At 36.8% G+C, this 55,314-nt stretch carries 52 protein-coding genes, 1 tRNA gene, 3 pseudogenes and 1 other annotated feature; of the genes and pseudogenes, 5 read left to right on the forward strand and 51 right to left on the reverse strand.

Going from position 1 to position 55,314, the window contains the following annotated elements; all coding sequences use genetic code 11:
* Positions 1-16 precede the first annotated feature (16 nt).
* The 14 genes from ftsY to HMPREF0518_RS07575 all read right to left on the reverse strand — a co-directional run bounded on the left by ftsY (position 17) and on the right by HMPREF0518_RS07575 (position 19,045).
* A complete protein-coding gene (gene ftsY / locus HMPREF0518_RS07510) occupies positions 17-1,309 on the reverse strand; it encodes a signal recognition particle-docking protein FtsY (protein ID WP_003627559.1) in 1,293 nt (430 codons plus the stop codon).
* Positions 1,310-4,879 (reverse strand): chromosome segregation protein SMC, encoded by a 3,570-nt coding sequence (smc, locus tag HMPREF0518_RS07515; protein WP_003627560.1) that lies wholly within the window; start codon positions 4,877-4,879, stop codon positions 1,310-1,312.
* A gap of 15 nt (positions 4,880-4,894) precedes the next feature.
* Positions 4,895-5,581: a ribonuclease III gene (rnc, locus tag HMPREF0518_RS07520; RefSeq protein WP_003627561.1), complete on the reverse strand. Its 687-nt coding sequence runs from the start codon at positions 5,579-5,581 to the stop codon at positions 4,895-4,897.
* Positions 5,582-5,690: 109 nt separating this feature from the next.
* A complete protein-coding gene (locus tag HMPREF0518_RS07525; protein ID WP_003627562.1) occupies positions 5,691-7,211 on the reverse strand; it encodes an oligopeptide ABC transporter substrate-binding protein in 1,521 nt (506 codons plus the stop codon).
* Between the two features lie 454 nt (positions 7,212-7,665).
* Positions 7,666-9,417, reverse strand: coding sequence for an oligopeptide ABC transporter substrate-binding protein (locus HMPREF0518_RS07530; protein WP_003627563.1), 1,752 nt, complete (start codon positions 9,415-9,417; stop codon positions 7,666-7,668).
* A gap of 204 nt (positions 9,418-9,621) precedes the next feature.
* Positions 9,622-10,551: an ABC transporter permease gene (locus tag HMPREF0518_RS07535; protein WP_003627565.1), complete on the reverse strand. Its 930-nt coding sequence runs from the start codon at positions 10,549-10,551 to the stop codon at positions 9,622-9,624.
* A gap of 14 nt (positions 10,552-10,565) precedes the next feature.
* On the reverse strand, positions 10,566-11,525 hold the full coding sequence (gene opp4B, locus HMPREF0518_RS07540) for an oligopeptide ABC transporter permease (RefSeq protein ID WP_012212411.1): 960 nt from the start codon (positions 11,523-11,525) through the stop codon (positions 10,566-10,568).
* 11 nt (positions 11,526-11,536) lie between these two features.
* The gene (locus HMPREF0518_RS07545) at positions 11,537-12,514 is read right to left on the reverse strand and encodes an ATP-binding cassette domain-containing protein (protein WP_003627569.1); all 978 of its coding nucleotides are present in this window, start codon (positions 12,512-12,514) and stop codon (positions 11,537-11,539) included.
* A 3-nt stretch (positions 12,515-12,517) separates the two neighbouring features.
* Complete coding sequence (locus tag HMPREF0518_RS07550; protein WP_003627570.1) at positions 12,518-13,552, reverse strand: ABC transporter ATP-binding protein; 1,035 nt, start codon at positions 13,550-13,552, stop codon at positions 12,518-12,520.
* A gap of 120 nt (positions 13,553-13,672) precedes the next feature.
* On the reverse strand, positions 13,673-13,915 hold the full coding sequence (gene acpP, locus HMPREF0518_RS07555) for an acyl carrier protein (protein ID WP_003627571.1): 243 nt from the start codon (positions 13,913-13,915) through the stop codon (positions 13,673-13,675).
* A gap of 30 nt (positions 13,916-13,945) precedes the next feature.
* Positions 13,946-14,947, reverse strand: coding sequence for a phosphate acyltransferase PlsX (gene plsX / locus HMPREF0518_RS07560; protein WP_003629098.1), 1,002 nt, complete (start codon positions 14,945-14,947; stop codon positions 13,946-13,948).
* Between the two features lie 20 nt (positions 14,948-14,967).
* The gene (gene recG, locus HMPREF0518_RS07565) at positions 14,968-16,998 is read right to left on the reverse strand and encodes an ATP-dependent DNA helicase RecG (RefSeq protein WP_012212019.1); all 2,031 of its coding nucleotides are present in this window, start codon (positions 16,996-16,998) and stop codon (positions 14,968-14,970) included.
* Position 16,999: 1 nt separating this feature from the next.
* A complete protein-coding gene (locus HMPREF0518_RS07570; protein WP_003627574.1) occupies positions 17,000-18,661 on the reverse strand; it encodes a DAK2 domain-containing protein in 1,662 nt (553 codons plus the stop codon).
* Positions 18,662-18,682: 21 nt separating this feature from the next.
* Entirely contained in the window at positions 18,683-19,045 is a 363-nt protein-coding gene (locus tag HMPREF0518_RS07575; RefSeq protein WP_003547910.1) for an Asp23/Gls24 family envelope stress response protein, read from the reverse strand.
* A 155-nt stretch (positions 19,046-19,200) separates the two neighbouring features.
* On the opposite strand from HMPREF0518_RS07575, the gene rpmB reads away from it, so the two are divergent.
* The gene (gene rpmB, locus HMPREF0518_RS07580) at positions 19,201-19,386 is read left to right on the forward strand and encodes a 50S ribosomal protein L28 (protein WP_003627575.1); all 186 of its coding nucleotides are present in this window, start codon (positions 19,201-19,203) and stop codon (positions 19,384-19,386) included.
* A gap of 106 nt (positions 19,387-19,492) precedes the next feature.
* On the opposite strand, the gene HMPREF0518_RS07585 is transcribed toward rpmB, so the two are convergent.
* The 25 genes and pseudogenes from HMPREF0518_RS07585 to HMPREF0518_RS07705 form a co-directional block, all read right to left on the reverse strand.
* On the reverse strand, positions 19,493-19,798 hold the full coding sequence (locus HMPREF0518_RS07585) for a hypothetical protein (protein WP_003627577.1): 306 nt from the start codon (positions 19,796-19,798) through the stop codon (positions 19,493-19,495).
* A gap of 41 nt (positions 19,799-19,839) precedes the next feature.
* Positions 19,840-20,526 (reverse strand): thiamine diphosphokinase, encoded by a 687-nt coding sequence (locus HMPREF0518_RS07590; RefSeq protein ID WP_003627578.1) that lies wholly within the window; start codon positions 20,524-20,526, stop codon positions 19,840-19,842.
* A complete protein-coding gene (gene rpe, locus HMPREF0518_RS07595) occupies positions 20,526-21,176 on the reverse strand; it encodes a ribulose-phosphate 3-epimerase (protein ID WP_003627579.1) in 651 nt (216 codons plus the stop codon). The genes HMPREF0518_RS07590 and rpe overlap by 1 nt, the downstream gene beginning before the upstream one ends.
* 12 nt (positions 21,177-21,188) lie before the next feature.
* On the reverse strand, positions 21,189-22,079 hold the full coding sequence (rsgA, locus tag HMPREF0518_RS07600; protein ID WP_003627580.1) for a ribosome small subunit-dependent GTPase A: 891 nt from the start codon (positions 22,077-22,079) through the stop codon (positions 21,189-21,191).
* Complete coding sequence (pknB, locus tag HMPREF0518_RS07605) at positions 22,080-24,095, reverse strand: Stk1 family PASTA domain-containing Ser/Thr kinase (RefSeq protein ID WP_003627581.1); 2,016 nt, start codon at positions 24,093-24,095, stop codon at positions 22,080-22,082.
* Positions 24,085-24,840, reverse strand: a complete 756-nt coding sequence (locus tag HMPREF0518_RS07610; RefSeq protein WP_003629102.1) for a Stp1/IreP family PP2C-type Ser/Thr phosphatase — start codon at positions 24,838-24,840, stop codon at positions 24,085-24,087. Before HMPREF0518_RS07610 ends, pknB begins: the two co-directional genes overlap by 11 nt.
* A gap of 4 nt (positions 24,841-24,844) precedes the next feature.
* Positions 24,845-26,209, reverse strand: a complete 1,365-nt coding sequence (rsmB, locus tag HMPREF0518_RS07615) for a 16S rRNA (cytosine(967)-C(5))-methyltransferase RsmB (protein ID WP_003627583.1) — start codon at positions 26,207-26,209, stop codon at positions 24,845-24,847.
* Complete coding sequence (fmt, locus tag HMPREF0518_RS07620) at positions 26,160-27,104, reverse strand: methionyl-tRNA formyltransferase (RefSeq protein ID WP_080543084.1); 945 nt, start codon at positions 27,102-27,104, stop codon at positions 26,160-26,162. The genes rsmB and fmt overlap by 50 nt, the downstream gene beginning before the upstream one ends.
* 13 nt (positions 27,105-27,117) lie before the next feature.
* Positions 27,118-29,517, reverse strand: coding sequence for a primosomal protein N' (gene priA, locus HMPREF0518_RS07625; protein WP_003627586.1), 2,400 nt, complete (start codon positions 29,515-29,517; stop codon positions 27,118-27,120).
* A gap of 50 nt (positions 29,518-29,567) precedes the next feature.
* A complete protein-coding gene (gene rpoZ / locus HMPREF0518_RS07630; RefSeq protein WP_003627587.1) occupies positions 29,568-29,792 on the reverse strand; it encodes a DNA-directed RNA polymerase subunit omega in 225 nt (74 codons plus the stop codon).
* A gap of 2 nt (positions 29,793-29,794) precedes the next feature.
* A complete protein-coding gene (gene gmk, locus HMPREF0518_RS07635; protein WP_003627588.1) occupies positions 29,795-30,409 on the reverse strand; it encodes a guanylate kinase in 615 nt (204 codons plus the stop codon).
* 137 nt (positions 30,410-30,546) lie between these two features.
* Positions 30,547-30,988 (reverse strand): annotated as a pseudogene (locus HMPREF0518_RS07640) (ASCH domain-containing protein).
* Positions 30,981-32,663 carry a DNA repair protein RecN gene (recN, locus tag HMPREF0518_RS07645; protein WP_003627591.1) on the reverse strand — a complete coding sequence of 561 codons (1,683 nt, stop codon included), beginning with the start codon at positions 32,661-32,663 and terminating at the stop codon, positions 30,981-30,983. The pseudogene HMPREF0518_RS07640 and the gene recN overlap by 8 nt, the downstream one beginning before the upstream one ends.
* A 10-nt stretch (positions 32,664-32,673) precedes the next feature.
* Positions 32,674-33,486, reverse strand: coding sequence for a TlyA family RNA methyltransferase (locus tag HMPREF0518_RS07650; protein WP_003627593.1), 813 nt, complete (start codon positions 33,484-33,486; stop codon positions 32,674-32,676).
* Entirely contained in the window at positions 33,487-34,356 is an 870-nt protein-coding gene (locus tag HMPREF0518_RS07655) for a polyprenyl synthetase family protein (RefSeq protein ID WP_003627594.1), read from the reverse strand.
* 2 nt (positions 34,357-34,358) lie between these two features.
* Positions 34,359-34,601, reverse strand: a complete 243-nt coding sequence (locus HMPREF0518_RS07660; protein ID WP_003627595.1) for an exodeoxyribonuclease VII small subunit — start codon at positions 34,599-34,601, stop codon at positions 34,359-34,361.
* A gap of 2 nt (positions 34,602-34,603) precedes the next feature.
* Positions 34,604-35,947, reverse strand: a complete 1,344-nt coding sequence (gene xseA / locus HMPREF0518_RS07665; RefSeq protein ID WP_003627596.1) for an exodeoxyribonuclease VII large subunit — start codon at positions 35,945-35,947, stop codon at positions 34,604-34,606.
* On the reverse strand, positions 35,937-36,785 hold the full coding sequence (locus HMPREF0518_RS07670; protein ID WP_003627597.1) for a bifunctional methylenetetrahydrofolate dehydrogenase/methenyltetrahydrofolate cyclohydrolase: 849 nt from the start codon (positions 36,783-36,785) through the stop codon (positions 35,937-35,939). The genes xseA and HMPREF0518_RS07670 overlap by 11 nt, the downstream gene beginning before the upstream one ends.
* 58 nt (positions 36,786-36,843) lie before the next feature.
* Positions 36,844-37,236 carry a transcription antitermination factor NusB gene (nusB, locus tag HMPREF0518_RS07675; protein ID WP_035504779.1) on the reverse strand — a complete coding sequence of 131 codons (393 nt, stop codon included), beginning with the start codon at positions 37,234-37,236 and terminating at the stop codon, positions 36,844-36,846.
* A gap of 7 nt (positions 37,237-37,243) precedes the next feature.
* A complete protein-coding gene (locus HMPREF0518_RS07680) occupies positions 37,244-37,669 on the reverse strand; it encodes an Asp23/Gls24 family envelope stress response protein (protein ID WP_003627600.1) in 426 nt (141 codons plus the stop codon).
* A gap of 17 nt (positions 37,670-37,686) precedes the next feature.
* Complete coding sequence (gene efp, locus HMPREF0518_RS07685; RefSeq protein WP_003627601.1) at positions 37,687-38,256, reverse strand: elongation factor P; 570 nt, start codon at positions 38,254-38,256, stop codon at positions 37,687-37,689.
* A gap of 83 nt (positions 38,257-38,339) precedes the next feature.
* Positions 38,340-39,449: a M24 family metallopeptidase gene (locus tag HMPREF0518_RS07690; RefSeq protein ID WP_003627602.1), complete on the reverse strand. Its 1,110-nt coding sequence runs from the start codon at positions 39,447-39,449 to the stop codon at positions 38,340-38,342.
* Between the two features lie 109 nt (positions 39,450-39,558).
* A complete protein-coding gene (gene rpmA / locus HMPREF0518_RS07695) occupies positions 39,559-39,849 on the reverse strand; it encodes a 50S ribosomal protein L27 (protein WP_003629151.1) in 291 nt (96 codons plus the stop codon).
* A gap of 18 nt (positions 39,850-39,867) precedes the next feature.
* A complete protein-coding gene (gene rplU, locus HMPREF0518_RS07700) occupies positions 39,868-40,179 on the reverse strand; it encodes a 50S ribosomal protein L21 (RefSeq protein ID WP_003627604.1) in 312 nt (103 codons plus the stop codon).
* A gap of 14 nt (positions 40,180-40,193) precedes the next feature.
* Positions 40,194-40,274: a sequence feature (ribosomal protein L21 leader region), on the reverse strand.
* A 137-nt stretch (positions 40,275-40,411) separates the two neighbouring features.
* Positions 40,412-41,713 (reverse strand): annotated as a pseudogene (locus tag HMPREF0518_RS07705) (DUF2325 domain-containing protein); the annotation flags it as partial.
* A gap of 138 nt (positions 41,714-41,851) precedes the next feature.
* Here HMPREF0518_RS07705 and HMPREF0518_RS07710 point away from each other — a divergent pair.
* Positions 41,852-42,877, forward strand: coding sequence for a branched-chain amino acid aminotransferase (locus HMPREF0518_RS07710; RefSeq protein ID WP_003629154.1), 1,026 nt, complete (start codon positions 41,852-41,854; stop codon positions 42,875-42,877).
* Positions 42,878-42,920: 43 nt separating this feature from the next.
* Here HMPREF0518_RS07710 and HMPREF0518_RS07715 read toward each other — a convergent pair whose 3' ends face one another.
* The 5 genes from HMPREF0518_RS07715 to HMPREF0518_RS07735 all read right to left on the reverse strand — a co-directional run bounded on the left by HMPREF0518_RS07715 (position 42,921) and on the right by HMPREF0518_RS07735 (position 47,373).
* Positions 42,921-43,598, reverse strand: coding sequence for an HI_0552 family protein (locus HMPREF0518_RS07715; RefSeq protein ID WP_003627607.1), 678 nt, complete (start codon positions 43,596-43,598; stop codon positions 42,921-42,923).
* Positions 43,599-43,663: 65 nt separating this feature from the next.
* Positions 43,664-43,843: a 2-hydroxymuconate tautomerase gene (locus tag HMPREF0518_RS07720; protein WP_003547962.1), complete on the reverse strand. Its 180-nt coding sequence runs from the start codon at positions 43,841-43,843 to the stop codon at positions 43,664-43,666.
* Positions 43,844-43,913: 70 nt separating this feature from the next.
* Entirely contained in the window at positions 43,914-45,710 is a 1,797-nt protein-coding gene (locus HMPREF0518_RS07725) for a DUF2207 domain-containing protein (RefSeq protein ID WP_003627610.1), read from the reverse strand.
* A gap of 122 nt (positions 45,711-45,832) precedes the next feature.
* Positions 45,833-47,068: a GH25 family lysozyme gene (locus HMPREF0518_RS07730; protein ID WP_023192928.1), complete on the reverse strand. Its 1,236-nt coding sequence runs from the start codon at positions 47,066-47,068 to the stop codon at positions 45,833-45,835.
* 231 nt (positions 47,069-47,299) lie between these two features.
* Positions 47,300-47,373: transfer RNA gene (locus HMPREF0518_RS07735), tRNA-Arg, on the reverse strand.
* A 153-nt stretch (positions 47,374-47,526) separates the two neighbouring features.
* Here HMPREF0518_RS07735 and HMPREF0518_RS07740 point away from each other — a divergent pair.
* On the forward strand, positions 47,527-48,423 hold the full coding sequence (locus HMPREF0518_RS07740; RefSeq protein ID WP_003627612.1) for an alpha/beta hydrolase: 897 nt from the start codon (positions 47,527-47,529) through the stop codon (positions 48,421-48,423).
* 8 nt (positions 48,424-48,431) lie between these two features.
* Positions 48,432-48,788 carry an arsenate reductase family protein gene (locus HMPREF0518_RS07745; RefSeq protein WP_003627613.1) on the forward strand — a complete coding sequence of 119 codons (357 nt, stop codon included), beginning with the start codon at positions 48,432-48,434 and terminating at the stop codon, positions 48,786-48,788.
* An 86-nt stretch (positions 48,789-48,874) separates the two neighbouring features.
* Here HMPREF0518_RS07745 and HMPREF0518_RS07750 read toward each other — a convergent pair whose 3' ends face one another.
* Positions 48,875-49,099 carry a hypothetical protein gene (locus HMPREF0518_RS07750; RefSeq protein WP_003629192.1) on the reverse strand — a complete coding sequence of 75 codons (225 nt, stop codon included), beginning with the start codon at positions 49,097-49,099 and terminating at the stop codon, positions 48,875-48,877.
* A gap of 99 nt (positions 49,100-49,198) precedes the next feature.
* Positions 49,199-49,279, reverse strand: a pseudogene (locus tag HMPREF0518_RS11065) (SHOCT domain-containing protein); the annotation flags it as partial.
* 223 nt (positions 49,280-49,502) lie between these two features.
* Here HMPREF0518_RS11065 and HMPREF0518_RS07755 point away from each other — a divergent pair.
* Positions 49,503-51,884, forward strand: coding sequence for a Xaa-Pro dipeptidyl-peptidase (locus HMPREF0518_RS07755; RefSeq protein WP_003627615.1), 2,382 nt, complete (start codon positions 49,503-49,505; stop codon positions 51,882-51,884).
* 51 nt (positions 51,885-51,935) lie between these two features.
* Here HMPREF0518_RS07755 and msrB read toward each other — a convergent pair whose 3' ends face one another.
* The 5 genes from msrB to HMPREF0518_RS07775 form a co-directional block, all read right to left on the reverse strand.
* Positions 51,936-52,361 (reverse strand): peptide-methionine (R)-S-oxide reductase MsrB, encoded by a 426-nt coding sequence (gene msrB, locus HMPREF0518_RS07760; RefSeq protein WP_003627616.1) that lies wholly within the window; start codon positions 52,359-52,361, stop codon positions 51,936-51,938.
* Entirely contained in the window at positions 52,354-52,635 is a 282-nt protein-coding gene (locus HMPREF0518_RS07765) for a hypothetical protein (RefSeq protein WP_003627617.1), read from the reverse strand. The genes msrB and HMPREF0518_RS07765 overlap by 8 nt, the downstream gene beginning before the upstream one ends.
* Positions 52,636-52,750: 115 nt before the next feature.
* Positions 52,751-53,614, reverse strand: coding sequence for a GRP family sugar transporter (locus HMPREF0518_RS07770; RefSeq protein ID WP_003629199.1), 864 nt, complete (start codon positions 53,612-53,614; stop codon positions 52,751-52,753).
* A gap of 173 nt (positions 53,615-53,787) precedes the next feature.
* Positions 53,788-53,958, reverse strand: a complete 171-nt coding sequence (locus HMPREF0518_RS09855; RefSeq protein ID WP_003627621.1) for an LPXTG cell wall anchor domain-containing protein — start codon at positions 53,956-53,958, stop codon at positions 53,788-53,790.
* Positions 53,937-54,899 (reverse strand): mucin-binding protein, encoded by a 963-nt coding sequence (locus HMPREF0518_RS07775; RefSeq protein WP_003627622.1) that lies wholly within the window; start codon positions 54,897-54,899, stop codon positions 53,937-53,939. Before HMPREF0518_RS07775 ends, HMPREF0518_RS09855 begins: the two co-directional genes overlap by 22 nt.
* Positions 54,900-55,314 lie beyond the last annotated feature (415 nt).

Here is a 55,314-nt window from a genome sequence, read left to right on the forward strand (position 1 = left end):
TAATTTTACTTTATCACTAGACTAAGCCATGGAAAAGACCAATTGCATAATTTGCGGCATCAAAGTCTGCTAAATCTTCTGCTTTTTCGCCTAATCCTACTAGCTTAACTGGTAAGTTCATTTCATTACGGATAGCCAAAACTACCCCACCTTTAGATGAACCATCTAATTTAGTTAAAACAAGACCTGTCAATTTAGTTGTCTTATCAAAATCTTTAGCTTGAAGCAAAGCATTTTGCCCAGTTGAACCATCAAGAACCAATAATGTTTCAGTTGGTTGATCCGGCAAAAGTTTCTTAATTATTCTTTGAATCTTTTCCAGCTCAGCCATCAGGTTCTTCTTGTTTTGCAAACGACCAGCAGTATCAACTAACAGATAATCAGCATTTTCCTTAATCGCACGTTCAGTTGCATCATACACAACAGAAGCAGGATCAGCTTTTTCTTTACCAGTTACTACAGGAACGTCAACACGTTTGCCCCATTCAACTAGTTGTTCAACGGCACCGGCTCTAAAGGTATCGGCTGCAGCCATAATAACTGACTTACCCTCATCCTTGAAGCGCTTAGCAAGTTTACCAATGGTAGTTGTTTTACCAGCGCCATTAACGCCAACAAACAGATAAACATTTGGTTTATCTTCGGGATGATAAATCAGCTTTTCATCTTCGCTGTTGCCATCCTTGTCATATAGGTCCACCAGTTTTTCAACGATAACCTTTTTCAGATCATCACGAGATTTAGCATTTTGCAATTTTGCCTCTTCACGTAATTCATCGGTTAGTTGCTCTGCGGTTTCATAACCTACATCAGATTCAATTAATAAATCTTCCAAGTCATCGAAGAAATCTTCATCAACAGTTCTAAATTTAGCAAAGAAAGCATTGAGGCGGGCACCAAAACCTTTATTGGTTTTTTCTAGTCCCTTTTCATAAAGTTCTTCTTGCGAAAAATCCTCATCTTCTTCTACTTCTTCATTTTCTTCCTCTTCAGTAGTTTCAGATTCTTGAGGTTCTGTTTCTGCATCCTGTTTTTCTTCAATTTCAGTAGTTTCTTCAGATTCTGGCTCTTCCTCATCCTCTGCTACTTCTTCTGAAGCTTCAGACTCGTCATCCTCTTTAATAGGTTCTGTTTCTTCCTCTTGCTCAGCAAATTCAGCATTTTCTTCAGGTTGTTCTTCCTGATTAGTTGCCTCACTATCTTCTTGTTCTTGCTCTACTTTATCTTGCTTTTCTTGTTCTTCTTTTTTCTCTTCTTCGTCATCTTTTTTACCAAAAAGCGACTTCTTAATTCGATCAAATAATCCCAATTATTTCACCCCATTTTTATTTTTCATTTCTTTTAATGATACTGATAATACTTGAGATACACCAGATTCTTGCATTACTACACCGTATAATTGATCTGCTTGTTTCATTGTCCCTCGTCTGTGAGTAATTACAATAAACTGCGTCTTCAAATCATACTTAAGTAAAAATTGAGCAAATCGAGTTACGTTTGCATCATCAAGTGCGGCTTCAACCTCATCAAGCAAACAGAATGGTACTGGATTTACCTGCAACATTGCAAATAATAAGGTTATCGCGGTTAATGCACGCTCACCACCGGAAAGTAAACTTAAGCGTTGCAATTTCTTACCAGGTGGTTGGGCAATAATTTCAATTCCTGTTTCTAACAAATTATTTGGTTCGGTTAATTCTAATTTGGCTTTTCCTCCACCAAAAACAAGTGGAAAAATCTTTTTGAAGCTTTCAGCTACAGCTTCAAAGGTTGCCTTAAAGCGACTATTAACTTCTTCATCTAATTCATTCATAGATTTTTCGAGATCATCGCGAGCTTTAAGCAAGTCATTTTGTTGACCATTCAAGAAATCATATCGCTTTTTAACGTCTTCATATTCTTGAATAGAATCCAAATTAACTGGACCAATATCTTCAATTGACATCCGATGCAACTTAACACTTTTGGCCAATTTATCTCGAGTTTCTTGATCATTTTTACCTTCAGCTTGAGCAATAGCTGCCTCAAAGGTCAAAGCATAATCATCTCGAAGAGTTTCTAAACGTTGGTCAATTAAACTATTAAACTTTGCAATTTTAACAGAATAATCTTCCTGTTCAATGGCCGCATCTTTACGCAAATCATAATTTCTACTAGCTACCTGGTCCAATTGATTAATTTGTGCATCAAGTTGTCCTAATTGTGAACTAAGTTCATTCAATCTGTTTTGCAATTCTTCATGCTTTTGCTTAATTTCGGTCTTTTGATTCTTTAAATCGGCATTCTTTTTAGCAGAAAGCTCTCCGTTTTGATTAAGACTGGCCAACTTTTCCTTTAAATCAGCAGCTTGTTTTTGATTATTATCAATTTGATTTCGCATATCTTTTTCTTGAACGGCCAAGTTTTCTAACTTATTAGCAAAAACTGCAATTTGTGGATCTAACTTAGATAATTCACTTTGTACACGTTGACTTAAATTATTAAAGTTCTTAATCCGGGACTGCAATTCATTCATCCGACTCTTCTTCTCTTTGCCCTGCTTAGATAAAAGAGTCTGTTTATCATTTGCATCTGCAATCTGTTTTTGCAATTCAACTATATGATCATTACGCTCCTTTACACGTGATTCGTATAAAGTATTGGCATCTTGTAGCCGCTTAACTTCTTTTTCCTGATTTTGGAAAGAAATAGCTGTTTCATTAATCGTTTGATTAATTTCTTGCAAAGAATCATGCAATTCTTGCAATTTTTTGTCTACTTCAACGCTTTGATCGACTAAAGCTTTTAATTGTGCCTGGTCCTCCTTAAAGGAGCTGGTCAAACTTTTAATTTGTTGTTCTAGTTGATTGATTTCGGTTGCCGTTTGCAAAGGAGAGTTATTACGCAGGTTCTTTTGTCCACCAGTCATAGAACCACCCGGTGAGACTACATCCCCGTCTAAAGTAACTATTCGATAACGGCCGATCCGTTGAGAAATTGCCATCGCATTTTCGATCGAATCTACAATCACAACGCTGCCTAACAAATAATTAATTGCTGCAGTAATATTATGATCTGTCTTGCTTTCTACCAAATCACTGGCAATTCCCTTAAATCCATTGAAGGACTTCAAGATCGTTACTGTCGATTGGGGAATTGTATATTGACGTAAGCCGTCTAATGGCAAAAAAGTAGCACGACCAGCTCTGCTGCGCTTCAATTGATTAATTGCATTCTTAGCACTGTTGCGGCTATCTGTAATCAAATCTTGAACGCCACCACCAAGTGCTGTAGTCATCGCTGCTTCCAGTTCAGCTGGGAAAGTAAGCAATTCCCCTACAACACCAATTACGCCAGGAAAATCACTTAAGTGATTTAAGACATTACGAACACCGTAGTAATAACCCTCGTGACGTTTTTGAATGTTAATTAAAGCTTCATGACGTGCTTCAATTTTTTCCAATTTATTACGTTCATCATTAACTGTTTCTTGCAGACGTCTGATTTGTTCATTCAATTCCTTGCTTTGATCATTAATCTCAGCAAAAGCAGTATTTTTATCCTTACGCTTAGCAGTTAAATTCTTGCCTTCAGTTCGCAGCTTTTCCAATTCTGCTTTGGCTTCAGTCAACTGCTTAGCCACATCATTGCTTTGATAAGTGGTGTCAGCCTTGCTACGTTTTAATTCAGTATTTAAATTAATAACTTGATTATTAACTGCAGCTTGGTCTTGCAATAATTGAATATAGTCGTTACGACAATCTTCTAGTTTTTTATTTAATTCTTCTGGATTTTCGCTTAATTCTCCGGTCAGCTTATCTCGCTTTTTTTGTAAGACTGCTTGTTGTTTTTTTAGACTAGCTTGATCTTTTTGCAAATTATCTAATTGAGCATTTAGTTCAACTAAACTCTTCTTCAAGGTTTCAACTTGATTTTGATATTCAATCTTAGTAGCATCATCAAACTGACGTGATTGTTCTGCCATTTGCAAATTGGCATTCAGATCAGACAATTGCTGCCCTAGCTTCAACAATTCATTTTGAACTTTTTCTCGTTCATCACGAATTTCTTGATATTCTGCACGCTTCTTAGAAACGGCATCTTGAGATTCCTTTACTTCAGCGTCTAATTTTGATAATAAGATTTTATTTTTATCAGCTGATTTTTGTACATCCTCTTTTTGCTTATTGATATCTTCAATTTCAAATGCTAATAAGCTTTTTAATTCTTTATCCAAACCAGCCTTTTGAAACTTGTATTCTTTAGCTAATGAACTTTGTTCATGAAGTGGCTCTAACCGGCCCTCAAGTTCCTTTACTAAGTCATTGATTCGAATCAAGTTATCCTGCGTCTTTTTAAGCTGGCCCTGTGCAGCTTCTTTTTGTTGTTTAAAGTGAAGTACGCCTGCAGCTTCTTCAAAGATCACACGGCGTTGTTCTGGACGAGAATTTAGAATTTGATCAACTCGTCCCTGTGAGATAATCGCCAAACTATTTTGTGATATACCCGAATCAAGAAAAAGAGTTCGTACATCCCGCATTCGCACTTGCTGTCCATTAATCAAAAACTCACTATCACCAGAACGCAAAATCTTTCTAGTAATTGAAACTTCATCCGCATCAAATGCTAATTCACGTTTTTGATTGTCAAAAATTAAGGTAACTTCAGCTTTATTTAGTGGTTTACGATACTGACTTCCAGCAAAAATGACGTCCTTCATGTTCATTCCACGAAGAGACTTAGCACTGGCTTCACCCATTACCCAACGAATAGCTTCAGTAATATTACTCTTACCACTACCATTAGGACCAACAATACCAGTTATTCCATCATTAAAATGAATGGTTGTTCTGTCAGCAAATGATTTAAAACCATCGAGCACTAATTCTGTTAATGGCACCTTTTAAAAATCCCCTTACTCTAATTTTTGTAAAGCTGCTTTAGCGGCTTGTTGTTCTGCAGCTTTCTTATTATGACCTTCACCTTGTGTTTGAACTTGATCATTGATCTTTAGCTCAACCACAAAGTGTGGTGGCAATTGTGATTCGCTAATGACTGAATATTCAATATTGACAGGTCCGTTTTGTTGCAACAATTCCTGCAAATCAGTCTTATAATCACGTGAGTCATCAAATTCACCCTTATCAATTAATGGATAAACGGTTAAATGTAAGAAATGTTGGACCGCTGGCATCCCTTGATCTAGGAATAATGCACCATTAAATGCTTCAAAAACATCTTCCAATAAAGTTTTACGCTTACGTGCACCAGCTTTTTCTTCACCATTTCCTAAGTGAATTTCATTTTGAAAACCACATTCAATCGCAAATTCAGAGAACCCTTCAGTTCTAACAATGTTAGATCTTAATCGGGTTAATTCGCCTTCATTCAATTTAGGATAATGACGGTACAAATAATCAGAAACAGCTAATTCAAGAACAGCATCACCTAAGAATTCCAATTTTTCATAATCACGAATCCCATCATTAGGATGTTCATTCGAATATGAAGAATGTGTAAATGCTTCTTCTAATAGTTTTTCATTATTAAATTCAATACTATATTCGTCTTTTAATTTTTTTAAAAATTTTGTACTTACCATAAAATTACCCCTTTTATACCTTTAAATTATACCAGTTTTAGTACTATATTTTGAATGCAAAAAAGCCGCTTCTAAAATTAGAAGTGACTTTTCATCTTTAAGCCTACTTTTACTTAGTGTAAGCAACGTTGTACCAGTTAGGGAAGCCATTACCCATAGAAGCTGATGGCTTAAGTGAGTAACCTGAAAGCTTCTTGTTAACTACAGTAATTTCATAATTATTAGATACTGGAAGTACGTATGCTTCATCGTCCATGTACTTTTGCCATTCATGGAAATTGTCAATACGGTACTTGTGATTGAAGGCTTTTTGCGAATCCATTTCATCAAGAAGCTGTGTATTCTTCTTAGTTACGAAACGTGAATAGTTCATTGGTGACTTTTCACCGTAAAGGTCGTTTGGTGAAGGTTCACTTGAAAGTGACCATGCACCGATAAACATATCTACTGATGGATCATCATTTTTGATCTTATCGTAGAATGAATTAAATTCGATTAACCGACCACCAGTCAACTTAACGTTCAAGCCCATCTTCTTCCATTGTTGAATGTAGTTTTGAATGATTGGTTCTTGATTTGAACTACCAGTCATAGCTGCAAGACGGATAGTTAAAGGCTTGCCGTTAGGTTGTACGCGGTACTTGCCCTTCTTCTTAAATCCTGCCTTATCCAAAATTTCGTTACCCTTCTTAAGATTGTAAGTGTAACCCTTAACATTCTTATCGAAGTAATCACCAAATTGCTTAGGAATTAAAGTAGGAACTCTAAAGCTTAAGCCGTATGAGTAACGCTTGGCAACTTGGTTGACATTCATACCATAACCAATTGCTTGACGAAGAGCTTTGTGGTTCATCTTGGCATGTGGATTCATGACGTTTCTGCCATTTTCCCACTTACCAACCTTAAAGCCAAGGTAACTGTATGAAAGTGGAACTTGGGCAATAAAGTTTACGCCTTTAGTATTCTTAATGTTTGTCCATTGTGAGTTGATAACCTTGATAACATCAAACTTGTTTGACTTAATACTTTGGGCAACTGAGTTAGGATTAATTACACTAGCAACAATCTTGTTAAGCTTTGGTTTACCCTTGTAATAGTATTCGTTTGGAACCCAAGTAGTTAATTGACCACGAACAAGTTTTTGCAACTTGTATGGGCCATAGAACATAGGTCTCTTACGGATCTTATCACTGGACATTAAATATTTGAATTTAACATCTTTTAAGTAATGGTATGGAGCAGCTGCTTCCCAAATATAACCGTTATTACTGGTATTCATACCTGGTCTCATAGTCTTGAAGTGAAGAACAGCCTTACGACCATTTTCACCATCTGGCATTTCAAAACCTGAAATAGTATCTGCCTTACCCTCGTGGTATTCTTCCAAGCCTTCAAGATCAGCTAAACTTGAAGTATAACGTTGTGATTTAGATTCTTTATTAGCAATAATTTCATAGGCATATTCATAATCTTTGGCAGTTACTTGCTTACCATCAGACCACTTAACGCCCCTCTTGATTTCAACAGTGCCAGTCTTAGCCCTTTGATCAACCTTGATGGTAGCTGCACCCTTGTTGTTGAATACATAGTGATCATCAGTACCAAAAAGACTTTCTGCACCATATTGCATTACTTCAGTATCAGTTGCTGAAGTTGAAAGTTCATCATTAAAAATACTAGTAAATGGTGTATCAGTTTCAATCGCAACCTTTACTGTACCACCATTTTTAGTAGCTTTGGTTGAAACAGCTTGACTAAATTTAGCAGCGCTAGAAGCTTCATTGGCATTAGAACCTAATTTACCACAGGCTGCTAATGTAAGTGCTGCACCTGAAAGCAGCGTAATCCCAGCAAAAAGTTTTGCCTTTTTTATTAGTAAAAATCCTCCATAACTTGAGGCAAGTTGACCTCCTCATATTAGCACTATTACAAAAAAGTTACAATGGAATTAAAAAACAGGTATCCCATTTTGAGATACCTGTTTCCTTGTGTTAGTTATTAGATTTTAATATGAAAGTCTAGATAAAGAATTATTTATGTTTAGAGTTTGGAGAATAGTTTTACTAATGATTAAAATAATGGTCTTACTTAGCGTAACCAACCTTGTACCATAATGAGTTACCATCTGAAGGTTTAAGTGAGTAACCTGTGATCTTGCTGTTAACTGCCGTAATTGCGTAACTGTTAGTAGTAGGAACAACGTAAGCTTCGTCATTCATGTACTTTTGCCATTCATGGAACTTGTCAACACGGTACTTGTGATTGAAGGCTTTTTGTGAGTCCATTTCAGCAAGAAGCTGTGTATTCTTCTTGGTTACGAAACGAGTAAAGTTGAATGGTGCCTTTTCGTTGTAAAGGTCGTTTGGTGAAGGTTCACTTGAAAGTGACCATGCAGCCATGAAGACATCAACATCCTTAGCATCGTTTTGAATCTTGTCATAGAATGAGTTGAATTCGATTAAACGACCAGTAGTTAACTTAACGTTCAAACCAATCTTCTTCCATTGTTGGATGTAGTTTCTGGTGATTGGTTCTAGGGTTGAGTTACCAGCCATAGCTGCAAGATTGATAGTTAATGGTTTGCCGTTAGGTTGTACACGGTAAGTACCCTTCTTCTTGTAACCAGCCTTGTCAAGCAATTGGTTAGCCTTCTTAAGGTTGTAGCTATAGCCCTTAACATTCTTGTTAAAGTAGTCACCAAATTGTTCAGGAATTAAAGTTGGTACTCTGAAGGATAAGCCATGAGTATAACGCTTAGTAACAGCATCAATATTCATTGCATAAGCCATAGCTTGACGTAATGACTTGTTGTTCATCTTGGCCTTAGGATCCATGACATTTCTGCCATCCTTCCACTTACCAACCTTAAAGCCCATGTAACTGTATGCTAGAGGAACTTTAGCAACGAAGTTTACACCTTTAGTATTCTTAACTTGGTCCCATTGTGAGTTAACTACGTCAGCAATGTCAAACTTGTGACTCTTAATAGCTTGTGAAGCTGAGTTAGGGTTAACAACACTAATTGTAATCTTATCAAGCTTTGGAGTACCTCTCCAGTAGTACTTGTTAGGAACCCAAGTTACTGATTGACCACGAACAATCTTACTAATCTTGTATGGACCAAAGAAGATAGGATTCTTACGTACAGCATCTGAAGATTGCAACTTATCAAATGGGATGTTCTTCAATTGGTGATATGGACTAGCTGATTCAAGGAAGTAACCGTTACCTGATTGAAGCATACCAGGTTTCATTTCCTTAAAATGAATTACAACTTTACGACCATTTTCACCGTCTGGCATTTCAATACCGGAAATAGTCTTAGACTTACCATCATGGTAATCAGTTAAACCAACAATGTCTTGAAGTGAAGCAGTATAACGTTGTGACTTACTGCCTTTGTTAGCCATGATTTCGTATTCGTATTCAACGTCTTTAGCAGTTACTTGCTTACCGTCTGACCACTTAACGCCCTTCTTAACTTCAATAGTGACAGTCTTAGCTTTACGGTCAAGCTTAAAAGTTGCAGGACCCTTGTTATTAATCTTATAGCTATCATCAGTATCAAATAATGATTCGTTACCGAATTGAGCTACAGTACTATCAATTGCACTATTGGCTAATTCGTTGTTAAAGATACCAGTAAATGGGGTATCAGTTTCAAGTGCGTAAGATAAAGTACCACCCTTTTTAACAGCCTTCTTTGGTGTTTGTTGTGGGAACTTCTTAGCGTCGTTAGCGCCCGCATTATCATTACTCTTTTGACCACAGGCTGCTAAAGTTAAAACAGCACCTGTAACCAATCCGATTGATCCTAAAAGTTGTGTTTTCTTCATACTTATATGCCTCCATATTCAGCTTATTATTTCTGTTTTGGGAATCAAGTTGCTAATTAAATAATACCATGTTTTATTAATTTTTCAATATTTTTATGAAAATAATTTTAATTTTGAGTTAATCGCATAACTTTATTATTATGGAATTAAAACAAAACAGCTCTATCAAGCGACAGAGCTGTTTTTAATGATTTTATTAATTTATTAATTTTCACGTTGTCTTGCGTCACCTGCACGTTGTAAGGCACGACCAACATAGTTAATACTTAAGGAAATAACCAAAAGCAAGATAGTAGCTGGAAGCCACAACCATGGACGGCTAATAACGTTAACTGGGTCATCCGCAAATCCAATCAAAGTACCAAGTGATGGAGTTGTAGTAGGCAAACCATAGCCCAAGAAGGACAAACTAGTTTCGATACCAATGTTACCAGCAATAGTTAAAACAACGTCAATGATAATCATTGAAGTAATGTTAGGCAAAACTTCACGGAACATAATTTGTAGATTAGATGAACCTGAAGTCTTAGAAGCCAAAACATAATCACGGTCACGCTGTGACAGGATGAAGGAACGGTAATAACGCGCCGTCGTTGTCCATCCAAACATCGCAATCAAGAATACTAAAGTTACGGCATTGTAGTTACGAATAACAGTAGTCAAAACAATGATAATTGGCAATTGTGGCAAAATTTGAACAAAGTCAACTATTCTCATGATAACTGAGTCAATTGCACCACCGTAGTAACCTGAAACCAAACCGACAATCAAACCGACAATTTCAGTGATTAAGGTAACTGAGATACCAATCATGATTGAGTTACGTCCACCCATCATAAGGAGCTTCATGATATCACGACCACCATCGTCAGTACCGAGTAAGTGACCAGCTTCACCCCAACCATAGTAGGCATCAGCAATGTTCATTTCGGTAACTTGTGCTCTGTTTAAGAACAATGATCCACCAAAAGTGAACAATAAAATTAAAATAATGATGATTAAAGCTGTACAAGCAGACTTAGAACGTAAGATTTCACGTACCGCCACCTTGAATCCAGAAGGTGGAAGAGTAGCCTTTTGCTTAGCGTCTTTCTTATTTGCTTTCTTTGTAGCAGTTTCTTTCTTTTCAGCCATTTCTTCTCTCCCTCCTATTGAATTCTAATACGTGGGTCAATAATACTCATGATAATATCTGAAAGCAAGTTACCAATTAAGGTCAAAATACCAAAGATAAGAATCAAGGCAGTTAAAGTAGTGTAGTCACGTTGACTAATTGAATCAAGGAACAACTTACCCATACCAGGGTAACTAAATACACTTTCAATGATCATTGAACCACTAAGAAGACCGGTAATCGTGTTACCTAAGAAGGCAGCGATTGGCAATAATGAGTTTCTTAAAATATGCTTATGGAAAACAACATTTTCAGGAACACCCTTACTACGTGCAGTTCTTACGTAATCTTCAACCTTGTTATCAACGATACCAGTTCTTAAGTACTGAACTGTTCCAGTAGTCGCAATTAAGGCATACAGAATAGCAGGGAAGATCATGTGATCTAATCGACTAAGAAGAACTCCCCAGAATCCGGATGCACTGGCTGATACGGAACCTGAGATTGGGAACCAACCTAAGGTAAATCCGAATAACCACAAACCTAAGATATAGAATACGAAACCTGGTGTAGCTAAAGTAATGTAGTTAAAGATTTGTACACCATTATCTTGCCATTGGTCTTGGTGACGACCAGCGGTAATACCAAGAGGAATCGCAATACTATAACTTAAAATAGTTGTCAAAAGTGATAACCAGAAAGTATTACTTGCACGATCAGCAATTAATGATGTTACAGGTACGTGCTGGATATAACTTGTACCAAGATCGCCATGGAACAAGTTTCCTACCCATCTAAAGTATTGAACGTACCATGGATCATAAAGTCCAGCAGCTCTTCTTAAAGCTTCGATTTGTTTAGGGTCGGTGTTAGGGTTAATTGATCCACTAAATGGGTCACCTGGCATCATCTTAGCAAGCAAGAAGACCAACAGACTCAAGATAATCAATTGTGGGATCATGATTAACAAACGCCGTAAGATTGTTTTCCACATGCTTAATCACTCTACTTTTCTTCTCGTTCTTCGAGTTTAGCTTTTTGAGCCATGTCTTCAGACAATGCTACCCAGTGCTTAGGTGCTACCTGTTGCAATGGATATACACGGCCATTCTTGTCATACCATTTGCTTTGGTTTTCCTCGAATTCTCTTTCTACTTGTTCACGACGCTTCTTGTGTTCTTCACGATGTTCAACATCAACTTGAGGAATAGCAGAAAGAAGTCGCTTAGTATAAATGTGAATTGGGTGCTTGTAAATTTCTTCACGACTACCTAATTCAACCAAACGACCACGGTGCATAATAGCCAAGTTTTCTGACATGTGCTTAATAACACCTAAGTCGTGAGAAATGAAGAGATATGCAATGTTGTATTGTTGTTGAATATGCTTCATGAAGTTCAAAACCTGAGCTTGAACTGATAAGTCCAAAGCTGAAGTAGGTTCGTCAGCAACAATTAATTTAGGATTAGTAGCAACGGCACGAGCAACACCAATTCTTTGACGCTGACCACCAGAGAATTCATGTGGGTACTTGTAAATTGCATCACTAGGCATCCCTACGATGTCAAGCAAGTCTTGTACACGATCACGTTCTTGATCGGTAGTCAAATTTTCAAAGTTTCTAATTGGTTCAGCAATGATGTCTTCAATTCTCTTACGTGGATTCAAGCTTGACATTGAATCCTGGAAAATCATTTGAACATCTTTGTTATAATCAAGCTTCTTACGATTGCTTGCCTTAGTGACGTCCAAACCTTTATACATAATTTGGCCGCCAGTAACTTTTTCAACCCCAACAATTGCTTTACCGGTAGTTGACTTACCAGAACCAGATTCACCAATCAAACCGTAGGTTTCACCTTCGTTAATTGAGAAGTTTACACCATCAACGGCACGAACATAATCTGTAATTCTGTTCCAAAAGCCGGAGCGAATTGGGTAATAGACTTTTAAATCTTTTATTTGGATAATTTCTTTTGTCATAAATTACTCCCCGCTTGCTGCTGTTGCTTTTTGCGTACTATCTTCATTCTCAAAGTGGAATGTCTTCCAGCAGGTACATCTTACCCAGTGGCCAGGTGCTACTTCATGAACACGTGGTTCTTCTTCATGGGCACTTGCAGGAATCCAAGGAATTCTTGCAGCAAATCGATCACCAGTACGTGGCATATTCTTAAGTGATGGTACAGTACCCTTAATAACATGAAGGTCTTCATCAGTATCATCAGATTGAGGCATGGAATTAAGAAGTGATCTTGTGTATGGATGAAGTGGATTTTCAAAAATTGTCTTTACATCTGATTTTTCAACAATTTGTCCAGCATACATAACTGCAACTTCATCAGCAGTTTCTGCCACAACGCCCAAGTCGTGGGTAATTAAAATAATACCGGAATGTGACTGTCTTTGAATATCTTCAAGCAAATCCAAAATTTGAGCCTGAATAGTTACATCCAAAGCAGTAGTTGGTTCATCAGCAATAATTACTTCTGGCTTACATGCAATAGCCATCGCAATAACTACACGCTGACGCAAACCACCTGATAATTCGTGTGGGTACATTTCGTACATTTCTTCAGGTCTAGGCATTCCTACTTGATTAAACAACTCAATAACGCGTGCATGACGTGCCTTTTCATCCATATCAGTATGGTAATAAAGAGTTTCGGCAACTTGGTCACCTACACGCATTAATGGGTTCAAACTAGCAAGTGGATCCTGGAAGATCATCCCGATCTTATCTCCACGAATCTTGTTGAACAATGATTCATTCAAACCAACAAGGTTCAATTCATTATAAAGAATGTCCCCTGTAACTTTAGTATTCTTATGGTCGTACAATCCAATAATACTTGAGGCGATAGTACTTTTACCACAACCAGATTCACCAACAATGGCTAAAATCTCGTCGCGTTTTAAAGTTAAATTAATATCGTCCGCAGCATCATAGAACTTCCCTTGCAAACGGTACGCCGTATGCAGGTGCTGTATATCTAGTAATAGATCACTCTGCTTTTCCAAAGGTCATTCCTCCATTTATAGCTTTTTTATTAAAAGCTGTTTAATCTTTTTTATTTATTTTCTAATTATAAACACAAAGCTGGTCGTATGCAAATAACTACACGAATTTTTTTCAGAAAATTAACCTTGATGTGACTTAATATATGATACAGCGTCACCAACAGTCTTAATTTTCTCAGCTTCGTCATCAGGAATTTCTGAGCCAAATTCATCTTCAAGTTGCAAGATAAACTCAACTAAGTCGATAGAATCAGCATCTAGGTCATTTGTAAAATTAGTATTTTCAGTAATTTTATCTTGATCCACATTAAAGTTATCGGCAATTAGGGTTTTGATTTTATTGAAAATTTCTTCTTCTGTCATACAAATTCTCCTTTTTAATAAACTATTGTACTATTTTGTAGCGAATTCGTCTTTAAAATCTTGCACCAAATTTTCTTTAATCATTTTATCAACTTGTTTTAAAGTGAAATAAATTGGACTTTCATTTGAACGACCATGAGTTTTAACAACCGGTGCATTAACGCCAAGCAAAATTGCGCCGCCATATTTAGCCGTATCAAACTTGGATTTGAGACTTGATAAAGAGCCATTTACCATTAAAGCACCTAATTTAGTCATAACTCCGCCATTTAACAGGCTATCCTTTAAAAGATGCAAAATAAAGCTAGAAGTTCCCTCAATATTTTTAAGAACGGCATTGCCAGTAAAGCCATCAGTTACTACCACATCTGCTTTGCCTAATAATAATTCATTGCCTTCGATATTGCCTTGGAAGTTAAGATCGCTGTCTTTTAATAGTTCATAAGCAGCTTGGTGAACATCATCACCCTTGTCGCTTTCAGAACCGTTATTTAACAGCATGATGCGTGGATTTTGAATACCACGAATCTTTTCAGCATAATAAGATGCCATTTCTGCCCATTGAAGCAAAAATTCGGGCTTGCTTTTAGCATTGGCACCTACATCAACCATGTTAAAGCCATCATCACTATTTTGAACTGGCAAAGTTGGCATTAAACCTGGACGAGCAATTCCTTTAATACGGCCAATGATAAAAATACCACAAGCAAGAAGTGCCCCAGTATTTCCTAAAGAAAGAAGGGCATCTGCTTTTCCTTCTTTAACAAAATTGGCCGCTACAACCATTGAAGAATCTTTTTTTCTTCTAATTGCCTTAACTGGTTCATCTTCATCTGCAATGATTTCGGTAGTTGCAACTACGCCCAATTGATCATTAATTTGATCCGAAGGAATTAACTTTCGCAGTTGTTCCTTATCACCGAATAGCAAAAACTTAGTGTCAGGCATTTCAGCTTTTGCTTTTAAAACAGCTTCAACGATTGCTTCAGGCGCATTATCTCCGCCCATAGCATCAATAGCAATTGTTCTCAATATAAATCACCACAATCTTTTTAAATTCTATTTTGTTCTAATTGTTTATATTCTAGCACTTGTTTAAGCGTTGGATAATCAGCTAATTTAGGATCTTGTTGAACTAGATCTCGGGCTACTTTTTGTGCAACCACCAAGGTATTGTAGTTATTAACTACATCCCCCACGCGAAATTCCGGCAATCCGGATTGAGCTTTACCAAAAAGATCACCCTCACCACGCATTTTAAGATCTTCTTCTGCTAATTTAAAGCCATCATTAGTGGCGGCAATTATTTTCATTCTTGCCTTACCAGAATCAGTTTTAGGGTCGGCTACAAATACGCAGTAACTTTGCGTCTTGCCACGACCAATTCTACCGCGAAGCTGGTGCAGCTGGCTTAATCCAAAACGATCTGCATTATAAATGACCATCATATTGGCATTAGCTACATCGACTCCAACTTCAATTACACTGGTTGTCACTAAGATATTGATCTCTCCACTTGCAAAAGCAATCATAATCTCATCTTTTTTAGGCCCTGGCATTTGCCCATGAAGCAAAACCACCTTTTGATCTGGAAAATCATGACTTAATTTAGCATGCAATTCTTCAGCATTCTTTAAATCTAATGTTTCAGATTCAGTAATCAGCGGCGTAACAGCATAAATTTGAAAGCCTTGATCAAGTTGATCCTGCATTTTTTGATAAACATCTTTCATCTGAGTGCTAGTTTTCCAAGATGAAATAATAGGTTTTCTACCAGCGGGCATGTGATGAATTTCAGAAACAGTCATGTCCCCATATACTGTTAAAGCAAGCGTACGTGGAATTGGCGTAGCTGTCATTGCTAAAATATCAGGTTGATCGCCTTTATTGATTAAAGCTTGTCTTTGTCCAACGCCAAAACGGTGCTGCTCATCAATAATTACCAAACCCAGCTTCTTAAAAATGACATTTTCTTGAATTAAAGCATGTGTACCAATCATCACATTAATCGTACCATCCATCAATTCGCGATAAATTTCTCTGCGCTCTAATGTTTTGGTATTACCTGTTAACAAAGCCACTCTTACACCCAATGGGCGAAGCAATTCATCAATTTTTTTAAAATGCTGCGTAGCCAAAATTTCGGTTGGCACCATCAAGGCAACTTGATAGCCTGCAGTAATTGCTGCAAAGATAGCATAAACAGCTACAACCGTTTTACCTGATCCTACATCCCCCTGCAACAAGCGACGCATCTGACCAGATGAGTGCATATCCGCAAATATTTCATTAACAACTTCTTTTTGATCATCTGATAATTCAAATGGCAAAGAAGACGTCAATTGAGCTATTTCCTTTAAATCATAATTCTTAGGATAGCCTGCTTGTTTGCCATCATGATTAGCCAAAAGTGCCAGCTGTAATTCAAAAATGAAAAATTCTCGAAAAATAGCACTTCTTTTAGCTAAATTTGCTTCAGTACTATTTTTAGGATGATGCATTTTTTGAATAATCTCTTGATCAGTTAATAAGCGATATTTTTCTCTGATATTTTCAGGAACAATATCACGAACTTGATCTAAAAAAACATCTATTGCTAAGTTAATTAAACTAACTAGCTTTTTTTGTTTAACATGCCGATTAACCGGATAAATTGGCGCCATGCCACTGTCATTTTCTTTGGCTGCAATAAACTTAAAAGCCGAAAGACTTTGCCGAGCAACATTATATTTGCCATAAATGGCTACTTCTTCGCCAATTTCAATCTTGCTCTTAAGCCATGGCTGATTAAAGAAATTGACCATGATTACATCATGGTCAATTCTCATCTTGAAACTTAGGCGGCTCTTTTTATAGCCAAAACGACTAACAAATGGTTCAGTTGCTACAAATCCCTTTAGCACTACCTTTTGACCATCCATGATTTGATCTAAAGGCAACGTCTGCAATTCGTCATAGCGAAAAGGAAAATAAAAGAGCAAATCATAAATACTATAAATGCCTAAGCTACCTAAATCAGCCGCAGTTTTTGTCCCTACACCTTTTAAATCTGTTACAGGAGCAAATAATGCGTTTTCTATCATTTTATTCAACTGATACTAAGAAGTAATATACAGGTTGCCCACCGTCATGAATTTCAAATTCAAGATCATCATGATTAGCTTCAAGAGCTTCAACAACTTGTTGTGCTTCATCTTCGCTGGCATCACGACCATACATAATGGTGATGATTTCTGAATCGTCATCAAGCATCTTTTCGATCATTTCAGTAGTGGTCTTAATTAAGTCAGCGTTATCTACCTTAATGCTGCCATCGACGATACCAAGATAATCGTCTTTATGAATTTCAACATTATCAATTTCAGTATCACGAGTAGCTTGAGTAACTTCACCTGAAACCACAGTATCAAGTTCATCTGACATTGCTTCTACATTTTCATCTACAGATGCAACTGGATCAAATGAAAGCATAGCAGTTAAACCTTGTGAAATAGTCTTGGTTGGTACAACGCCTACTGGGATATCACTAACCTCGGCAGCTTGTTTAGCAGCCATAATAATGTTGCCGTTATTTGGTAAAAGAAGGGCCTTCTTAGCACCAGACTTCTTAATTGCATCAATAAAATCTTGAGTGGATGGATTCATTGTTTGACCACCAGAAATGATGCGGTTAACGCCTTCGCTTTCGAACAACTTACGAATACCATTACCTGAGGCAACAGCAATAACTGCGAAATCAACTGCTTCTTGTTGTTCTTTATCTTGATCAACAATACTTTCGTGTTGAATTCTCATGTTATCAATCTTAATCTTGCCCAATTGACCAAATTGACTACCGTATTGAAAAACATCACCAGGATGTTCAGTATGTACGTGAACTTTAGCAATTTCACCATCTGAAACAGCCAAAAGTGAATCACCTAAACCAGATAAGTGCTTTCTGAATTCTTCAAGATCAAACTTCTTCTTATTTGGCACATCAGCATTAAGATCTACCATAATTTCAGTACAGTAGCCATTCTTAATGTCTTGAGTTGCCAATTGACTTTGAACTGAAGATTGGTGGTGCATTGCATTGATCATTTCATCCATTTCATTTTCATCTGGTTGATATTGATCTGCAAAGTTTTCACCAAGAATTCCTTCAAGGAAACCTTCATAAATAAAGAGCAAGCCTTGACCGCCTGAGTCAACTACGCCAACTTGCTTTAAAACTGGAAGCAAATCTGGAGTAGACTTAAGTGCCTTCTTAGCACCTTCAACTACAGCTTGCATTACTTCAGTAACATCATCAGTGTCATTAGCTTTATTGGCACCTTCTTGAGCAGCAACACGAGCTACAGTTAAAATAGTTCCTTCAACAGGCTTCATTACAGCTTTATAAGCTGTAGCAACACCGTTTGAAAAAGCATTGGCTAATTCTTGGGCTGTCAAAGTTTTCATCCCTTGCGTAGCCTTATAAAAGCCTCGGAATAATTGTGAAGTAATAACCCCACTGTTACCACGAGCACCCATTAACATTCCTTTAGCCAAGCTTTCTGTCAAATCCCCTACACTAGTGCTAGGATTCTCAGAAACTGCTTTTGCACCACTTTCAATGGTCAAATTCATATTAGTACCAGTATCACCATCAGGAACTGGGAAAACATTTAATGAATTAACAAATTCAGCATTTTTACCAATTCTGTGAGTGGCAACTCGTACCATATCTCTAAATTGCTTACTACCTATCTCATTTAAAACCACTATTCATAACCTCCGCTTGCGTTATTCGTCAAGTACCTTTACACTTTGAACGATTACATTAACGGCTTTAGTGTTAATTCCTAATTGATTAGAAAGATTAAATTTAACACTATCTTGAACATTCTTACTTACTTCAGAAATCTTAAGCCCATAGCCTACGATAATGTACACATCAACAGTGATCTCGTTATCTTCTGACTTGACAACAACACCGCGCTTATAATTGGCACGATTAAGAATTCCATCGAATCCATCACGAATGGCATTTTTTGAAGCCATTCCCACAACGCCATAATTAGATGTAGCTGCGCCACCAACAACAGTTGCGATTACACCGTTTGAAATATCAATCAAACCATCTTTTGTCTTGATCTTAACAGCCATGTTCTTCCTCCGTCTTATTATCTACATATACGATTATTATTTTATCATAGTGCTGCCACAATCAATAAATAAAATACGTCCTAAAAAAGTTGAATTGCGGCAAAACATATGATAACCTAATTAAGTATGACACCATAATAAAGGAGGTTTAGCAAATGGCTAAAGATTACGTAACAGGTAAGAAGACCACATTCGGTAACAAACGTTCACACGCAATGAACTCAGTTCGTCGTGCTTGGAAGCCAAACCTTCAAAAAGTTCGCATTCTTGTTGACGGTAAGCCAAAGCGCGTATGGGTTTCAACCAAGGCTTTAAAGTCTGGTAAAGTTACTCGTGCCTAATAACCAGCCTTGCAGATTTATCTGTGAGGTTTTTTGTTTGCAAAAAATAATGTGCACCATTCATGTACCAAAAAAGGACAGCTGTTTTTAAGTTGTCCTTTTTAATTTATTTCATAATATTATAATTTTTATCATCATCTGAAATTTCATCAGCCATTCTTTCCTTGATTGGAGTATAGGCATATTCAGTAATCAATTCGCCTAACTTAGTTGGCAAGCCTAAGTCTTGGTAAGTAACATTTCTGGCAAGACCATTAATAGTTGCTGCTTCCTTCTTCTTTTTCTTATCAAAAACGTGAACATGGTTCTTGTGCATGTAATTTTCTAAATTTTGTTTTGCACGATCAAGTCTTGCTTCATAGCGGCCATCTTCAAAGCCAGCTACGTTCTTTTCAAAATCAATATATTTCATAACTATTCTTCGATTCTTTTTTCTTTATTTTAAACCTATTTTTAAAGATTATGAAAGCGATTAACGTCTTTTGAATAAATTGCGGCAATCATTCCCTTTTTAAAATTAATTTCAAATTGGGAAGTATTGGGCAAAAATTCATTCGAAGAAAATACTCGTGGATAATCTCCGAAATAATGATGCAATTCATACTTTGCACGCAAAATATTAAAATCTTTAATCGCTGCCAAACTAGCAAAACCAATATAAGGATAATCTGCTATTTTTTCTATCAGATGAAGCCCAGGATTGAAAAAGATTACTTTGTTTTGCTTATCTACTATTGAAACTTGTTCCGCAAACTTTCGCAAAGATGGATTGAGCAGCATTAATAGATTAATCAAAAAATGATCTATTCTGCCTCCCGTTGCACCATAAATATTCAGACTATTGATTCGATAATCTTCAAAAACGGTATGCAGCATCAATTCAGAATCAGTTAAGTCTTTGACTGGATTAGAATAGCGGATATCTTTTACATTGCTTTCAATCTTAGCCAAATCAGCCTTTTTTAAAGAATCAAAATCACCTAGTGCTAAATCAGGAGTTATTCCCAATTCTTCTAAATATAAAGACCCACGATCTACTCCAACAATGAGATCTCCCGCTTTTTTTGCATTCAAAAATTTTCCTTTAATATCAGCCGGCCACAAATCTGTTGGTCCACCTAATAATGCATATACCTTCATTATTTAATAATTTTTTCTAATTTACGTACTTGATTAGTAATATTGCCGTTTTTATATAAATATGAACCTACCACAAAAACATCGGCACCAGCGTCTTTAGCGATTTTAATTGTGCGATCGTTAATACCGCCATCAACTTCAATAGGCATATTTGGACCCACAATTTCTCTAACTTGCTTGATTTTCTCTGCAGAATCGGCAATAAAACTTTGACCACCAAAACCTGGGTTAACGGTCATTACCAAAACTTGCTTAATTTTAGGCAAAAACTTTTCGATAACATCAGCTTGAACATCTGGTTTAATTGCCAAAACAGTCTCGACACCATTAGAAGCCAAATAATCAAGCCAATAATTCAACTTAGATTCACTCATAGCACCATAATGCAGCTCCATGATATCTGCTCCTGCAGCCACAAAAGCAGGAATAAGATCATCAGGATTGTTACTCATAAAGTGAATCTCGGCATCTATCATAGGAAATTCACGCTTAAAATCACTAATCAGTTGTGGCCCAAAAGATAAATTGGGCACAAAATGTCCATCCATGATATCGATATGGAAACGATCAATTCCCACTGCAACAGCTTCTTTAATATTTTCTTTTAAGTTCAAATTATCTGCGTTCAAAATTGACGGCGCAATAATCATTTTTTTCTCCTATTATTTCAAATATTCAGGTAATCGGCTTTCACTAATTTCTGTTCTCATTGCCAAATAATCATCATAACGATGTTGCATTATTTGGCCTTCTTCAAGCAGCTTTTTGACTTCACAGCCAGGCTCTTTTAAATGCTGGCATCCTCTAAATTTACATTTGCTGCTAGCACGTTTAAACTCAACAAAATAGTTGCATAATTCGTTTAACTTAATTGGCGTTAAATCAATCGAAGAAAAACCAGGCGTATCGGCTAAAAATCCTTCGCCCAACTTAAATAATTCGACTTTCCTAGTAGTGTGCTTACCACGATTTAAACTAGCAGAAATTGCTCCTGTCACTTGATTAGCATCCTTCTTCAAATGATTAAGCAGAGTTGATTTGCCCGCACCGGATTGCCCAGCTAGCGTCCAAATTTGTCCTTCTTTAATCATTTGTGGAATCTTGACCTCTACATCATGGTAATCAGTAAACACAGGATAACCAATTTTTTGGTAATATGCTAAATCTTCTTTAATTTTAGCTAACTTATCGCCTTTTAATAAATCAGTTTTGGATAAATAGATAGTGACCTTTACTTTTTGCCAAGAGAAGAAAGTTAAAAAACGATCTAGTAATTCTAAAGAAAAATCAGGTTCAACTGCAGAAATCACTAATAATATATGACTAACGTTTGCTACAGCTGGTCGGCCTATTCTATTAAGCCGCGGTAAAATCTTTACCAAATAACTCATGCCTTGATCATCTATTTTAATTTCTACACGATCACCTACTGCAGGTTTTTGCTTTTTTTGACGAAAAACGCCGCGAGCACGCGTTCTAACGATACCCGCAGCAGTTTCCACGTCATAATAACCAGCAATTAACCCTACAACGGTTCCTTCTGCTAGTTTCATTTATTTTGTCACCTTTTCATTTAAAACAGTTTCTCTATTACGAACTACTCGTAATTGACCATTCCCATTCTTAAGAGAAAATGGAATTGAAAAACTCATATCACGTTTAATATACAAGTCACGATAGATATTACTTAACGAGTGATCATCATCTTTGATATAAATCTGAACATGATCACCTTTGCTGCTGTCTTCTTTATTAGAAGCATCCCAACTCTTGCTATCGGATTTATCATCATTATTGAGATCGGTGCCTATATAATTAACAGTAAATGTCTTAGTAATAGTAGTATCTTTTTCTTCCTTTGGACCGCGTGAAACCTTAATTGTTACGGTAGATCCACGTTCCACCTTGGTACCAGCCTCTGGTTGCATTGAGATAACCAGGCCTTTTTCAACTTCATCAGAATATTCTTGATTAATCTGTAAAGTCAAACCATGTTCTTTAGCGTAGTCCTGTGCACTCTTCAATGAATAATTGTGCAGATCCTTCAAGGTTACAGTGTTTATCTTCGGCTTTACTTTTTTGCCACGAGAGACCACTAAAGTAATAGTTGTCTGCGTTGGTTTTACTTCTACCCCAGCAGCAATACTTTGAGAAATAATATTATCTCTAGCTACTTTATTTGAATACTGGTCTTCTCTAACTACATCAAAGCCTTGATTTTCCAGCTTTTCTGCAGCTTCATCATAATTATCCCCAACTACATTAGGAACTTTTACCATGCTTGAACCACTAGATACGATCAAAATAATAGCTTTTCCTTGATCCATGCTATTACCTGCAGCTGGTTTAGTACCGATGACATGTCCTTTTTTAATATCATCAGATTGTCGCTTAACCACCTTGCCTATTTGCAAGCCAGCAGCTTCTAATTTCTTTTCGGCACTTTTTTCAGTTATATTGGTCACATCTGGAATATGCACTTGATGTGGTTTATTATTACTTCCACTTAGTGCAAAGATCATAATAAAGATAATTAATCCTGTAGCAATGATTGAAAAGATCCACCACCATTTATGGCTCTTTACATTCTGCCAAAAATCTTTTTTCTTTTCTTTTTTATCAGGTTTAGTTTCTTCATCAGATTCTGTCGGCTGCTCTTTTTCTGGAGCTTTAAAGCCAGGCAAAACGATTGTTTTATCATTATTATTTCCATGATTAGGTACAAAAACCGGCTCGTCTGCCCGTTCTGGATCTAAACTGCTATCTAAATCAGCCTGCATTGCTTGAGCTGTAGCATAACGATCTCGCGGATCTTTAGCAGTAGCCCTTAAAACAACATTTTCTAAGGCTTGCGGAACACTATGATCCTTCTTTCGAATAGAAGGTATCGGTTCCTGCGCGTGTTTTAAGGCAATCGAAACAGGAGTATCACCATTAAATGGCACGGTTCCTGTAATCAATTCATACAAAATAATTCCTAAAGAATAAATGTCTGACTGCTTAGTAACCAACCCGCCTCTAGTCTGTTCGGGCGACATATAATGAACTGATCCCATAACAGAATTAGTCTGTGTAACAGAGCTCTGATTCAAGGCAACCGCAATTCCGAAATCAGCAATCTTAATATTGCCTCTCTTATCCATCAGGATGTTTTGCGGCTTGAGATCACGGTGAATCACATTATGTTTATGGGCCAGAGCAACAGCGCTCAGGATTTTGTCCATGATGCGAATTACTTCATGCAAATCTAAAGGAGCATTTTGGTGAATATATTCTTTTAAATCAGGACCATCAACATATTCCATTACCATATAATGCAATCCATGATCAGTGCCTACATCAAGAACAGAAACAATATTAGGATGACTTAATTCACTCGTGGCTAAAGCTTCTCTTTTAAAACGAGCTTGAGTTTGAGGTTCATTTTGTAAATCTAACCGCAGGATTTTAACCGCAACTTTGCGTTGCAGAATAATATCTTCGGCTAGATAGACATTAGCCATACCGCCTTCGCCTAAAGTATCAATAATGCGATAGCGTTCACCAAGCAGATAACCTTTATCGATCACTGCTCTCGTCCTCCTTATTCCAAGTTAGGCAAACGGTAATATTATCACCACCACCTAATCGATTGGATTCACTAATTAATTTATTGCATCGCTCTTTTAAGCTTAATTCTTTTGTAGCTAAAATTTGCTGTATTTGGGGATCACTAAGTGAATTAGTTAATCCATCCGTACAAAGCAAAATAATATCATTTTCGTCGAGCTTAATTTCCTTAATTTCAGGGTCAATTGTGCTAGATACGCCCAAGGCTTGAGTAATAATATTTTTTTGAGGATGGTGCTTAGCTTGTTCCTTAGTAATTTGCCCCATTTTGACTAATTCATTAACCAAAGAGTGATCCTCAGTCAATTGAACAAATTTTCCTTCAGAATAACTATAAGCACGTGAATCACCTAAATGAGCGATCAACGCATTATCCTTAAACGCAAAGGCTAAGACAATTGTGGTCCCCATTCCGTTTAAATCAGGAAATTTATCAGCTGTTTTTAAAATTATTTCATTTTCTGAATTTAATTGTACATCTAACCATTTTCGAGCAATATTGGCATCGGTAAAGTCCGTCATGCCAAAATTATGTCCTAAATGAGTTACGGCCATTGTGGAGGCAACATCGCCGCCTTGATGACCGCCCATACCATCACAAACAATCGCTAAGGTAACACCCTCACGATTCTCAAAAACTTGTACAAAATCTTGATTGCTTTTTCGTACCTTGCCGATACTTGAAGCGTATGCTGTTTCTATCAAAAATCTAACCTCGTAATCTAAATTTTGCAATGAAAAATCCATCATTGCCATCTTGATCAGGCATTATTTTTAACATTCCTGTCTTGGACTCAAGCTTGCTTAATGAAAATGGTTTTAATTCAAAACCAGGATGAATTCGCAAGAATCGCTTAACTACTTCTTCATTTTCTTCCATTGAAATTGAACAGGTTGAGTATACTAACTCTCCCTCTGCTTTTAACAATTTGCTAATAGAATCTAAAATCGTTAACTGAATTTTTTGTAAGTTTCTTAAATCTTGCAAACTTTTAGTATAACGAATCTCAGGTTTACGTCTTAATAACCCTAGTCCTGAGCATGGAGCATCAACTAAAATTTTAGTAAATTCGCCTGCTTTAAATATTTCATGTGCTTTTCTAGCATCACATGCCTTAGTTGTTACCTTATCTAAAACATGCATCCGCCGTGCATTTTCTTTTACTAAACGCAACTTCTTTTCATGAATATCTAATGCAGTAACATCACCGTGGATATTTTCGGCAATCTGTACGGTTTTACCGCCAGGTGCACTACATGCATCTAAAACATGTTCAGTTTGATTTTGATCAAAATCAAAAGCTTCTACCACTAAGCTAGCGGCTTCATCTTGAATTATCAACTTTCCCTGCTCAAACAAATCACTCTCACTAATACCACCATGACTTAAGACGGCATCATTAAGAGATAAATTGGACCATTCTGGCTGATATCCTTCTTTTTTTAATTGATCAAAAACTTTGTTTCTATCTGCTAATGATGAAATTCGTACACTATTTTTAGCCGGGTCATTAATACTGCTCAAAACCGACTGAGCTTTTTGCATGCCCCAATTATCAATTAAATATTTAACTAGCCATTCAGGAACACTTTCCTTAATACTTAAATATTTAATAGTATCTTTTTCATCAGGCAAAATCACGCCGCGTCTAATAAATGCACGCAAGATTCCGTTCACTACTCTATAGCCTGACGAATGATGTTTGCCAAACTGCTTAGCTAACTTGTTTGCTTCGTCTAGCACAGCACGATTAGGAACCTTATCCAAAAATATTATCTGATAAAGAGACATTAATAAAAGTGGCTTCAAATATTTTTCAGTAATTTTTGTTTTTAGCAATCCCGTCAATTGATATTCCAAAAAAAGACGATACTGAATCGTACCATAGACAATTCTAGTCGCTAAATTTTGATCTGCAATTGATAAGTCAGAATGCTTCAAACTATTATTCAAACTAATATTTGAATATGAGCCATTTTGTAAAACTTTAATTAAAGTCTCTAAGCTAATTGCACGGGCACTTTTATTTGTCGACAATTTCTTCTCCTGGGGCAAACTTGCTGCCTTGACCATTTAAAAAGTTCTTAATATCCATCTTCTTCTTGCCACTTGGTTGTACCTCAAGCAAGTTCAAAACAGTACCATCTGCAAAACTAATTGCAAAGCGGCCCTTATTAGCCACTACACAACCCGGCTTTAAATCAGTACTATCCTTAGCTACTTCTGCTTTCCAAACTTTAAAACGCTTGCCTTCAAGCATCATGTAAGCACCTGGATCTGGATTAAGAGCACGAATCATGTTATTAGCCTCAGTAGCTGTCATAGTAGGACCGATTCTTTCTTGCTCTTTAGTAATGTTAGGTGAAAAGACTACCTTATCTGGATCTTGTGGGATCTTCTTAATGCTGCCATCAATAATCGAAGGCAAAGTTTCTAATAACAAGTCTCTACCTACAATTGATAATTTGCTAAACAAAGTACCAGCATTATCATCTGGTTCAATCTTAATTGCCTTTTGAGAATAGATATCACCAGCATCCATCTTCTTCACCATTTCCATAATGGTAATACCAGTTTCTGCATCCCCATTAATAAGTGAGTATTGAATTGGCGCACCACCACGATATTTTGGCAAAAGTGAACCATGAACGTTAACAGCTGCAATTTTTACTGATTTTAAAAACTTAGTTGGCAAAAATTGACCATAAGCAGCAGTAACGATTAAGTCGGCATGCATATCAATCACTTGTTGCATTTCTTCTGAGCCAGATAATTTTACTGGTTGAAAGACTGGCAAACCATGCTTTTCTGCAGCAATTTTAGCTGGAGTCTTAGTAATTTTTTGCTTACGGCCTACTTTTTTATCAGGCTGAGTTACAACAGCCTTAATTTCATAATTATTTTTAATTAAACCTTCTAATACTGGAACAGAAAATTCTGGTGTTCCCATAAATATTACTGATGTCACCAAAGCATCTCCCTTACATTATTCTTTCTGGTTCATTATCGATAAAAATACTTAATCCATATTTTTTAGCTTCTTGAGCAGAATCTTGAACATGGTGTAACAGTTTATTCAAATTTGGCTCTTTTTTATATTTTACCAGTATTTGGTAATAATATTGATTTTTTACTCTAGAAATTGCACTTGGGGATGGTCCTAAGATTATCACTTGATTATTCAAATGTTGCAATAAATATCGTTTAATCTTAAATGCTTCTCTAGCCGCATTTTGCTCTTTTTTAGCAGCAACTGATATTAATACTGTATAAAAATATGGTGGGTAATTACCAGCATGACGCATATGCATTTCATAACCATAAAATCTTTCATAATCCTGCGTTTGTGCCAATTGAATGGCATAGTGCTCTGGATTATAAGTTTGAATTAAAACTTCGCCTTCCTTGTCGGCTCGGCCCGCACGGCCTGCAACTTGCGTTAATAATTCAAAAGTTTTTTCCGATGCATTATAATCAGATAACCATAATCCCGTATCCGCGTTAATTACGCCAACTAAAGTTACATTTGGAAAGTCCAATCCTTTAGCAATCATTTGAGTTCCTAGCAAAATATCCGCTTCATGATTACCAAATGAATCTAGGATGCGTTTATAACTACCTTTTCTTCTGGTGGTATCAACATCCATTCTTAAAATTCTAACTCCTGGCAAAAGTTCGTCAAGTTCTTCTTGAACTTTTTGGGTTCCCGTTCCTACGAAACGAATCTTTGAACTCTGACAATTAGGACAACGAGTAGGTATTGGCTCTGTATGCCCACAATAGTGACATTGCATGCTATTAGTATCTTTATGCAAGTTAAGCGAGATATCACAATTAGGACATTTCAAAACAAAACCACATTCCCGACAGAACATAAAATTAGCAAAGCCACGCCGGTTAAGCATTAAGATAACCTGCTCTTTTTTCTCTAGTCTTTTCTTAATGGCGTCAACCAATTCAACGGATAGATCAAATTGACCACCCGCAAATTGAACATGTTTAAGATCAATCAAATTAACTTTCGGTAATTTCTTGTGATTTGCGCGTTTGGTTAACCGCAATAAATGATAGACATCTTTTTGAGCGCGAGCACGACTTCCAAGCGATGGAGTGGCACTCCCTAGTACTAGTGGGCAATGATGATACTTGCTGCGCCAAATTGCCACATTTTTGGCATTGTAGCGCGGATTGGTCTCTTGCTTATATGATGATTCATGTTCCTCATCAATTACGATTAAGCCAATATTATCCAGCGGTACAAAAACTGCACTTCTTGCTCCAACTACTACTTGAATTTCGCCGCGGCGAATTCTGCGCCATTCATCATATTTTTCACCTTCAGATAAAGCACTGTGCAAAACAGCCACCTTATCACCAAAACGTGCTTTCACTTGTTTAACCATTTGAGGAGTCAACGAAATTTCTGGCACTAGCATCAAAGCAGTTCTTCCTTGAGCTAAAGCTTGCCCAATTGCATGTAAATATACTTCAGTTTTTCCGCTGCCAGTAATTCCCTCAAGCAAAAAAGTTTCTGCTTTATGCTGATCTATAGCTTTATTAATTTGATTTAATGCAGTTTGCTGTTCATCGTTTAAAGTTACCGGAACCGGCTTTTCTTCATCTTCAAAGCCAGCTAAAGGATTACGATAAACTTCAACAGCCTTTCTTTTTAACCACCCTTTTTCAACGGCAGAATTCAAACTAGCTGTAGACAAACCCAATCCCTTTATTAAACTACTTTGACTTTTAGGATAATCATCCTTGTTTTCAATGATATCCATAATCAATTGCTTTTGCTTAACTGCATTTTGGCGCAAAGTATTATAAATTTTAGTATATTCCGCAGAATCAAGCGTCAATTCATATTGGTTTTCTTTTTTCTCTTTAGCCCTATTTTCAACAACATATTCTATTTTGGCATCATCACTTTTTAACAATTGATGAGCCTTTTTTATTTGCTTCAGATCCGTCATTTTGGATAAATCAACTGGATCACCTTGAAAAAAGGGTATCTGCTTTGCTTTTTCATTTGCAGGCACTAATAGTTTGCGATAACCTGCTCGCATTACCCATGGCAGCATAGCCTGCAAAATAGTTATTCTATATGAAAAAATATTTTGTGCTAAATTTTCAGATAATTTGATTAATTCCGGCGTAAGTGGTGGCATTTCATCTACTGTGACTAGTAAATCCTTCAGTTTGCCTTTAAATTGACTTTTTTCTTCTATACCAACCACAAAGCCTTGTACTTTTCTCCGACCAAATGGCACTATTACCCTTGAACCGATTTTTACATCTTTTTCTAATTCAGCCGGAATGTGATATTCGAAAATACGATCCGTTTGCTTAGCTGCAACATCAACAATAACCTGAGCAATCATCTAATCACCTGTAAAAAAGACCTCCACCCCAAAGGATGAAGGTCAGTAAATTAGTCTTCAAGGTTAACCTCGGCATGAGCTGGGTCAACCGTTACTTTACCAGCGGCAATTTCTTCAAGTGCCTTACCCACTGCCTTATCACACTTGAAATGATCTAAAGTTGGTGGATCACCAGCTTCAAGTTCATGTGCTCTCTTAGCAGCAAGAACAGATAATGAATAACGTGAATCAACACGTGACAACAATTTATCAATTGATGGATAAGTAATTCTCATGATTAATCCTCCTTGACCATCTTGCGATAGTCATCAATTACACGTTTAACACTGACATGCTCTGCATCAACAATTGCCTTGATATGGTCTACTGCATTAGCAACTGTATCATTTACAACTGCATAATCATACTCTCCCATTTCCAAGATTTCATTTCGAACTTGCTTAATTCTACCACGAATTACATCTTCTGACTCGGTACCACGATGTTCTAATCGTAAATGCAATGTATGCAAATCTGGTGGAGTTAAAAAGATGAACACGCCATCTGGCATTTTTTCACGGACCTTAGCGGCACCGTTAACGTCAATCTCCAATAAAACGTCCTTGCCATCATGCAACATCTTTTTTACGGGAGCTAATGGCGTACCATAATAATGTCCAACGTAATTGTTATATTCTAATAACTCACCATTTTTAATAGCTTCTTGAAAACGTTCTTCACTTACAAAGAAATAATCTTTACCATCGACTTCTCCAGGTCGAGGCTTACGAGTAGTCATCGAAACTGAATACTCAAACGGAAAGACTTTGTTTTCAACAATAACACTTTTCACAGTTCCCTTACCAACACCTGAAGGACCAGAAAGTACTAATAACAAACCTTTATCTGCCATGTTGAACTCCTCTTAGTAACTATTAATATATCTAGTTTGCACTAAAATCATTAGTTTTTCAAGTTTTCTCTTTTTGTAGTTCAACCGTAGACGTCCCAAGGTATTAGAAAAAGCAGGCTAATCACCTGCTTTTTGCTTTAATCTACCTTTTCGAAAGTTTCGCAAACTACTTCAGTATTTTCAGTAAAAGTAGTATCCAAATCTTCTTCACATTCCTGTGCGAAAAATTTTTCATGAACTTTCCGCCAATACTCATATGAGCGATCTCCTTCGCCCTCTAAATATGCATGTTCAGCTGAAACGTTCTTAAACGGCATAATTTCAACGGTTTTGTTTTGAATTACACACACCGGTTCATTTTTACCATTTAAAACAATTGCATATTTTCCTACAACGGGCATGGCTCCATCAAGATCATATACGCTTGTAGTAGCAAGTTTTTATACCTCGATTGACCAAATCACTCAAGACATCGGCATCATGACTATTTCTACCAAAGGCAAAAACTTCTTCCAATTCTTCTGGATCAACATGATGTTTTTGACAAAAATCTATACAAAAATCATTAATTTTATTCATCTTTAATACTCTTAATTAAATCAGCAGCATTCTTTTTAGCTGCATCTGTTACATCTTGTCCTGCCATCATCTGAGCAATTGCAGTGATGGTCTCTTCTTTACTCAACGGTCCTATTTGCGTAAAAGTAGAACCATCTTTTACTTGCTTAGCAACTAAGTAGCTTTGATCACCAGCCGCTGCAACTTGCGGAGAGTGAGTGATGGCAATTACTTGCTTGTCTCGACCAATTGAATGCATCTTTTTACCAATTGCCGCAGAAACTCGTCCAGACACACCCGTATCAATTTCGTCAAAAATCATTGTTCCCACTGGCTCAACACGGCTAAAGATAGCTTTCAATGCCAGAATCAATCTAGACTGTTCACCGCCAGAGACAATTTTTACCAGTGGCATTAAATCTTCACCTGGGTTAGGTGCGATTAAAAATACAATTGCATCTGTTCCTTTGGCTGTAAAAGTCTTGGTTTCTTCAAAATTAATGGAGAAACGTGCCTTTTCCATATAAAGGTCCGCTAATTCTTGCTTAATCTGCTCTTCTAGTGAATGGGCAACTTTTTCTCGAATCAAATGCAACTGTCTAGCTTCTTTAGTCATTTTTTCTTCGACTTGAGCCACTTCTGCTTGCAGCTTTTCTTCATCTAGACCACCAGTTTCAAACTGACTAAGTTCTTTTTGCACTTTAGCATAAAAAGAAAAGACATCTGCCAAAGTTGGACCATACTTTTTCTTCAATGAGTTCAATGTATCAATGCGATTAGTCACATATTGGTAACGTTCTTCATCAAAATCCATTTGATCCATCAAATTAGACAATTCGCTACGCGCATCGTTTAAAGCATAAACTCCATCATCAACGGTTTTGGCAAAATCCTTAAATTTTGAACCAAATTCTGTCAAATCTGTTGCTGCATTTTGTGCATCCCCAAGCAATGTCGCAATTCCATGCTCGTCATCATCATACAGCTGCATAAAATAGTTGGCAGTATCTGCAATTTTTTGATAATTATTTAGCTCATTATATTCTTCTTCTAGCTTTTCATCTTCATCAGGATCTTCCAAATTGGCAGACTCTAATTCATCATTTTGAAATTGAAGAATATCTTGCTTTTGAGCTAATTCCTGTGCATCTTGACGCAAATGACGCAGTTGATTGGTTAATTTTTGCCAATGACGGTAGTCCTCTTGATATGCCGATAACTCTTCTTTAAAAGAATCAGGTGCGTAATCATCAACCAAATCAATTTGACGATCTTGGTCCATCAATATTTGCTGATCATGCTGACCATGAATATCGACTAAATAATTACCAATTTCACGCAAAACATTGATGGTTGTCAATTGACCATTAATACGTACTATATTTCTACCCTTGATGGCCAATTCCCGGCTAATTACCAATTGATCATCATCATGAGGCAAGCCATATTTTTCACATAGCTCTGCAATTTTTTCTTTTTGATTATCAAGTACAAATAGACCTGTAATTACAGCTTTTTGTTCTCCAGAACGGATCATCTCTTTTTGACTGCGGCTCCCCATTAATAATGAAACCGCATCAATGATAATAGATTTACCAGCACCAGTTTCACCGATAATCACGGTCATTTTTTCTTGAAAGCGAACTTTTAAGTTTTTAATAATCGCAAAATTTTTAATATCTAGTTCAACTAGCATTTTTCCACTCCTAGAGACTATTTACAGCACGTTCGACTACTTCTGCTGACGTACTTGACCACAAATTACAACCGCCATTAGCTTCATCTTTTTGTAAATGAATCAAAAATTCGATATTGCCTTTACCACCCTTGATTGGTGAATAATCGACATCTAAAACATTAAAGCCAATTTCCATTGCTTTTTGCATAGTATGTTCAATTACATTTTTGTGTACTTCATGATCATGGACAATACCATGTTTTCCAACGTTTTCTGGACCTGCTTCAAATTGAGGCTTAATTAAACAAACGGCATCACATTGATCTTTGAGAATTTCATACATTGGAGGCATGATCAAATCAAGAGAAATAAATGAAACATCTGTCATGGCAAAATCAGGCAAGCCCTGATCAAAATCAGCAGGCTTAGAATAGCGGAAATTCTGCTTTTCCATTACTACCACGCGAGGATCATCTCTTAATTGCCAAGCCAATTGGTTATAGCCTACATCTAAGGCATATACCATTTTGGCACCATTTTGCAAAGCAACATCGGTAAATCCACCAGTAGAAGCACCAATATCCAAACAAATTTTATCTTTTAAATCAATATCAAAAACTTTTAATGCTTTTTCAAGCTTAAATCCGCCTCGAGAAACATATTTTTTGCCATCATCTTTGACATAAAACTTCTCGCCTTCAGGGAATTTAGTCCCACTCTTATCAATTCTTTGATGATTATGATCGGAAACCAAACCTGCCATAATTGCTCTTTGTGCAGCAGAACGAGAATGAAAAATTCCTTGTTCGGCTAATAAAACATCTGCTCTTTGTTTTGCCATTTACAACACCTTTTGATATAGATCCAAAAAACCAGCTAATACTTCCCCATTCAAGCCCTGCAAATCATCTTTAGCTTGATCAATCAATTCCTTTAATTTTTTGCGGCTTTGATCAATTCCTAATAAAGTCAAAGTATTATTTTTACCCTCTTCTTTATCCTTATGAGTTGCCTTGCCGGCCTCTTCGCTTGTCTCAACGACATCAACCAAATCATCATAAATTTGATATGAACGACCAAAGGCCTTAGCAAAATCAATTAATTTTACTTGTTCAATATCACTAGCCTTGGCATAAACAGCTGCCATTTCCACGCTAGCTTGAATTAAACAGCCTGTTTTTAGCCATTCCATTTGATTGATAAATTTGGCATCGCCAGCAACACTTGCATTATTAGTTGAATCAATATCAAGATACTGACCACCTACCATGCCATTAGGCCCTACTGCTTGCGTAATAATATTGACCAATTGAGCAGATTGGCTGCCTTCCGCTATCCATTGAATGCCTAATGGTAAGAGTGCATCCCCAGCTAAAATAGCTTCAGCTTCGCCCCATTTTTTATGGCTAGTCAACTTACCGCGACGATAATCATCATTATCCATCGCAGGCAAATCATCATGAATTAATGAATATGTGTGAATCAATTCAATACCACAGACGATTCTGATTTCAGGCTCATCTATTTTGCGCCCTAATGTATTCAATGTTGCTAAAAATAAAAGTGGTCTTAATCTTTTACCACCAGCCATAACTGAATAAGCCATGATCTGACTAATTTTTTGATTATCTACTTCTGAAGCTAAATGCTTCGCTAGATAATCATCAATTACTGGCGTCCAATCTTCTTTAAAACACTTAAATGCTGTCATAATTAATCCTCTGGAGCTGCTGCATTATTTGGATCTAATTTATGTTCAGTGCCATCGCTATCAATTAACTTAGCCACAGTTTCTTCTGCGCTAGTCAACTTTTTATCCAATTCACGACTAATCTTTACACCTTCTTGAAATTCCTTCAAGGCATCCTCAAGTGGCACATTACCATTTTCAAGATTAGTGACAATTTTTTCTAAGCTATTTAATTGTTCTTCAAAATTATTTTTCTTTGTTGGCATCTTTATTTCCTTACCTCTGTAACTGTTGCTGTAACTTCTCCATCTTTAAAATGAAGATTTAAATGATCATCTTTTTTAATCTGATCAACTGAGCTAACGGTTTCGCCCTCTTCATTAGTAGTATAAACAAAACCACGCTCTAAAGTCTTAAGTGGACTATAATCATCAAGTTGTTGTACTATTTTACTAAAATCGCTACGCTTGTTCTTTAAATAGTGCTTCATATTATCATTCAACTGCTTTGCCAAGAATTTTTCTTGTTGCTTCATCCCTGCAATTTGTTTATCTGGACTGACACTAAGCAAACGTTGTTTCAATAAACGATAATTTTGCAATGAATTATTTACTTTATTCTGAATACTATTTTGCAAACGCTGCTTCAATAAATCAACTTGTTGAATTTGTTGATCATAAAGTCTGGTAGGTTCTCTCATAATCACAGAATTCTTAATTCGATTCAAGCGATCTCGCTTTTGGTTAATATTATTTTGCATCCCTGCAATTAACCGACTCTGTAACTGATGAATTCCTGCCAACTCATCTGCCAAATTAGGCGTCGCATATTCAGCCGCTGCCGTTGGCGTAGCTGCACGTGCATCAGCGACTAAATCACATAAAGTGGTATCGGTTTCGTGTCCTACTGAAGAAATAACCGGCATTGGCATAGCATAGACTTGCCGCACAACTTCTTCTTCATTAAATGACCACAGATCTTCTAGCGAACCACCACCACGGCCAATGATCATGACATCATACTCGTCACCTTGTGCAGCAATTTGTCGCATCGCTTTTACTAATGAATCAGCTGCAGTATCACCTTGCACTTGTGCTGGGAACAAATCGATTTCGGCATGCGGAAAACGGCGATTGGCTGTAACCATAATATCATGAATAACAGCTCCCGAAGCACTGGTTACGACTGCGATCTTATCAGGAAAACGTGGCAACTTCCTCTTATGCTCCGGATTAAACAGACCTTCTTTGGCCAATTTAGCTTGAAGCTGCTTTAATTGTTCATAAAGCGCACCAAGTCCAGCTGGCTCCATATTTTCGGCATAAAACTGATATGATCCTTGTGGTCCATAAACGCTAACATAACCAACAACATATACTTTCATTCCTTCTTCAGGCTTGAATTTTACCTTATCAAAGTAAGAACGAAACATGACTACGTTAATCTTAGATTTTTCATCTTTTAATGAAAAATACTGGTGTGAATTACGGCGATAGCGAAAGTTGGATAATTCACCTTGCAAAAATACCTTATGCAAGTAAGGATCATTTTTAAACTTTTGCGTAATATAATAATTTAAATCTGTAACCGTTAAATATTTATTATCGGTCATTTTGTCTCCTAGTTAATTTAACTACTGCTTCCATCAAAAATTGTACGGTTAAGGGACCTACACCACCTGGAACAGGGGTAATATAACTGGCTTTTTCTTTGACATTATCAAAATCTACATCACCAACTAATTTACCATCAACATGATTCATACCAACATCAACAACAACTGCGCCATCTTTAACCATATCTGCTTTAACTAAAAATGCTTGACCAGTTGCAGATACCAAGACATCTGCCTTTTTAGTGATTTCGCCCAAATTCTTAGTTCTTGAGTGCGCAATGGTAACTGTAGCATTTTGTTCTAACATTAAAGCTGCTAAAGGCTTGCCTACGATATTGCTGCGGCCAATGATCACTACGTTTTTGCCTTCTAGCGGAATTTCATAATGCTTAAGCAAGGCAATAATTCCTTCAGCTGTAGCGGGTTCAACAAAATGCTTGTCCATCCAAAGATGACCAATATTCGCAGGAGTCAATCCATCTGCATCTTTATTAGGATCAATTCTTTCTATTAAGGCATCCGTATCGATTTGTTTAGGAGCTGGCAATTGCACCATTAAACCATTGATTGCTGGATCCGCATTTAATTTATCAATTAAAGCTATAGCCTCTTCTTGCTTAGTATCAGCTGGCATTTGATAAATGTCTTGAATAATACCCATTTTTTCAGCTCGACGCTTTTTAGTTCGAACATAAATTTTGCTTGCAGGATTGTCCCCAATATTTATTACGCAAAAATGTGGCGTTATTCCCTCATCTTTTAATTTCTTAACCTTTTCTTTAAGATTTTGACCTAATAAATTTGCAAATGTCTTACCATCAAGAACTTTTCCCATTATTTTTCTCCTTATTACTAAAAAATAGCCGATAAAGCTGCCGGCTATTCAATTGTTATTAAACAAAGTTTGCTAACATACCATTAATAAATGGTTTTTCTTTTGGCTCAGCAAATTCGTCACATAAATTTAAAGCTTCATTAACTGCTGCTTTAGGATCAATTTCATCACTATTCTTAATTTCAAAAAGTGCAACTTCCATAATAGCAACAACTATTTGACTTACACGTTCAAGACGCCAGCTTTTTTTCAAATGATTAGTTAATTCAGACTGTAAATCTTCACGATTTTCAAGTACGCCTTCAATTAGTTTCTTTGAATAGGCAGAAAGCTGTTTTAAATTAAGTGTTGCGACGACTTTTGTTTCCACATCTTCAGCAGATAAATCTGGTTCTTGATTAGCCAAATATACTGCTTGCATAGCAACTTTTCGACTTTCGTGTTGGTTCATTATCTCTCTATTCATCCTCCGGAAACAGCTCTGAGGCAGTTTCTTCAGCTTCTTTTTCATCTTCTGGGAAAGCTAAACCTACCACGTGAACATTGATTGACTTAAGTTCAAGGTCAGTCATTTGTAACAATTGAGCCTTTAATTCCTTTTGAATTTCCATCCCTACTTTAGGAACATTTACGCCACTTTCAAGGTAGACATAAACATCAGCAATTAATTTGTTGTCTTCGTCAACTTTTACATTAACGCCTTTGCCATGATCTTCACGACCAAGAACCCAATTAATGCCTGACTTTAAGCTACCGCGCATTCCAGCAACGCCATCAATTTTTTCAGCAGCAATACCCAAAATAACTTCTAGAACACTTGGATCAATTTTAATTTGTTCGCTGTTTTCTTCACCACTTAAGCGAATTTTTGAACTATCTGCCATTTTGTTACCTCAAAAAACTACTTATTTGCACGTGATACGTATTTACCATCAGAAGTGTTGATAGTTAATACGTCACCTTCGTTAATAAAGAATGGTACGTTAACTACCAAGCCAGTTTCCATAGTAGCTGGCTTACCACCACCTGATGAAGTATCACCCTTGATGTTTGGTTCAGTCTTAGCTACCTTCAAATCAACAGTATTAGGCAATTGAATACCTAAAGTTTCACCATCGTGCATGATTACGTTAACTACCATGTTTTCTAACAAGTAGTTAGCTTCATCCTTGATTTGTTCATTTGGAATAGCTAATTGATCGTAAGTTGAAGTATCCATGAATACGTAACTTGAACCATCATTGTACAAGTATTGCATTGACTTAGTTTGAATATCTGCAGTTTCAACCTTTGCAGTTGAACGGAAAGTATATTCTTGAACAGCGCCAGTTCTCAAGCTCTTAAGCTTTGAACGTACAAATGCACCACCCTTACCTGGTTTTACGTGTTGGAATTCAACAATACGCCATAAATCGTTATTGTATTGAATAGTTAAGCCATTCTTGAATTCGTTTACTGAAATCATTGTCATAATATAAGTCCCTCATTTCTACAATTATTATCTTACCAATCTTAGACCGTTTTGGCTATAACTTCGGCCTATTAAAATATTAACTATAATGAAATTAACTCATCTTTTGGCAAAGTAGATAAAGTTTCTGGCGTCTGATCATGAATTAAAATATCATCTTCAATTCTAACGCCGCCTTTATCAGGCAAATAAATTCCCGGTTCAACGGTATGAACCATATTATTGACTAATTTGGTTGTTTTAAATGGCAAAGCAGGTTGACATAATTCATGGATCTCAAGGCCGATGCCATGACCAATTCCATGACCAAAATATTTACCATAACCTTGCTGAGTTATGTAATCACGTGCTGCCTTGTCAACATCATAACCGGTATTACCGACAACAGCTGCCTCAATTCCGCGACGCTGTGCTTCATGCACAATATCATAAATTTTGTGCATTTCTTCATCAACTTCGCCTAAAGCAATCGTCCTAGTAATATCAGCAGCATAGCCATGATAAAAACTACCAAAATCGATGACAATCATGTCGCCTTCTTCAAGTTCTTTATCACTAGCTACGCCGTGCGCCCAAGCTGATCGAACTCCTGAAGCAACAATCGTTTCAAAGTCGGGGCCGTCTCCACCATTCACTTTAAAAAGATAATCCAACTTAGCACCGATTGCGCGTTCTTTTACGCCAGGCTTGATCATTGGCAAAATACCTTTGAAGCTTTCCATCGATATGTCAATAGCTTTGCGCAAGGCCGCAATTTCAAGTTCATCTTTTACATTGCGCACACGTTCAACTAATTCTTCAACCATTTCAAAATCAATATCTGGATTTAATTCTTTTAATTTTGAAAATTCACTAGCTGAAACGAATTCACCTTCTACTAAGACTTTCTTGACATTCATCTTTTTAAGGGCATTAGTCAATTCTTCATAGTCGCTTGAATGTTTCATTACTACATCCATCTCGCCTGGAACTTGTGCTTTAATTTGACCTGCAAAACGCGAATCTGATAAAAGCGTTCTTTCACCATTAGCAGTCAATATTAATTGTGCTTCTTCACCGGTAAAATTAGTAAGATAACGATAATTAGCCTGATTAAAGATAATCATAGCATCTGCATTATGTTCCTTAATCAGAGCAGTAACCTGATTAATACGATTATTAATTAATGTTAGTAATTCTTGTTTATTTTCCATTATCAAAGACCTTCTTTGCGTGTGTTTTATTAATTATACTAAATCTCCTATGGAAAATACCATAAAAAAGACGGGTAGCTAGTGCTACCCGCCTTATTTTATATCTGAATTACTTAGCTTCTTCAGCTGGGTATACAGAAACTTGCTTCTTGTACTTGCCAAGACGTTCAAACTTAACAACGCCGTTAACAAGTGCAAATAAAGTGTCGTCTCCACCTTGACCTACGTTCTTGCCTGGGTGAATCTTAGTACCACGTTGACGGTAAATGATAGTACCTGCGTGGATAGTTTGACCGTCACCAGCCTTAGCGCCTAAACGACGACCAGCTGAGTTACGACCGTTGGCACTAGAACCGCCACCCTTGTGGTGGGCAAATAATTTCATACCTAAAATATTCATAATCATTTCACCTCTGAATTAAGCTTCAATCTTTTCAACTGTAACCTTAGTGTAAGGTTGACGGTGACCATACTTGCTGTGTGAGTGCTTCTTAGGCTTGTACTTGAAAGTTACAACCTTCTTTTCCTTGCCTTGCTTTTCAACTTTAGCAGTTACCTTAGCACCATCTACTAATGGAGTACCAACCTTAACGTCGTCACCATTAGCAACAAGGATAACTTCGTCAAAAGTTACTGAGCTGCCTTCTTCAGCATCAAGCTTTTCTACAAATACACTGTCGCCTTCTGCAACTTTGTATTGCTTACCACCGGTCTTAATAATTGCGTACATTTGTACACCTCCGAAAAAATACTTAGACTCGCCGAACTGAGGTGCTTCTTACTCAAGAAGACTTCTAACCCCGAGCCGTGCGGTTGCAGATGTGGAGGTCTCCACAAATACAACTCTTATAGTTTACTACCTAAAAAAGAATTTATCAATAAAAACAAGACAGATATTAATCATCTTTTGCTTCTTTATATTCAATTGTCTGCGTACCTTCATAAGCTGGCAATTTATTTTATGCACGATACAGTGCTCGTTCAAATGATCTATAGCCTTTTGATGAAGAAACTGCAAATTTCACGCCATACTTTGAAGCAAATTCTTGAATGTTCCAAGTGGCATCGTGTGCAGCATATGCCGTCATCAAAATCACAATATCAAGATCTTTAATCTGTCGCTCCATAACTTTCTTTTTGCCTTCAAAAGCATTGATTGGAATAGGAATGCCGTTATAGCGATTTACGATACCTTCCAAAATTCCTTCGTTTTGATTATCGCCAATCGCAATACCCACTCGCTGGTAATGCAAATTCATATCCAGTTTAGTTAATTCTTCTGCAGCTTTGTCTTTATTCTTGTCTTTCTTTTTATAGGAAAGATCTGATTGTTTTGGTGGATCTACTTGATAAATCCAGCGAATTTGTACAGCATCAGCAGGATTTTTCTTAATGCGGACATCCCCTGTATACCAAGCCAAGTCAACAATTGAGCCATCTTCTAAATGAATGTTTTCGCCCTGATAATAACTTGAATCTGCTGGAATTGTGATTGCTTTGCCACGAATACGCAATTTTTCACCCTTGATATTACGCGTAATTGCTAGTTGACCAGTTCTGCCTTGCACAACGGCATAACGAAATTCTTCGATTGGATCATAATCACGCGTACGCAATTTACGATAACCAACCACACGCAAAATTTCTGCTTCATAGTTAGGATTATCCCGATCTTCTAAAGCCTCAACAATATCACCGCTTTTCAAATTAAGTGAATGAATTTGCGATTCTTTAATGCGATAAACAATTTGACCATCATCATTAATTAAATTACAGCCAGAAAGTGCACGAATAACCGTGTATCGTTTTCCTTTACGATAATCACGCTTAGGTTGTTCTTTGGGTTTCATCGCATCTTCAAAAATCTTCTTGTTGACTGCTTCTTTAGTTGTTTTCGATTTCTGGATTGCTTGATCAAGCTTTCCCAAAACATTGCCATACCGCTTACCTACTCCAGGAACAAAGGTTAATTTATGCAATGCTTCCAGTGATGTCTTCTTAGCTTTTTCATCCCCTGGTGTTTCAATCAAGCTAGTTAATCCTATTAGCAACTGCTTAAATTGTTTTAAATCTGCATTACGCTGGGCCATTGACTGCGTATTGGCTTGTTTTTCTGGAGCAGTTTTATCTTTAGGCTTATCTGCACTTCCACCATCAGCCATAGCGATAATTGCTTTAATAGCATTCAAGCTGTTAGCTAGACTCTTATCGTCTGCTTCAGTTTTATTTAAAATTACTTTGATATTATTACGATAATCGTACATACTTTCACCACTTTTTTAATTTAGCTATACTGTTCTATTTTTTACTTACTTTTAATATATATCAAATCTTTTGCTTTTTAACTTAAATCCCACTATAATTTAACAAAAATGATACTGAGAAAACGAGGAGGAAGAAACATGGCTAAAACTCATCCTGAAGACTTAGACTGGAATAAACTTGGATTTAAATACCACGATTTGCCCTATCGCTGGGTTGATGAATTTAAAGATGGCAAATGGCAAGGCGGCCACTTAACTCAAGATTCATCTATCACCTTTAACGAAGCAGCTGAGGAATTGCACTACGGACAAGAAGTTTTTGAAGGGCTAAAAGCTTATCGCAGAAAAGACGGCGGCATTAATTTATTTAGACCGGAGCAAAACGCCAAAAGAATGGCTAATTCTGCTAAACGACTTTTAATGGAGCCTTATCCAGAAGAAGAATTTGTTAAAGCTGTTAAGGAGGTTGTTAAGGCAAATCAAGACTTTGTCCCTCCTTATGGTTCTGGTGGTACGCTATATCTTCGTCCATTCATGATGGGGATGCAGCCAATCGTTGGCGTTTCACCATCTGAGACATATCAATTTAGAATCTATGCCACTCCAGTTGGTGCTTATATTAAAGGCCTTAAGCCAATGCCTTATGAGGTTAGCGACTACGATAGAGCAGCTCCTGCCGGTACTGGACAAGCAAAGACTGCTGGTAATTATGCCAGCAGCTTGATGCCATCATTAATTGCCAAAAAGAACGGCTTCGCTGATGCCCTTTATTTAGACCCAAAGGAGCACAAATATATTGATGAATTTGGTGGTGCAAACTTCTTCGGCATTACAAAAGACGGTCAGTTTCAGACACCAAAATCAGATTCCATTTTGCCATCTATTACTAAGCGTTCAATTTTAAAGATTGCCAAAGATCTTGGTCTTGATCCTATTGAAACCAAAATTCCAATTGATGATGTTGATCGTTTCGTTGAAGCAGGTGCTATGGGAACTGCTGCGGTTATTTCACCTGTTGGATCACTTACTTACAAGGGTAAAAAGCATGTCTTTGGTGATGAAACCAAAGTAGGCCCAATTACCCAAAAACTCTATGATACTTTATTTGGCATTCAAGTTGGTGATCTAGACGACAAATATAATTGGACAGTTAGACTAAGTTAACAAAAACTAAGCTTTATGAAAATAAGGACTTATTTCGGTGTTGTCATCGAAGTAAGCCCTTATTTTTAACTGATTTTTCATATAAAGGCAACAGGTCTACAATCGCATTTGTAATAAAGTCTTCCATATTAACATCATGTTGTTGATCTCTGAAGACAAACTTGCCCACCAAAAATGTAGCATCTGACAACTCTGATTTAAATTGTTTTTGTATATCAGTTTGCTTTAAATAATCACTTAATTTTGTATGATCATCAAATTCAGAAGACATTTCACCATTCCAAATATACCAATTTTGCAAATCAATTTGTTTACTCCAACTAGGAATGTCAGCCAATAATTCGTTATATTGTTCAGGCGTAATTTTTCTGTTTTCACTCCGATAATGCTGGAACATTAAATATACTTGCAATTGCTTTTTATCTAGCATTACCCCAACACACGGATTGGCATCTGCTAAATCTTGCAAACGATATGATGCCCAGTAATGATCGCGCAAATTCCAGCCATTAGTCCAGCTCTCTACATGAACTTTAGCAAATTTTCCTGTCGGCAAGTTTTGTGCAACAGCCTGATTAACAGCCTTCCACGTTTGCCAAACGCCTTTAAATTCATCCTTTAATTCTGCTACCTCTGCTTCAGAATGTTGCATCTTAATTTTCTTAAAAGAGAATTCTGGTTGATCAAAAATCTGAAACATTTCTTCAGTTAATTGCGTCATATTTATCCCCTAATCCTAGAATAAAAAATAATCTTTTGCCAACGCAAAAGATTATCGCTAAACTATTAAGCTCTCCATTCGCCGCCTTGGCCGTATGAATGCTTGCCTAATTCATTAATGATCACATGGATATGTTCCTTAGGTGCACCAGTATTCTTATGTACAGCTTCAGTAACATCCTTCATTAAGTTAGTAATTTGTTCGTCAGAACGACCTTTAATTAATTCAATATGTACAAATGGCATAGTTTATCCTTCTTTCTTTTTTATTAATTATACAAGTTTTTCTGTTTTTTGTTTTAAAATTCTCAGCTGGTTAAAAAGCACCGCCGCCGCTTCCGCCACCCACACCACCGGAGGAGCCGCCTGAAAAGCCACCGCTACCACCTGATGCAGAAGAGGAGCCATAAGATACTCCTTCAGAAAAACAGCTGGTAAAGTTTCTTTCAAATCCATCACTGCCTGTGCTATAGAAAGAACTCCCCACAATAAATCCTGTCGCATCTAATTCATCTTGAGTAAATTCAAGTTTCAATTGCTTCAAAACCTTTTTTGACAAGCCGAAGGCAACGGCATATGGCATAATATCTTCCCACAAAATCAGATCGCCGACATCCTTCATCTTGAATCTACCAATATCATCAAGCATCTTTTCAAATCCACGAACTTGATCAGTTTCTAATGCACCTTTTTGAGTATACAAGCTAATTTTATGATTACCGACAAAGAAGGCAATGAATTCTATGACAATTAATAAAATTCCACCAATCACAACGCTAGCCATAGATGGCCCAAGTTGAAAAATTGCAATAATCCAGGCAGCAATACTAATCATAATTCCTACAATAGCTAAAGTACGGTAATGGATTCTAGCTATTTCTAATTCATGATCTAAAAAGCCAGCTTGTTCAGTCTGCTTGTATTTTCTCTTGCACCAATTATCAAATTTCTTACCTAATTTTCTGGAAGTGTAATTTCTTAATTCCTTGGTTGTAAAAGACTTTCTATCACCAACTTGATTGAATAAGAAATACAGCAAATCATCCTGCAAAATACTTTTATCTACCAGAGAAATGCGATAATTTGTTTTCTTTAAATGCTTAGTTTTGAATTCTTCAATTTTGATTTTCTTTTTAGCAGCAAGTTGCATCAAATATGCTGTAAGTGCCTTGGTATCTGGCCAAGCAGCATTATCTAAAATTTGAGCAGTCACTGGATCTACATTAGGAATTTCATAATTATGGGCAAGTTCTCCTTGTTTCTTAGGTTTAAAGCCCATTTTCTTACCAAAGAATCCTTTAACAATAACCACTAAGCCAGTAATCAAAGATACAAAAGCTAAGCCCCAGCCAAAGTATGATTTTCTTTTTCTTCTCTCATTAGCTTCTCTAGCTAATTGGGCCTCTTGTTTTTCAATTGCTTCTTTTTTATTTTGATCAACATAATTTTTATTTGCGGCCGTGACAGCTGTAGGGAAAATCGCATGTACTTCGATGCCAACATCACCAGCCATATCGTCTGCCTTCATAATAATTTTGCCTTTGTGCAGTAAAACCTGGGTATAACCATCTAAAGAACCATGTGCCCAAGCTTTTAATCCTTCTACTGATTCAGGAAAAACAACCGTAGCTTGCGCATGATCAATATCAGTATCCCAACCATTACCTATAATTTTAAAATTCAATTCAGCAGTATCTTTATAATTAGTAATTAAATCTAAAATTTTGTAGGAATATTCAACTTTAATCCGATTATCTTCAGAAATTCGATGAAAAACCTTAAAACGATAAGAATTATTTTCTTTAGTTAGCTGATAAGTGTTATTTTTCTTATTATTTGCGGCAATAACTGGTTGATCATTTACTTTTACTTGAATATCCTTAATTTTTTGTTTTCGCGTCAAATTTTGCCGATAGTATACACCGCGCGCATCACTATCAAAATCATAATAAATCTTCCGGTGAATCATTACTGAACCATTACGATTAACTTTTGCGGTAACATTCATGTCAGTAATATCATAATCAACATTGGCTTTTACAGGTTGAGCCCACATTGCAAAAATACTTATTAAACTAAATATCCCAATTAAACTTAAAAGTTTCCTTTTCATTGTTACCCTCCTTACTTTTCCAAGTTATTTGAAATAATCATATCTTAATAATGCAAAAAAGCGCAAGCAAATTCTGCTAAACGAATTCACTTACGCTTTTTAATTAGTTTTAATATCTATTTTTAAAAATTACCACATTTAACGTACATGTTCTTGCCAATACGGTAATAGCTCTTGCCATTGATATGGGATCTTGAGCCATATGTCTTAATTGGAGTGCCTTTTCTTAACACACGCCAGTTAGCACGAGAATAACCATTATTCTTGTAAACATATGCATTATGCTTCAAGACACGAGAGTTACCTAAAACATTGCTTGCCATAATGTAACGATCTTCGCCAACTTTAAGTGCAGTCTTACCATTGTCAAGCTTAGTTGCTCCACCATAATAATTGATATTGGTGTAAGAAGCATAAGAACTACTGATACGTTCGCCCTTTTTATTGTAAACATATGACTTCTTCATAACGTAGCCACTAGTAGCTGGTTCATTGTTAGCTGGTTCATTGTTAGTTGGTTCATTGTTAGTTTGCTTTGAACTAGTAGCTGGCTTACTTGGTGTACTGCTTGGAGCTTGTGAAATAGCACCATCATTTGAAGTTGTATTTCCATCAATTGATAAAGGAAGAACTGCAACGTTACCATCAACATTTAAGCCACGCCAATTATCAGTAAATTGCCAAATTGATACACCTTCCATTGATGGGAAGTAATTGAAATTAGGATTATCAATTCTGCCTGAGATAGCATATGATGCTACCCACAATGAGTTAGGATACTTAACAATTACGCTATTAGTATCAATGTTGTTTCTCAAAACTGATGAACTTGCATAAAGAAGTGGCTTGTAGCCAGCTGCTTTAATTTGGTCCATAAATGCAATAATAGCATTAGCTGTTGGTGTCTTACCGCCATAAATATTATTGCCTTGACCAGTTTCGTAGTCACAAGCAATGTATGAATCCTTAGGCAAACCAAATGTTTGAGCTGCCTTAATAGCATAATTTGCTTCATCAACTGCTGCACTACTATTTGAACTAAATGTAGCGAAATGGTATGCCATTGGCATCATATTATTAGAAATAGCCGTTGAAATTTGGCTAGATGCCTTAGGATTGCGGTAAGTAGTCCCTTCACTTACCTTAACAATGGCAAATTGTGAACCAGCTTGAGCGTGACTTGATAAGTCAGCGCTTTGGTAACTAGCAACATCCACGCCAAGAGCGCGAGCAGCTACAGAAGTAGTTGCAGCATTAACAGTAATTTGTGGTCTATTTACTTGAGTTAATGCTACTCCTGCTGTACCAAGAGCGGTTGCACATGCCAATTTCATAATAATCTTTTTGGTAGTCGTCAATCTTATTTCCCCCGTTATGCGAAAATAACATAAATTCACACTTATTGTTTTTTAAGAAATCAAATTTAGAATAATATCGTTAACAAATTTAGTCAACAGATTAAGCTTCAATGTAAGAGTAACTTAATTATTGTCACGAATTTGTATTATACAATATTTTTTGGTGGGCAAATGGTGGGCAGCCTAATTTAAGCACAAAAAAAGCAATACACACAGTATTGCTTTCATCAGTGATCCGGGTGAGATTCGAACTCACGACCCACAGTTTAGAAGACTGTTGCTCTATCCAGCTGAGCTACCAGACCATTTCGTATGTTTGCATGTCCTCAACAGAACATAAGTTATTATAGGGAATATCTTTAAAAAATGCAAGCATATTTTTCAAAAAATTATTTTTTATTTTAGATTTGGGTATAATTAATTGTGAAAGCGTTTGTTTTTAGAAAAGAGATTAAAATATGGAACTTACAGAAAAAATAAAGAATTTCCTCAATGAATATCGTAGTGGCTGCAAGAGAAGTGACGATCATCGTGATAGTGATCTTCCTCATGACATCCCAGAAGTTGAAAGAATCGACAATTTACCTTATGGTCCAGACGAAAAATGGCACACATTAGATGTTTATCTTCCTAAAAAAGAAAGTGAACCCTTCCCTGTCATTATTAATATCCACGGTGGTGGCTGGGTTTACGGTACAAAAGAAACTTACCAATATTATGGCATGGGTTTAGCTAAACGTGGTTTTGCCTTCATCAATCCTAATTACCGTTTAGCCCCAGAACATGCAGAATTTCCAGATGAATTAGATGATGTCGATCGCTACATGCATTGGGTTGATGATCACGCTGAAGAATACCGTTTAGATAGAAATAATGTCTTTATTATTGGCGACAATGCTGGTGGTCAAATGGCAGAACAATACGTTACCATTTTAACCAATCCAGACTATGCCAAATTATTCTCATATAAGCCGCTTAACTTAAAATTTAGAGCAGTTGGATTAAACTGTGCTGTCTCCTTCGTCTTAACTCCAGACAGCCTTGCAGGAGTAGAAAGTCTTTACTTTACTAAGAATGCCGTTAACAAATATCATGAACAATTAGATGTAGAAAAATATATTGATCATAACTTCTTGCCTACATTTTTGATTACTGCTAATAATGACTTCTTGCATGATATACAATTCACCCTCTTTGGCTTTTTGCTTGGTCGCGGGGTTCATGCTATTTGTAAATCTTATGGTGATGAAGATAATCCTCGCGGTCACATCTCTTTCGTTAACCAAAAAGACAGAATCGCTGATATCGCTAACGACGAAGAAATCGATTTTTTCAGACAACACATGAATAAATGAGGTAAAGTATGATTAAATTCTATGGTTATAAAAGATGCTCAACTTCTAGAAAAGCACGCAAATGGATGGACGACCATCATGTTCAATATGAATTTCAAGATTTAGTTGAAGAGCCACCTAAAAAAGAAGATCTGATTAAATGGATGACTAAGTATCAAGATCGCGGTTTGAAATATTTCTTTAATACACACGGTCAACGCTATCGTGCAAACAATTTAAAAGAAAAAATACCAACGATGACGATTAAAGAAGCAGCAGAAATGATGTCACAAGATGGTAAGTTAATTAAACGCCCACTTGTCGTAGATGACCAGCATTTAACCTGCGGCTTTAAAGAAGATATATTTGAAAATACTTGGCTGTAAAAAATAACCCCTACAAGACTCTGAAAAATCTTGTAGGGGGTTTTCTTTACATTAGATCAATTTTACGCATTTACTATGTTTATTCTTCATTTTGGCCAACTATTGAAAAATAATGCTCCAAAACCAAGAACCATCAAAATGCCTAAGAAAATAATTGCATTAGTGGAATTAGCTACAACTAATTCATGTGCAGCGTTGAAATCTGCTGCTTCATTCATTTGAATAATCAGTCCTGAAAACAACATGGCCAAGCCGTTTAAGGTTAGCAAGCCACACAAGACTGTTAGGATTTTTACTTTAATAAACTTCATAAAACCATGTCCTTTCTTAAATATAATTAGACAAATATTATACACGCTCTAAATTTATAATTAAGAAAGAGACATTATTTAATGCTATATTTTCAAAATTTACTTTTTCTTAGCTTGAAATTCTTCTTCTGTTAAAATTCCTTGATCAAGCAATTCTTTCAACTGCTTAACCTGCTCAAGCAGCTTAAGCGTTCAATTTATTATTGCAATTTACGTCTTTTGTTTTTTACCAAATAAATCAAAAAGTCCCATAAAAATATCCTTAATAAATAAAATCTAATTACTTATATTATGGACTATTTTTATCTTACTTAAAATATTTCTTTATTGATTTCATTTTTATTGGTTCTCTCTCTTTAAACGGGTAAAATATAAGGTAATAATACTGACAAAGGAGAAAAATATGAAATATAACCAATATGCTTACGTTGAAACCGACTTTCAACAACAAGTTAAAGAATTAATCGATATCAACTTCTTACCTAAAAATTATCAAGTCTGGGACTTCAGCAGTCTTTTAGCTAAATTAGTTAAAAATGCAATCGCTGAGGCTAAAACAGATGCCGCTAAAAATGCCAAACTTGCGGAATTTGCAGTTTCTGATCACCAGACCTTGGCTGATTTTCTTAAGGAAAAGCCAACAGAAATTGGTACCAAACAATTCTACAACGTAGCTCTGCAACTTCTTGGCTACCACGTCCACTACGACTATGATTTTGCTGATCCAACCGGTTTCATGCAAAGAAATGCTTTGCCATTTGTGCAAGACATCAGCGACAATCAAAAATTAATCTCTGCCTTTTACCGCTTGCTCAATACCCGTGCTAAAAACGGACAAATCTTGCTCGATGTGATGGCAGGCAAAGGCTACTTTACTCAATTCTGGGGTCAAAACAAGTTCAAGTTCTTCAATGGTAAATCTATCCCTGTTTTTGACACAAATAAGGTCATTCGTGAAGTCGTTTATGTCGAAACTGATCTTGATACTGACCATGATGGCAAGAGTGATTTAATTCAAGTTACTGTTTTCCGTCCTGAAGAAACTAATAAGGGCCTTAAAGTACCTGCACTCTACACTGCATCCCCATACTTTGGCGGAATCATCGCCAACGAAAAACGCAACCATAACGTTGACGAAAATCTCTCTGACTCTACCGAATGGAATGATCCACAATACGTTCACTCTCCAATCGTTAAGGCTGAAAAGCCAGATGGTTCAAGCCGTCCAGCTACAGAGGAGGCAGTGCACAAGTCCTCTTACCCATTAAACGAATACATGCTAGCTCGCGGTTTTGCTAGCGTCTTTGCTGGTGCAATTGGTACTCGCGGCAGCGATGGTGTCCGCATCACTGGTGCTCCAGAAGAAACTGAATCAGCTGCTGCAGTTATCGAATGGCTGCATGGTGATCGTGTTGCCTACACTGATAGAACCAGAACCGTTCAAACTACAGCTGATTGGTGCAACGGCAACATCGGTATGACCGGTCGTTCATATCTTGGTACTTTGCAAATCGCCATTGCCACAACTGGCGTTAAGGGTCTTAAGACTGTCGTTTCTGAAGCCGCAATTTCATCATGGTACGACTACTACCGTGAACATGGTTTGGTTATTGCTCCTGAAGCTTGCCAAGGTGAAGACCTTGATTTGCTCGCTGAAACCTGTCAATCAAACTTATGGGATGCCGGTTCATACCTTAAGATCAAGCCTGAATACGACAAAATGCAAAAGCAGTTGCGTGAAAAAGAAGACCGTAATACTGGTCAATACTCTGACTTCTGGGAAGCTAGAAACTACCGTCACCACGCTGATGGTATCAAGTGCTCCTGGATTTCCGTTCATGGTTTAAATGACTGGAATGTTAAGCCAAAGAACGTTTACAAAATCTGGCAACTAGTTAAAAAGATGCCAATGAAGCATCACCTCTTCTTGCACCAAGGTCCGCACTACAATATGAACAACTTAGTTTCCATCGACTTTACAGACTTAATGAACCTCTGGTTTGTTCATGAACTTTTAGGCATTGAAAATAATGCTTACAATCAATGGCCAACGGTTATGATTCAAGATAACTTGCAAGCTGACAAGTGGCATGAAGAACCTGACTGGAGCAATGATTTAGGCCAAGAAAAGATCTACTACCCTACTGATGAAGGCGAACTTTTCCAAGATGGCAACGGCAAAGCACAAAAGTCCTTTACCGATGTTGGCGGTATTGAATTCAAGAAAGCTGGTATTTCAGAAAGCGATTGGCAATACAAGTTCATTTGCGGTGATGAAAAATGGGCTAAGCCAAGTTTACGTTTTGAAACTGATGAATTTATCCACCCTACTACCATCGTGGGTCGTCCAGAAGTTAAAGTTAGAGTTTCTGCTAGTCTGCCAAAGGGTGAGATTTCCGTTGCCTTAGTTGAACTGGGCGAAAGACAACGACTTACTGCTACTCCTAAATTCTTAATGCATGGCGGACAAGAATTAGGCTACCGTTTTGGCACTGACACTTTACAAGAATTTGTCCCAGACAAGAAGACTAAGGCTAAATTGATTACCAAGGCGCACATGAACTTACAAAACTACAAAGATATGAAGAATCCTGAAGCAATCGACGCCGATAAGTTCTACGACTTGGACTTCTTGCTTCAACCTACTTATTACACCATCCCATCTGGCAGCAAGCTTGCTTTGATCATTTATTCAACTGACCAAGGCATGACTAAGCGTCCGCTTGAAGATGAAACTTACACAATTGATTTAGCTAATACTGAAATCAAGTTTTATGAAAAATAATTAATCCTAACGAAAAGACAGGCATTCAAATCGAATGCCTGTCTTTTTTTGCTATTCAAATAACTTTTTATACTCGCCATAACCCGTTTGATCAAGCTTATCATATGGAATAAATTTCAAAGCAGCCGAATTAATGCAATAACGCAAGCCGCCTTTGTCTACTGGTCCATCAGTAAATACATGACCCAAATGTGAATCAGCTTCGGGACTTTTCACCTCAGTACGTTCCATTCCATGAGATTGATCACGATGGTAGGTCAACTTCTTTATTGGTTTAGTAAAACTAGGCCAGCCGCATCCCGCATCATACTTATCCTGACTAGAAAAAAGCGGTTCACCTGATACCACATCAACATAGATACCTTTTTCATAGAAATCATCATATTTTCCAGTAAAAGGATATTCAGTTGCGGCTTTCTGTGTAACGTTGTATTCTTCTTCGCTTAACTTCTTCAGAGCTTCTTCTTTATTAAACATGTTCGGTTCCTCCTGGGAAGAAATTATCGATTTTCTTTTCATAGATATCAAAACGATATTTGGTCAAAAATTCATTGGCTGGATCATAAATTCTTACCTGCAGCATCTCATTTTTGTCGTTCATATGCATTTCTTTATGAGGCATATCCAAAAATGGTTTAAAGGCAGCAATCACATTTTGGTATGAACTGTAAACATGCACATTTTGTTCAATTACTTCACCATTTTTAGCATATCGCTGTGCACAGATCACATATACAACGTTGTCATTCATAAAAAAGGCTCCTAACTTTAACTCTTTTTCTTCTTTCTTATATTTTAATGCATTTGCCTATTAAACAGATAAAAAAAGCAACAGATATCTAAATTAGACATCTGTTGCCAATTTTCTAAAATACTGAAGTTAAAACAGCACCGGCTACAATCAATACCAAACCAATTGCAGTATAGATGTATCCCTTCTTAGTCTTTTGTTCATGTAAGAAGATGCTACCACCAAGAGTTGAAATAACCACGCAAAGTTGTGACATAACGAAGGCTAAGTTAACACCGTTCATCTTTACTGAAACAATGTATGCAAGTGCTGCCACGGCATAAATCAAACCTGCAGGAATAACTTGATAACTTTCCTTTTCCTTAACAACGCCAATTTTCTTAGTTGCAAGGAGGTAAATTACTGTAGCAATCAACATACCGATGGTTTCACCAAAGAAAATCATGGTGTTGTCACCCTTCAAAGCCTTAGGAATTGAACTTGAAGTGATGTAACCCAAAGTGGTCAAAACCAAAACGATCATAGTTGTTGTTTGATTCTTCTTGCCGCCTTCGGCAGTACCCTTATCAGTCAATGAAGCACATGCAACACCGATAATCAATACCAAGATACCTAAGAAACCAAAGATCTTAGCTTGTGTACTTGCCCATTCGCCAAAGATTAATACTCCGACAAGTGGCACACCGATTAATTGCAAACCGGTTGAAATTGGCATTGTTTCAGAAACACCAACTTTAGAATAACTGTAGTACTGTCCGACCTGACCTATTACCCAGGCAGCTCCGGCAAGCATTGCCAACATAAAAGTTGTACCATCAAAAGTTGGACGTTTAATCAAAGTCATTACCACACCAAAGATAAATGCACCAAGTACAGTACCTAAAATTTGGTGGTAAATGTTACTCTTCTTGACCCCAGCAACGAACATCGGCATAAGTCCCCAACCGATTGCTGGAATGAATAGAAATAAATAATTCATTAATTTATTCTCCCCTATGATTTGTAAAAAAGTTACAAAAAGCATTGTATAAATGAAAGCGGATACGTTGCAAACAAAAAATAAGTAAAATTTAAAACGCTTTACATGAAGATACAAAAAAGGATTAAGCATCCCCAATCCTATGATCTAATGCTTAATCCTTTAATTATTGCTTAGTTTTTCTTCTTACGATTCAAACCAAAGATTGAAAGCAAGCTTGCAAATGAAAGTGCAATTAATCCCATTACTGAATTATTGCTATCCTTTTCACCAGTTTGTGGCAAAGTATTAGTTTTATCTTCAGTTACTGAAGATGAATTACTCATTTCTTCACTCTTAGGCATGTTATTAGCTTGCCATTGACCGTGATTAGATTGCCACTCGCCACGTGCAGCATGATTTTCATTCCATTCGTTGTGAGGAGCATGATTCTTGTTCCAGTCTTCACTATGTGGAGCACTATTTGGACTCTTGTCAACAGTCTTCTTGATTGCCTTGATACTCTTCTTAGTTGATTTTTCAGAAGCAACCTTGGTTTCTGACTTGTCGCTCTTCTTAGAAGTCTTGTGTTGTTTCTTCTTTGGAGTCTTCTTAGTTTCTTCTGGCTTCTTCTCTTCTTTTTGCTTGCCAGGAACTTTATGCTCTTCTGGGTTCTTGGTTTCTTCCGACTTCCCTGGCTTTTTTCTGGTTTCTTATCTAGATTTGGAGTTTTATCTTCATCCTTAGGTGGTTGTTGTTCTTTACCACCATTATCGCCACCAGTAGAGCCACCGCCATCTGGAACTACAGCAGTATAAGTAACCACAATTAGACCAAGATCAGTCTTATCAGAATCTGGATTTACCGAAATACCAGCAACCTTAGCCTTATCAACCTTGTCATAGCCAACTTCACTTGGCTTCTTTGAAGGAGCTTCGTCCATTTCTGGCTTGTCTGAAGTCCAATCAGTATATCTTACTACCTTCTTAGTTACACTATCGATAATTGCCTTACGAGTAAAGGTTACGCTTTGTTTGTATACGTGAGTACTGTCTGGTGAACCATTTACATCTTGGTAAGTCTTACCTTCATCTCTAGTGCCACGGTAGATAATAGTTCTAATAAAGGTCTTCTTTAATTCTTTCACATCAATATCAAAGCCTGGCTTATCAGTAGTTACATCTTCTTGATCGTGGAAGTAGTAAACATTTACATCTGCACCATCCTTAGTTGGATCAGAGTCTTTATGATCTACTACCTTACCACCATCATTGTCGTCTTCGGTACGGCTATCAAGCGCACGCACTTTCTTGTAACCATATTTAGTTAAATCAGGTGAGCCTTGTTCTGGGTATTCGGTGTGCTCACCAGTTGGAACCCAAGAAGCTTTGTCATCCTTAGTAGCAATGATTGGTTGTCCATTAGCATCTTTCTTGATTTCAGGCTTACCGTCTTTATCTAACTTATCAAAGCCATTTGGATCTACATAAAGTGCAGCAATGCCTAAGAAGTTGCCGTTGATTAGCAGTCTCTAGATTTAAGTTATGTTTTCTTCTCATTATTAAATTTCCCTTTTTAAGACATATATGTATATCAGACCATTTTCTGTATTTACAGGTACACCCCATAAAAGCACAAAAGAAGCTCGGTCCTGTGGACCTGAGCTTCTTACATAGGTCTCATTATACTATTAATTAAGTCTAATATTTAATATAAGATTC

The sequence above is a fragment of the Lactobacillus helveticus DSM 20075 = CGMCC 1.1877 genome, from assembly GCF_000160855.1.
Lineage (GTDB): Bacteria > Bacillota > Bacilli > Lactobacillales > Lactobacillaceae > Lactobacillus > Lactobacillus helveticus.

Excerpts from the sequence above, each read along its gene's own strand:
- rnc (WP_003627561.1), bottom strand. The coding sequence starts at position 5,581 with ATGGTAAGTACAAAATTTTTAAAAAAATTAAAAGACGAATATAGTATT.
- HMPREF0518_RS07525 (WP_003627562.1), bottom strand. The coding sequence starts at position 7,211 with ATGCAATATGGTGCAGAAAGTCTTTTTGGTACTGATGATCACTATGTA.
- HMPREF0518_RS07530 (WP_003627563.1), bottom strand. The coding sequence starts at position 9,417 with ATGAAGAAAACACAACTTTTAGGATCAATCGGATTGGTTACAGGTGCT.
- HMPREF0518_RS07535 (WP_003627565.1), bottom strand. The coding sequence starts at position 10,551 with ATGGCTGAAAAGAAAGAAACTGCTACAAAGAAAGCAAATAAGAAAGAC.
- opp4B (WP_012212411.1), bottom strand. The coding sequence starts at position 11,525 with ATGTGGAAAACAATCTTACGGCGTTTGTTAATCATGATCCCACAATTG.
- HMPREF0518_RS07545 (WP_003627569.1), bottom strand. The coding sequence starts at position 12,514 with ATGACAAAAGAAATTATCCAAATAAAAGATTTAAAAGTCTATTACCCA.
- acpP (WP_003627571.1), bottom strand. The coding sequence starts at position 13,915 with ATGACAGAAGAAGAAATTTTCAATAAAATCAAAACCCTAATTGCCGAT.
- recG (WP_012212019.1), bottom strand. The coding sequence starts at position 16,998 with ATGATAGAAAACGCATTATTTGCTCCTGTAACAGATTTAAAAGGTGTA.
- HMPREF0518_RS07575 (WP_003547910.1), bottom strand. The coding sequence starts at position 19,045 with ATGGCTGTTAAGATCAAGACAAAAGATGGTTTGATTGATATTTCAAAC.
- rpmB (WP_003627575.1), top strand. The coding sequence starts at position 19,201 with ATGGCTAAAGATTACGTAACAGGTAAGAAGACCACATTCGGTAACAAA.
- HMPREF0518_RS07585 (WP_003627577.1), bottom strand. The coding sequence starts at position 19,798 with ATGAAATATATTGATTTTGAAAAGAACGTAGCTGGCTTTGAAGATGGC.
- HMPREF0518_RS07590 (WP_003627578.1), bottom strand. The coding sequence starts at position 20,526 with ATGAAGGTATATGCATTATTAGGTGGACCAACAGATTTGTGGCCGGCT.
- rpe (WP_003627579.1), bottom strand. The coding sequence starts at position 21,176 with ATGATTATTGCGCCGTCAATTTTGAACGCAGATAATTTGAACTTAAAA.
- rsgA (WP_003627580.1), bottom strand. The coding sequence starts at position 22,079 with ATGAAACTAGCAGAAGGAACCGTTGTAGGGTTAATTGCTGGTTATTAT.
- rsmB (WP_003627583.1), bottom strand. The coding sequence starts at position 26,209 with ATGGTCAAGGCAGCAAGTTTGCCCCAGGAGAAGAAATTGTCGACAAAT.
- priA (WP_003627586.1), bottom strand. The coding sequence starts at position 29,517 with ATGATTGCTCAGGTTATTGTTGATGTTGCAGCTAAGCAAACGGATCGT.
- rpoZ (WP_003627587.1), bottom strand. The coding sequence starts at position 29,792 with ATGAGAATTACTTATCCATCAATTGATAAATTGTTGTCACGTGTTGAT.
- gmk (WP_003627588.1), bottom strand. The coding sequence starts at position 30,409 with ATGGCAGATAAAGGTTTGTTATTAGTACTTTCTGGTCCTTCAGGTGTT.
- recN (WP_003627591.1), bottom strand. The coding sequence starts at position 32,663 with ATGCTAGTTGAACTAGATATTAAAAATTTTGCGATTATTAAAAACTTA.
- HMPREF0518_RS07650 (WP_003627593.1), bottom strand. The coding sequence starts at position 33,486 with ATGGCAAAACAAAGAGCAGATGTTTTATTAGCCGAACAAGGAATTTTT.
- HMPREF0518_RS07655 (WP_003627594.1), bottom strand. The coding sequence starts at position 34,356 with ATGACAGCATTTAAGTGTTTTAAAGAAGATTGGACGCCAGTAATTGAT.
- HMPREF0518_RS07660 (WP_003627595.1), bottom strand. The coding sequence starts at position 34,601 with ATGCCAACAAAGAAAAATAATTTTGAAGAACAATTAAATAGCTTAGAA.
- xseA (WP_003627596.1), bottom strand. The coding sequence starts at position 35,947 with ATGACCGATAATAAATATTTAACGGTTACAGATTTAAATTATTATATT.
- HMPREF0518_RS07670 (WP_003627597.1), bottom strand. The coding sequence starts at position 36,785 with ATGGGAAAAGTTCTTGATGGTAAGACATTTGCAAATTTATTAGGTCAA.
- nusB (WP_035504779.1), bottom strand. The coding sequence starts at position 37,236 with ATGAACCAACACGAAAGTCGAAAAGTTGCTATGCAAGCAGTATATTTG.
- HMPREF0518_RS07680 (WP_003627600.1), bottom strand. The coding sequence starts at position 37,669 with ATGGCAGATAGTTCAAAAATTCGCTTAAGTGGTGAAGAAAACAGCGAA.
- efp (WP_003627601.1), bottom strand. The coding sequence starts at position 38,256 with ATGACAATGATTTCAGTAAACGAATTCAAGAATGGCTTAACTATTCAA.
- HMPREF0518_RS07690 (WP_003627602.1), bottom strand. The coding sequence starts at position 39,449 with ATGGAAAATAAACAAGAATTACTAACATTAATTAATAATCGTATTAAT.
- rpmA (WP_003629151.1), bottom strand. The coding sequence starts at position 39,849 with ATGAATATTTTAGGTATGAAATTATTTGCCCACCACAAGGGTGGCGGT.
- rplU (WP_003627604.1), bottom strand. The coding sequence starts at position 40,179 with ATGTACGCAATTATTAAGACCGGTGGTAAGCAATACAAAGTTGCAGAA.
- HMPREF0518_RS07710 (WP_003629154.1), top strand. The coding sequence starts at position 41,852 with ATGGCTAAAACTCATCCTGAAGACTTAGACTGGAATAAACTTGGATTT.
- HMPREF0518_RS07715 (WP_003627607.1), bottom strand. The coding sequence starts at position 43,598 with ATGACGCAATTAACTGAAGAAATGTTTCAGATTTTTGATCAACCAGAA.
- HMPREF0518_RS07720 (WP_003547962.1), bottom strand. The coding sequence starts at position 43,843 with ATGCCATTTGTACATATTGAATTAATTAAAGGTCGTTCTGACGAACAA.
- HMPREF0518_RS07725 (WP_003627610.1), bottom strand. The coding sequence starts at position 45,710 with ATGAAAAGGAAACTTTTAAGTTTAATTGGGATATTTAGTTTAATAAGT.
- HMPREF0518_RS07740 (WP_003627612.1), top strand. The coding sequence starts at position 47,527 with ATGGAACTTACAGAAAAAATAAAGAATTTCCTCAATGAATATCGTAGT.
- HMPREF0518_RS07745 (WP_003627613.1), top strand. The coding sequence starts at position 48,432 with ATGATTAAATTCTATGGTTATAAAAGATGCTCAACTTCTAGAAAAGCA.
- HMPREF0518_RS07750 (WP_003629192.1), bottom strand. The coding sequence starts at position 49,099 with ATGAAGTTTATTAAAGTAAAAATCCTAACAGTCTTGTGTGGCTTGCTA.
- HMPREF0518_RS07755 (WP_003627615.1), top strand. The coding sequence starts at position 49,503 with ATGAAATATAACCAATATGCTTACGTTGAAACCGACTTTCAACAACAA.
- msrB (WP_003627616.1), bottom strand. The coding sequence starts at position 52,361 with ATGTTTAATAAAGAAGAAGCTCTGAAGAAGTTAAGCGAAGAAGAATAC.
- HMPREF0518_RS07765 (WP_003627617.1), bottom strand. The coding sequence starts at position 52,635 with ATGAATGACAACGTTGTATATGTGATCTGTGCACAGCGATATGCTAAA.
- HMPREF0518_RS07770 (WP_003629199.1), bottom strand. The coding sequence starts at position 53,614 with ATGAATTATTTATTTCTATTCATTCCAGCAATCGGTTGGGGACTTATG.
- HMPREF0518_RS09855 (WP_003627621.1), bottom strand. The coding sequence starts at position 53,958 with ATGCCTAAGAGTGAAGAAATGAGTAATTCATCTTCAGTAACTGAAGAT.